This is a genomic window from Microbacterium aurugineum, from assembly GCF_023101205.1.
In the GTDB taxonomy this organism is placed as follows: domain Bacteria; phylum Actinomycetota; class Actinomycetes; order Actinomycetales; family Microbacteriaceae; genus Microbacterium; species Microbacterium aurugineum.
In genome coordinates, this window is sequence record NZ_CP078078.1 from 3,321,711 (window position 1) to 3,377,935 (window position 56,225).

Below are 56,225 nucleotides of genomic sequence, written 5' to 3' on the forward strand. Positions count from 1 at the left end.
CTCGCGGTCGACGTTCTCGAACATGTGCAGCGTCGGCACGATGTCGAGCACGGCCAGCGCCGTCACGGCCTCCGGATGGTCGAGCGCCATCCGATGCCCGACCCGCCCGCCCCGGTCGTGGCCCACCACGGCGAAGCGTTCGAAGCCGAGCGTCCGCATCGCGAGGACCTGATCCGCCGCCATCTCACGCTTGGAGTAACGCTCGCCGCGCGGCTTCGCCGAGTCGCCGTAGCCGCGCAGATCCGTCGCGACGACCGTATGTGTGGTGGAGAGTTCTGCCGCGACCTCCTCCCACATGGCCTTGGTCTCTGGATACCCATGCAGCAGCAGCACGGCGGGGCCCGATCCACGGACTTCTGCGGCGATCCCGATGCCGTCGCAGTCCAGCGTCATCGTCGTGCGGGAAGGGGTCATCATCGTCCAACTCTCCGGTTCCGGCTTTGCAAGTCAGTTGCGTTGACTATATCAATGACAAAGCCTTTGGGAACCCCTGAGCAGGAGAGAGGACGGCGACCACCGTGCGCAGTAGGCTGAACCCATCATGGAAGAGTTCATCCAGGGCTTCTGGACCTTCGCCGGCCACTACTGGTGGCTCATCTTCCCGATCATGGGAATGGCCGGCGGTGCGGCGAAGGCCTGGGAGCGCAACTCCCGGCGCCGTCACGAGCGCCGCCTGGAGACCCTTCGCATCAAGGCACAGCTGAAGACCGCCGAGATCGAGGCGCGCGCGCTCACCCAGCAGAACAAGCGCCGAGGACCCTCCGTCGTCGACACCACGGCATCCGTCGCCCCGAACGACCTGGTCGCGCGTCTGTTCGCCGAGCATGACGAGATCACCGCACGCTGGCTCGACTACGAGCTGGACGTGGCGAAGCTCATCGCGTTCCCCGCCATGAGCGACGGACGCCAGCCCCTGACCGCGGCGTTCCTCCGCGCGAAGAAGACCGCGGATGCCCTGCGACCGGCGTCCGCCGATGCGAAGGTGTCGGAGCAGCAGATCACCGAGTACCTGCAGGCCGTGGGCGATTACGCCGTCGCGTTCGAGATCGCCGAGAAGGATGCCCGGCGCCTCCGCGATTCGACCTTCACGGAGCCGGAGCGCAAACGCCTCGAGCGGGCGCAGCAACTGCTCAAGGTCGCCGTCGATGAGTCCGCGACACAAGCCGAGCGCAACGTCGCCTACAAGCGGGTGCGCGAAGAGCTCGACGGACTCATCCTGCTCTCCGAAGACGCGGTGACCGTGCTCGAGAAACAGGTCGCGCGCGAGCTGCCGGCGCACGCCACCGCTGCCCCGTCGCCTGCTGCCCCTGCCGAGAACACGCCCGTGACGGAGGCCGCACCCGAGCCCGAGCGGATTCCCCGCGCCGACCCGCTGCGCCCCGCACCGCCGCGCCCGAAACCGCGCGACGACGCATGACCCCGGACAACGATCGAGGCCCGTCCGCGATTCCCGACACGTCGAAGACGATCGTCCTCACGGGGGCATCCGACGGTATCGGTGCCGAGGCCGCCCGCCAGCTCGCCTCCTCCGCTCATCGCCTCATCCTGGTGGGTCGGTCGGTCGAGAAGACCCGCGCCGTCGCCCAGGAGACGGGTGCGTCGTGGTTCACCGCCGACTTCGCGCGCCTCGACGACGTGAGGGAGCTGGCCGCGAAGATCACCGACGCCGTCGGCGAGGACGGCATCCACGTGCTGGCGAACAACGCCGGGGGCATCTTCGGCGATCAGACCCCCACGGTGGACGGCTTCGAGAAGACCATGCAGGTTAATCACCTGGCGCCGTTCCTGCTCACGAGCCTGCTTCTCCCGCACGTGCGGAAGGTCGAAGGCGCGGTCATCAACACCTCCAGCATCGCGCACCGCCTGTTCGGCCACATCGACGTGGACGACCTCGACAACACCCGCCGCTTCAGCCCGAACAAGGCCTACGGCGATGCGAAGCTCGCGAACGTGCTGTTCGCCAAGAGTCTGCACGCGCGGTTCCACGCCGAGGGTCTGAGCGCGGTCGCCTTCCATCCCGGCACCGTGCGCACGAACTTCGCGTCCGAGTCGTCGAGCGTCATGCGGCTGCTCTACCGCACGCCGCTCAAGCGCATCATGCTCATCGGTCCGGACAAGGGCGGCGCGACGCTGCGCTGGTTCATCGAAGGCACTCCTGACGAGACCTGGTTCTCGGGCGCGTACTACGACGAACGTGTACTCACGACGAAGGTCAACCCCCAGGTGAACGACGCCGCCCTCGCCGAGGCCCTCTGGCAGCGCAGCGCCGAGCTCGTCGGACTCGACGCTCCCTGACGCGCGCGCATCCTTCACACCGTGCCGTTCACGGTCGAGGGGGTGCGGTCGAGGGAGTGCGGGATCGAAAACGCGCCTGCGACGGCCCTCCCCGGTCCCTTATTGATCCCGCACGTATGTTCCCAGGCGACAGGAGTATGCTGGCGCGTTGGGTCGCTCGACCCGAAGAGTCCCGAAAGGCGGTGATGGCGATGTCCGGTGATAGTTACGACGCCGCCTTCGCTGCGTCGCGACTCCCTGCGCTCTCGCGTTGATCCTCCGATCCGCACGCGCACGTCCTTCCCGCAGCGTCGGTGGCGTCATCCGCCCCCTGACGAATCCGCGCACGGAGCTCTCCGCTGCCGTGCGCCCGCGAGAACGGAGCCGCATCATGGCGCTCATCGACAACGGCGTGTACGTCCACGGACGTCGCGTGGAGACCCCCAAGAACCTGGACGAGACCTACCGGATGCTGGATGCGGCCGGGGGCATCGCCTGGATCGGGCTGTACCGGCCCAGCCCCGAGGAAGTGGCCTCGGTCGCCCGGGAGTTCGACCTGCACCCTCTCGCCGTCGAGGATGCGCTCTCCGGGCACCAGCGCTCGAAGGTGGAACGCTACGGCGACACCCTGTTCGCCGTCCTCCGCCCCGCCCGGTACCGCGACAAGGAGGAGTCGATCGAGTTCGGCGAGCTGCACCTCTTCGTCGGCCCCGATTTCGTGGTGACCATCCGCCACGCCGAGTCGCCGAACCTCGCCGCCGTCCGGATGCGCATGGAGGCCCACCCCGAGCTGCTCGCGATGGGACCGGAAGCGGTGCTCTACGCGATCCTCGACGAGGTCGTCGACGGGTACGAGCCGATCGTGGCGGGGCTCCTCAACGACATCGACGAGATCGAGGACCAGCTCTTCGGCGACGGCGCCGACGACAGCGCGCTCTCCCGGCGCATCTATGAACTCTCCCGCGAAGTGATCAACTTCCAGCGGGCGGTGCATCCTCTGAGCGGGATGCTGGAGTGGCTGCGCCGCGGGTCCGAGAAGTACCGCATCGACGAGGAGCTGCAGCGGTCGCTGCGTGACGTCCTCGACCACACGATCCGCGTCAACGAGCGGGTCGACTCGTTCCGGGCCATCCTCGAGAACGCGCTGACCGTGCACTCCGCGCTCGTGGCCCGCCGCCAGACCGAGGCCGGGCTCGCACAGAACGACGAGATCAAGAAGATCTCCTCCTGGGCGGCGATCATCTTCGCGCCGACGCTCGTCGGCACGGTCTACGGGATGAACTTCGACGTCATGCCCGAGCTGCATTGGGCCTTCGGGTATCCGATGGCGATCGGCGCGATGGCCGCGTTCGCCGTCGCCCTGTACGGGGTGTTCAAGTATAAGAAGTGGTTGTGATCGAGCGGGGGTCGTTGCGCCGGGCGTAGCCGCGCGCGCTCTGCGCCGAGAGGGCGAGCAGCACGAGGATGTCGAGGGCCACGCTCGCGAGCGATGTGCGGAACGTCACGGGGATGCCGGCGTTCCACCAGTCGAGGAACACCACGATGATGCTGAGCGAGGCGAAGCTCATCGCCACGATGCGCGCCCAGTTGGCTCCGGCGAACACGAGCCCGGCGAGCACGCCGTAGAACACGTACCAGACGCCGAGCGCACAGAGACCGATGACGATCAGGAGATCGGCGACGTCCACGGGCACCGCCTCCAGGCCGTTCTCGGAAGAGAAGACCTCTTCTCTGATCGCCGCCCAGTTCAGCGCGTAGATGAGGATCGAGATGAACCCCCACGCTACGCGGAGCGACATCAGCACGGCGCCGAGCCCCGTGGCCAGAGGGCGTTTCACGACAGCCCCCGCAGTTCCGTGACCGGCGCCTGCTCCTCGGGCTCCCCGGCGGAGCCCGAGGCAGGTGCCTTCGTGACGCCGCGGAGATCGATGACCGGCAGGTCGCCGTCGGTGTGGATGCTGTCGCCGCCGCCGTTTCGCGAGTGATAGCCCGTGGAGAAGTCGCGGATGATGACGATGCGCACCCCGCTGTGCGCGCGGCGCAGCGTGCCGACGATGTGATCGCGTTCGATGTCGATGTCCGCATCGATCTTGTGGGTGATCTGGAGGGTGAAGAGCGAGAAGCCGACAGCCCGATCGAAGGTGCCGGCAGCCACCCAATCCACGCGGTGACCGCCGGGCAGCATCCACCCCTCGGGGCAGCGCCAGAACCTCACGTGGTGCCGCTTGGCCGGGTTGCCCTCGACCTCCTGCTGATACGCGAGGTCCTGCCGACGCCCGAACAGGAAGAGCGGGCTGACCGGTGCCTCGTCGTAGCTGCGCCGCAGCACGGTCGACAGGACGATGCGCCACGTCGACTCCGCGGTGATGTCGTCGGCACGCGTCCATCCGGCCTCGGCCATGCACCGGGTGAGCTGCTCCTCCGAGCCGAGGACAGCCAGGTTCACCGGATCGCCGAGCAGGCCGTCACTCGTGCGTGCGCGGCCGATGAAGTAACTGGGCACGTAGATGCGCGTGAGGATCGCGTGCAGTCTCGGCAGGACGAGGTAGGCGAGGAGCAGCCAGAACGCGACCGCGAAGGCGATGGCCCACCAGCCCCACGAGAACGCTTCGGTGACGATGAGGTACGCGAGCCAGACCGCGGCAAGACCGGCGAACACGAAGAAGGCGTCATCGAGAGCCGCGTTGACGGAGAACCTCTGGCGCTGGACCAGAGGATCCCGCTTCTTCACCGGTTCCGCCATGTCCACATCCTAGGAAGGGCTCGCACCGCGGGAAAGGTCAGCGCGTCCGCGGTTCCGTCCGCGACAGGGCATCGGCAGCCCGCACGAGCGCAAGGTGCGAGAAGGCCTGCGGGGTGTTGCCGAGCTGCCGCCCCACCACCGGGTCGTACTCCTCCGACAGCATCCCCACGTCGTTCGCCAGTGCGCACAGCCTCTCCATGAGTGCCTGCGCCTCGGCGCGCCGTCCGGTCATGGCGTACTGCTCGACCAGCCAGAACGAGCACGCGAGGAAGGCTCCCTCCGTCCCGGCGAGGCCGTCCACCCCCGTCGCCGTGCGGTACCGCCGCACCAGCCCGCCCGCCATCAGGGTCTGCTCGATCCGTGCGACCGTCGCCCGCATCCGCGGGTCGTCCGGCCGACAGTAGCCCACCTGCGGAAGGAGCAGGAGCGAGGCGTCGACCTCGGTCGTCTCGTAGTGCTGCACGAAGTGGCCGTCGACGACGCCGTCGCGATCGATCTCCTCGCGCATCCGATGGCGCAGCCCACGCCACCGCTCGACGGGGCCGTCGAAGCCGTGCTCCTCGACCGCGCGCACCGCCCGGTCGAACGCCGCCCACATCATCACCCGCGAGTGGGTGAAGTACCGAGGTTCACCGCGGATCTCCCACAGGCCCTGATCCGGACGCTCGATCTGCTCGGAGGCGAACCGCAGCAACTCGCGCTCCAGCGGCCAGGAGAAGCCCGACTCGGTGAGTCCCGCCGCCCGCGCGGCCGACAGCGTCACCACGACTTCGCCGACGACATCCGCCTGATACTGGTCGGCTGCGCCGTTGCCGATTCGCACGGGCGTGGACGCCTCGTACCCGGGCAGGTGCGGCAGAGCACGCTCCGGAAGATCTCGCTCCCCCGCCGGGCCGTACATGATCTGCAGATCGGCGGGATCACCGGCGACCGCCCGCAGCAGCCACTCCCGCCACTGGCCTGCCACGCCGAGGAAGCCGTGCGCGCACAGGGCCTCGAGGGTCAGAGCGGCATCACGCAGCCAGACGTAGCGATAGTCCCAGTTGCGCCTGCCTCCGATCTCCTCGGGCAGTGCCATCGTCGCCGCGGCTGCGATGCCGCCCGTCTCATGATTGGTCAGCGCCCGCAGGATCAGCAGCGACCTGACCACCTCGTCGCGGTGCGGACCGTCGTGCGAGATCCGGTCGGCCCAGTCCTGCCACCACTGCTTCGTCGCGCCGAGTTCCTTCTCGCCGTCGAGGGTGGGAGGGAGGTCGAGGTGCGACGGGAACCAGGTCAGGTGGAGGTCGCGCGTCTCACCGGCGGTCACCGTCAGCTCGCCACGATGCTGATGGTCGATCGGCTCCAGAGCGGCACCACGCACGGCCACGGCATCGGGACCGCCCATCGCGACCAGACACGGGGCATCGCGCGAACCGACCTGACGCACCCACGGCATCACCCTGGCGTAGTCGAAGCGGATGCTCAGCCGCTGCTCGAAGCGCATCGAGCCGCGCACCCCGACGACCCTGCGGATGAGGTCGCTACGGCGGATGGCGGCATCGGGGTCGAGGCCGATCGGCATGAAGTCGTGCACTTCGGCGACCGCGTCCCCGCTCTCCCACCGGGTCACGAGCACGAAGGTGTCTTCGTCGTATCGCCGGGTGCTCACGGCCCCGGGGTCTGTCGGATGCAGCAGCCAGCGACCGTGGGACTCGTCTCCGAGCATGGCCGCGAACGTCGACGCCGAGTCGAGCCGCGGCAGACACAGCCAATCGATGCTTCCTGCGCGCGAGACGAGCGCCGCCGTGCGGCAGTTGCTCAGCAGGGCATAGTCCTCGATGCGCGTGGTCATGCGTGGTCGAGCAGGTCTTCTCGGACCTCGATGCCGTCGACCTCGAGATCCTCATCCAACTGCACGAGAATCCGCGCATCGGGGAACTGCTTCGGCGCGAGGAAGGCGAGCAGCACGGCGTCGGCGAACACCACGACCGACGTGGCCTCGAGGTCATCACGCAGATCGATCTGCTCGACGACCGGCTCATCGTCGACCGCATCGTCGATCTCGGTCGCCACCTCGTCGACCACGGCCCGCCACCGGGACTCGCTGACCGACAGGATGCGCGAGATCGCAGCGATCAACGCCTCCTGGTCGATCTCGTCGTCGTGGTCGCCGTCGAACTCGGGATCGACGTTGACCTTCACCACCGTGCCTGCCGCGTCGATGCTCGCTCTCCCGTACACCAGGCCGTTCTCGGCGACCGGTTCATCGATCACGCCGCTCTCGACGATGCGGGCGAGGAGGGTGTCGAGCGCAGAAGAGGTCATGCCTTCAGTCTTTCGCATCCGCAGCGCCCGTGGGCGGTCGTCCCACACGCAGAAGCGCGGTGAGGATGACCGCGCCGATAGGCTCTATGCCGTGCCGAACGCCGAATCCGCCACCGCCGACCTCCGCCGCCTCGCCGATGCACTTGTCGGCGCCGAACCGCTGAACTGGGTGATCACGGGCGATTCCATCACCCACGGCTTGGTCCACACGCAGGGGGTCCGCAGCTACCCCGAGCACCTGCACGAGATCATCCGGGGCGAGCGCGAGCGCGTGCGCGACGTGGTCGTGAACACAGCGATCAGCGGGCACCGCATCAGCGACATCCTCGACGACTGGGACCGCCGCGTCGAGTCCTGGCGGCCCGATGTCGTCACGCTCATGATCGGCACGAACGATGCCGCGACCGGCGGCGAGCGCACCGAGGTCTCCCCGGAGGAGTATGCCTCGTCCCTGCACGACTTCGTCGTCCGCGTGCGCGGACTCGGCGCCGTCCCGGTGCTGCAGACGCCGCCCGCGATCGATGTCGCCAACGCCCCGGAGCGCGCGCGGATCGGCGAGTTCGCCGCAGCGGTGCGTCGGGTCGCCGCGGACGACGACGTCATCCTCGTGGATCAGTTCGCCCGCTTCGCCGCGCTGGGAGACGGCGAGGTGCCGTGGGGCCTGATGAACGATCCCTTCCACCCGAACGCCGCCGGGCACGCCGCGCTCGCCCTCGAGCTCACGACGGCGCTCGGTCTTCACCCGGCGGGCGCACGGAGTCGGACGGTGGCACTGCTCGAGGGCGTGGTCGTCGCCGCACGCCTCCACGGTTAGGCACCGCGGATCACGACGTCGCCGCTGCTCTGCGTGCGCGGCTCGCCGAGCAATGCACTGCTCCGGATCGACAAGCCACTCGGTGACCGGGGCGAGGGGGTGAACCCCGGTCACCGGGTAACACGTTATCCACTACCCGAGGGCGGCGGGTGATGTACCGATATACGTTCCTCCGCCCGGGGTGAAGACCCTCTGGACGCCGCGGGTGCCACCCCTCTATGGTGGCGGCACGATCTAGTCGGAGGGCGGCCGATGTCTCACGTGGTGGCTACTGGGGCCGGTAAGGCCATGATGGAGCGGCGGAACGACCCGACGCACGACTACATCCTCGGGCTCACCGGCAAGGAGCGACCCCGGGTCCTCTTCGTCGGCACCGCGACCGGCGACGACGCCGCCTACATCCTGAGCTTCTATTCCACCTACGACGCGGACCGGTGCGCACCGCACCATCTCCCGCTCTTCCATCGCGCGGTCGACGACCTGGCCGGTTTCGTGAAAGGGTTCGACGTGATCCACGTCGGCGGCGGCAACACGGCGAACATGCTCGATGTCTGGAAGCGCCAGGGCCTCGACACGATCCTGTGTGAGATGTGGGAGGACCCCGACTCGAACGTCGTGTTCACGGGAGGCAGCGCCGGAGGAATCTGCTGGTTCGAGGGCGGCACGACCGACAGCTACGGCCCGACCCTCCAGGTGCTCCCCGAGGGACTCGGGTTCCTGAACGGCAGCTTCTGCCCGCACTACGACGCCGAGGATCAGCGGCGCCCTCTCTTTCACGCCTCCCTCCTCAGCGGGGAGCTCTCCACGGGCTATGCCGTCGGCAACCTTCAGTCGCTGCACTTCGAGAACTCCGAGTTCGTCACCGCCATCAGTCCTGTCGAGGACGCGCTCGCCCTGCGGGTCGAGGCGATCGACGGGAAGATCGTCGAGACCGAACTGCCGACGACCGTGCTCACCGGGTCCGCTCCGATCACGAAGGGGCCGTCGTCATGAACGACAACGTGTGGATCCTCCTCGCACAGCTGATCATCGTCGTCGGTGCGATCTACATGGGCACGCGCACCAGCGGGATCGGTCTCGGCGTCTGGGGGCTGGTGGGCGTCGCCGTCCTCATCTTCGTGTTCGGCGAAGCGCCGGGCAACGCCCCGGTCGACGCGGTCTTCATCGTCATCACCGTGATCACTGCCGCCTCCACCATGCAAGCCGCCGGAGGTATCGACTGGATGGTGTCCGTCGCGGCCAGAGTGATCCGGCGCAAACCGAAGTCGGTCGTGTTCCTCGCCCCGGCCATGTCGTTCCTCTTCACCGTCGGGGCCGGCACGGGCAACATCTTCTACCCGCTGTTGCCCGTGATCTACGATGTCTCCTACCAGCAGAAGATCCGCCCCGAACGCGCCCTCTCGGTCTCGGCCGTCGCCTCGCAAGTCGGCATCCTGTGCTCGCCCGTCTCGGCCGCGACCGCATCGATGGTGGTCCTGCTCGCGCCGCAGGGCGTGGATCTCGGAGGACTGCTGCTCATCATGTGGCCGGCCTCCATCGCCGGGCTCTTCGTCGCCGCGCTCGTGATGATGCGTCATGGCAAGGACCTCGACGACGACCCGGAGTTCCAGCGACGCCTGGCCGACCACCAGATCAAGCCCCCGGCGGTGGACGCGCACGAGCACAAGCTCCCGCCGACGGCCGTGCTCTCGGCCTCCCTGTTCCTCGCAGGCGTCGCGGTGATCGTGTTCTTCGGGCTGTTCGAGAATCTGCGTCCGGTGATCGGGACCGACGATGCCGGCGATCCCGTCCGACTCAGTGTGACCGTCATCATCGAGGTCACGATGGGCATCATCGCCGCCCTGATCTTCGTGTTCTGCAAGGTCAAGGCCGCCGACGTCCCCAAGCAGCCGACCTTCCCCGCCGGCATCGTGGGGGCCATCGCCCTGTTCGGTATCGCCTGGCTCGCCAACACGTTCGTGGCGGCGAACCAGACCCTCATCGTCGACGGGCTCGGATCGGTGGTCTCCGGATCGTCGGCCTTCCTCGGCGCGCTGCTCTTCGCGATGGCACTCTTCGCGGTCGCCATGCTCACCACGAGCCAATCGAGCGCGACCAACGCGATCGTGCCGATCGGTATCACGATCGGGCTTCCGGCACCTCTACTGGTGGGGCTGTGGCCGTCGACCATGGGGATCTACACGCTGCCGGCGAACGGCAGCCAGGTGGCCACCGTGGCGTTCGACCAGACCGGCACGACGAAGATGGGCAAGTTCGTCTTCGACCACTCATTCCAGCTGCCGAACCTCATCTACGTGGGTGTCGCGATCGTCGTCGGGGTATCGCTCTCGTTCCTGATGGGCTGACTTCCACCCGAGCGGCCGACACCGTCCCCGGGAGCTTGCCCAACCGATATTTCGGAATATCGTAGAGGCGGGGACCTGGGGAGGTTGGGGTGTCGGCATTTGTCGCGCAGGGGGATGGACATGTACCGCGAGTATCGGCGCACGCGATCAGTCGGCCGCGGCTAACCGCCACACTCGAGACCGACACACCTCTGACGCTCATCCGTGCCGCGTCCGGGTCGGGCAAGACGACCGCCCTCGTGGAGTGGGCGTCCGCCACCGCATCGCGCGTGGTCTGGATCACGGCCTCGCCCGCCACCGCGCCCAGCGCTGCGCTCGCCCGCGCTCTGCTTCGAGCTCTGCCGCGCACAGACGTCGCACACGACCTGGCGGAGGATGGATGGCCTGCCGTGACCTCGCGCCTGCGCCACGCGGAAGGTCCTCTGGTCGTGGTACTCGACGACGCGGCCCCCGTGGACCGCGAAGGCGTGCTCGCCCTGTGCCGCGCCATCGCCACCACCCCGCGGACGCGGCTGATCGTCGCCACCAATCGCCCCAGCCCCTTCGACACCGAGGGTCTGGATCTCGTGATCGACACGAAGGTCATCGCGCCGTCGGACCTCATGTTCGACACCGAGGAGATCTCTCGCGCGCTCGGGGTCGATGACGACATGGCCGGCGAGATCCGGGAGGTGACCGCGGGCTTCCCCGCGCTCATCCGTGCCCTCGTGCTGCGCGGGGCCGGAACGGACACCGAGTCGCTTCGCGCTGCGAACACCGTGATCGAGGACTATCTGCAGGACCGGCTCGCCGAGTGCGGATTCTCCCCGCAGGCGTTGCAGGGGCTGCTGCGGATCAGCGTGACCGACTCGGTGGACCTGCCCCTGGCCGTGGCGCTCACGCGCGACCCCGACATCGCGAAGGCGCTCGACCAGGCCGAGACGTTCGGCTTCGGCCGCTGGACCGGCGACGGCGGCTGCACGTTCACCCTCACACCGCTCACACGCGGCATGCTGCGCCGTGAGCTGCGCCGATCCTTCCCCGGCGAAGTCGCGCACCTCCGACGCATCGCAGCCGAGGGAGCGATACGTCGCGATCTGCCCCTCGAAGGGCTGCGACTCGCCCTGGAGGACGACGATCTACGGCTCGCGAAACACGTCACGATGTCCGGGTGGAACCGCCTGCTCCACCGCGATCGGCGCGCGGTCGCGGAGCTGCTCGCCGACGTCCCTGTGGCACGACTCAAGCAGGAGCCGCTCGTGGCCATGCTGCTGGGGATGAGCCTCAAACCCAGCAGGCTCCGACGCCAGCGGGGGCTCCAGCTGCTGCGCATGGCGGTGGCTGCGGCGAACTCCCGTCGGCCCACCCTGTCAGCCACGGAGCGGATCTTCATCTGGGCGGCGGAGAGCGCCTCCCTGCGTGCCATCGGGCGGCCGGAGCCGGCCGCCCAGATGGCCGCGCGAGCCCTGGCGCTGTTCCAGGAGACACCGGAATCGCGATGGCAGCAGTACGCCCGCGATGTGCCACTCATGTGCACGCACATCGGCATCTCCCTGTACTACGGCGGACAGCTGGACGAAGCCATCGAGGTTTGGGAACAGGCCACGGCGCTCGCCGCGGCGCACGGGAGCACGAACGGCTTCCACGGCATCTGCCTCCTCGCGGGTGTCCACGCCCTGAACGGCGACCTGCCCGAAGCGCGGCACTACTTCTCCCTCGTGCGCGACGGCGAGTGGGACCCGGAGCTCCTGGACAGCTACCAGAGCACGTTCTACCGGATCGCCGGCGCGATGCTCGCGGTGGAGGACGGCGACCTCCCGGCGGCGAAGCAGCACATCCGCTTCTTCGAGCCATACCGAGCGACGAGCGAGCACTGGACGACGATGGCCTCCGTGGAGGCGTGGATCGCCCTGCACGAGGGAGATGCAGCAGGGGGCCTGGAGCGCCTCGAGTCTTTCGCGCGCCTCCGAGGGAGGGAGGCGAGCGCCGCCCACGTGCGCCACGCGCTCTCCCGGCCGCGGGTGCTGCTGCACCTCGCCCTCGGCGACGTCGGCACCGCGAAGAGCATCGTCCAGCGCGATGCCGGGTCCGATCGTTTCGGCACCGTCGTGAAGCGAGCACGTCTGGCTCTCATCGACGGCGCGGCCGCTGACGTGGTCCGACTCCTGGGACAGACCCGCCTGCGTCCCTCCACGGCCCGAGAACGCGCCGAAGCGCTGGCGGTGCACAGCGCCGCTCTGCGCCGGGTGTCCCCGGCCGCCGCGCAGCCGTCGAGCGCGACGTTGAGCGCGCAGCTCGCGGACCGCGGCCTCACCACTCCGCTCGTGCTCCTGGGCGCGGAAGACTTCGGTGCGGTCCGCGCCGACCTCGATCCGACCGGTCGCGCCACCTTCCCCCGGCGATCCGCTCTGCCGTCCTTCGAGAGCCGCCCCCGCCTGACCCCCCGTGAGCAGGTGGTGCTGCGCACGCTGACGTCCGGTGCGCCGCTGCCGACGATCGCCGCTGAGCTGCGCGTCTCGCAGAACACCCTCAAGACCCAGCTCCGCAGCATCTACCGCAAGCTCGACGCCGGCAATCGCTCCGAGGCGTTGGAGCAGGCGGCCCGTCACGGCCTCCTGCCCGACTGAGCGCCGGCGCCAACCACCCGCCGACTGCACACGCCGAAGGCCCCGCCCGTCGCATCACGACGGACGGGGCCTTCCCGACGAGCGTCAGGCCTGCGAGCGGCGTCGGCGCACGATCAGCAGCACGGCACCGCCGAGCAGCAGAGCGATCGCCAGAGCCAGCACCCACGGGGCCAGGATTCCGCCGGTGAGCGCGAGCGGCGTCAGCACCGGGTTATCGGTCGAACTCGTCGGCGGCGTGATCGTCTCACCGCCGGGAGGAGTGGCCGTCCCCACAGCCACGTTGTGCAGCTTCGCGCCTGCCGCGTCAGCGTGCACGATCACGGAGTACGTGATGGTGATGCTCTCTCCCTGGGCGAGGCTGCCGCTCCAGCGCAGCTGGTTCCCGTCCACCGCGGGAGCCGCCACCGCGCGGTCACCCACGACGGCGGTCGCACCGGGTCGGAGGTCGGCATGCCGCAGCACGCCGGAGAGGTCATCCGTGATGACGACGTCATCCAGCCCGGTCTCCCCCGTGTTGGTGCCGACGAGCCGGTAGGTGACCACGCTTCCCGCGGCCACGGCCTTCTCCGAACCGGGATCGGCCGTCTTGACGAAGGTGAAGCCCGGGGTACCGACCGGGTTCTCGGTCGTCACCGGAGGCGGCGTGAGCTCCCCACCACCCGGCGGGGTGGCGGTTCCCGCGACCGTGTTCGCGATCGTCGCACCACCTGCGTCGCCGTTCACGGTCACCGAGTACGTGATGGTGACGCGCTGACCGACCGCGAGCGCGCCCGACCAGGTGAGCTCGTCACCGTCCACGACCGGAGCGGGCGCGGATCCGTCGATCACGGTCGCCGTGGCGTCGTCGTTGTAGACGGCGTGGGCGAGGACGTCCGAGAGGTCGTCGCTGATGCTCACCGGCGCCAGCGCGGTCTCTCCGGTGTTCACGCCGGTCACCGTGTAGGTGATGACGCTGCCGGGGTCGACGCGGGTTCCCGACGCGGGGTCTGCCGACTTGCGGAGCTCGAAGCCGGGCTCGTTGACCGGGTGCTCCGTCGTCGCCGGCGGCGTCTCGATCGGAGGCACACCGCCGGGCGGGGTCGCCGATCCCGCAGCCGAGTTCTCGAGGATCGCTCCCCCGGCGTCCGCCTGCACGGTCACGGAGTACGTGATCGTGACAGTCTCGCCGACCTGCAGGGCTCCCGTCCACGACAGGCTGTCGCCGGAGACCACCGGGGCGGTCGAGGCGGTCGTGCCGATCAGGGCGGCCGCGTCGTCGTTGTAGTCGGCGTGGGCGAGGACGCCGGAGAGGTCGTCCACAATCGCGACCGGATCGAGGGCCGTCTCACCGGTGTTCACGCCGGTCACCGTGTAGGTGATGACACTGCCGGGGTCGACCGTCGTGCCCGCCACCGGGTCGGCGCTCTTCGACACCGAGAATCCGGGGACGTTCACGGCGTTCGTCGTGGTGCCGGGCGGCGGGGTGATGACGGACCCTCCGGGCGGGGTCGCCGTCGCGCTCGCGCTGTTCTCGAGCACGGATCCGACGCCCTCGGGGCCGACCGTCACCGAGTACGTGATGATGACGGTCTGACCGACGGCGAGCGCACCGGACCAGTCGAGCTCCGCGCCGTCGACCGTCACCGCGCCGGCGGGCAGACCGCCGATCACGGCCACAGCGTCGTCGTTGTACGAGGCGTACGGCAGCACCTTCGAGAGGTCGTCCGTGATCTCGACCGGGTCGAGCCCCGTCTGACCGGTGTTGACGGCCGTCAACGTGTAGGTGAGCACATCACCGGGATCCACGGCCGTGCCCGCCGCCGGGTCGGCGGTCTTGGCGAAGGTGAAGCCGGGCTCGTTGACCGGGTGCTCCGTCGTCGCCGGCGGCGGCGTGATCGGCGTGCCCGGCGTGGTGGGGCTGTCCGGGTCGCTCGGGTCCGTCGGGATGAGTGGCGTCGCCGTGCCCGTGGCCGTGTTCGCGATCGTCTCACCCCCGGCGGTCGGGTCGACCGTCACGGAATAGGTGATGACGACGTCCTGGCCCGGGAGCAGCACACCGCTCCAGTCGAGGGCGGCGTCCACCACGCTGACGTCGCCGCGGGTGGCGGTCACGTCGTCGTTGTACGAGGCATGAGCAAGCGCGCCGCGCAGATCATCGGCGATCGATGCAGGGTCGAGCACGGTGTCACCCGTGTTCGTGCCCGTGACGGTGTAGGTGATCACGCTGCCGGGATCGACACGCGTCCCCGATGCGGGGTCGGCGGACTTCGCGACCGTGAAGCCGGGGGTGGCGACCGGGTGCTCCGTCGTCGACGGCGGCGTCGTGACCGGGGTACCGGGCGTGGTGGGGCTGTCCGGGTCGGTCGGGTCGGCCGGGATGAGGGGGGTCCCCTCGCCCGTGACGGTGTTGCGCAGCAGCACGCCGGTCGCGTCGGCGTCGACCGTCACCGTGTAGGTGATGTCGACCCTGGCGCCGGGAGCGAGTGCCCCGGTCCAGGTGAGCGTCGTGCCGTCGAGCTCGACGGCTCCGGTCGATGCGCTCGCGTCGCCGCCGTACTGAGCGTGGGCGAGCACGGCGGACAGGTCGTCGACGATGGACGCGGGGTCGAGGGTCGCGTTACCCGTGTTGACGCCGGAGATCGTGTACGTGATCGTGTCGCCCGCGCGCACGGCGGTGCCGGAGACGGGGTCCGCGGACTTCGTCACCTCGAGGCCGGTGTCGACGACCGGGTGGTTCGTCTCCGCGGGCGGCGGGACGATCGGGGTCCCCGGGGTCGTGGGACCGTCGGGGTCGGCCGGGTCGACCGGGATCCGCGGTGTGGCCGTGCCACTGGCGACGTTGTTCAGCAGCGCCTTCTGGACTCCGGCATCGATGGTCACCGAGTAGCGGATGGTGACGGACTCGCCGCGGGGCACATCGCCCGTCCAGGTGAGCGTGTCGCCGCTGACGGTGACGGAGCCGCGGTCGGCGGTCACGTCGTCGTTGTAGCCGGCGTCATCGAGCACACCCGACAGGTCGTCGACGATCCGGGCCGGATCGAGGTCGGTGTCACCCGTGTTGGTTCCGGTGATCGTGTAGGTCACGGTGTCGCCGGCCGAGACGGCGGTGCCCGAGGCGGGGTCGGCGGACTTGCTGATCGTGAAGCCCGAACCGATCACCGGGTGCTCGGTGGTGACCGTGGGCGGGACGATGGGTTCGCCCGGCACCTGCGGTCCGTCGGGGTCACTCGGGTCCGGAGTCGTTGGCGTCGCGGTGCCGCTGACGGTGTTCTTCAGGATCTCACCCGAGGTGTCGGCTTCCACGGTCACGGAGTACGTGATCGTCACGGTCTGTCCGGGCTGGAGCGTGCCGGTCCAGGCGAGGTCGTCACCGGTGATGGTTGCGGCGCCGGATGCGACGGGGGAGCCGTCGATCTCGGTGGCGACGTCGGAGTTGTAGGCGGCGTGTGCGAACACGGCCGACAGGTCGTCGGAGAGGGAGGCCGGGTTCAGCACCGTGGCACCGGTGTTGGTGCCGGTCACCGTGTACTCGATGGTCTGCCCCGGCTCCACGACGGTGCCGGCAGCGGGGCTGGAGCTCTTGGCGACGGTGTAGCCCGCCACGGGGTGCTCGGTCGTGACCGCGGGAGGATCGACCGGGGGCAAGCCGCCGGGAGGGGTGCCGGAGGCGGTGACGCTGTTGGCGATCCGCTCTCCTTCGACATCGGCGTCAACGATCACCGAATACGTGATGGTGAGCACCTGACCGGGCTCGAGCGCGCCGGTCCAGGCGAGGTCGTCACCGGTGATGGTTGCGGCGCCGGATGCGACGGGGGAGCCGTCGAGCTCCGTGGCGACGTCTCCCTGGTACTCGGCGAACGCGAGCACGCCGGACAGGTCGTCGCTCACGCGGACGGGGTCGAGGAGCGTGTTGCCCGTGTTCTCCGCCTCGACGGTGTACGTGATGCGCTGACCCGCCTGCACGGCGACACCGTTGGCCGGGTCGGAGGTCTTGCGCAGCGCCAGGTCGGGTGCGAGACGTACGTTCGTGAACGTGCAGGTGACGTCGGTGCCGAGCGCACCGGCGGGCTGGACGACGCTGCCGTCTGCGGTCACGGCGACCGGAGACGTGGAGCCGTCGGATTCGACCTGCACGCAGTCGAGCGATTCGGCGTACCGGGTGCTGTCCGTGGTTCCGGATGCGGACTCGGAGAGGCGGAAGGTGTCGCCCTGGTTGGTGAACACCGGTCCGGCGTAGTCCGGCTGCAGCCCCGTGGCCTCACCGCGGGTGGTCGCGTCCGTCTGCGCGACCTGATAGCCGGCCGGCGACTGCACACGCAGGGCGAACTGGTCGGTGGCGGCGTGACGCCCCTCGGGGAGGTCCTTCTTCAGCGTGAGGGTGTTCGGGAAGGTGCAGCTGGCCATGTCGGTCGGCCCGAAGGTTCCGATCGAGGTGGTGTTGACGGTCACGCCGCGGGGGAGGTCGACCTCGATGATGCGGTTTCCGCCTCCGGAGACCGACACGAAGATGTGGCCGAGGTTTCCGAACGCGATGCCGTTGCCCTGCACCCCGTCGCCCATGTTGTGGACCTGCTTGGCCTCGATGGTCGCGGTGCTCGGCGCGAGCGAGGTGGGAAGGTCAGACGAGTAGATGACATTGTCGGCCACGAGCACGAGCTGGCCCGAGGCGCTGAAGGCCATGTCGCCGTTGGCGCCGAACGCGCTGCTGCCGGCGGTGGGGCGGAGCGTGCCGACCTGCACGTAGGCCTGCGGAGTGACGCTCTCGTTCCAGGCGTAGAGGTTGATGGCACCGCTGACGGTACCGCTGGCGAAGTAGTAGACGCCGGTCACCGGGTGGACGGCACCTCGGAGCACGGAGGAGTTGAGCGTGAACGTGGTGCGGCTCGTGGAGTCGGTCACGCGGTCATGCTTGGCCAGCACCTTGGATCCGGCCGCATTGGTGACCGTGTAGGCGTAGCGGCCGCTGGAGGAGATGCCGAGGGCATTGTTGGAGTGGTCGACGCCGAGGGTGGTGGAGCCGAGTGTGCCGCCGTTTCCCGGTGTGCCGCCCTGCTCGTCCACGATGAACTCGCGCACCTCGGTCGTGCTCTGCACGTACACGGCGCCCGGCGTGCAGAGGAACGGGTCAGCCGCGATCGCGGGAGCCGCCGTGAGCGTGCCTCCGATGAACACCATCGACGAGGCGACCAGCGCCGTGCTCAGGGCGCCTCCGATCAGCTTCTTCGCGCGGCCCCGCCAGCGGCTGTGCCGCTCGGACGGAAGGCCATCGGCTGTGTGGTCCTTGCGGGCAACACGAAACCCCATGACAGACTCCCCATTCATCGCTTCCCCGGTGCGCGTTCGCACACGGAAACCCCCGCCCCCTCAGGCGACCGCCGAGCACCATTCAGGCATGGCGAACTCGGCTCGGGCCATCCGCCAGACTGCCCGCCCCCCGACGACCGCTCCGGCCGATCCCGGAGAATTCACCCCGTCTTTTCACCCCACGCACGGCATGCTCCCTCCGCACGGGCTCTCGCGTCCCGGCGGGGAGGGATGCCATGCTGTCGGGATGCAGCGCACCACCAAGATCACGACCGCGGTCGTCGTCGTCGCCATCGCGGGGTTGGTCGCCGTAGCGGCTCCCGCCGTGATCGGCGCCGCGCCGGCTGTCGTCGACGCGGGCTCGTGGGTGTCGGAGCGCTTCGCCGCCGAGCCTTCCACAGCCCCGACGAGTCGCGCGGAGAAGACCGAGCAGGGCGGACTCGTCGACCTGGGCGACGGCATCAGCGTTCCCGCCGGTGGTCCCGGTGACTGCACCACCAACGCGTTCATCAACATCTACCGGGACGACGGCTCTCCGATGCACGCCAAGCTCCTGGGCGAGCTCGTCGAGATGGGCGCGTCGGAGCTGGCGAGCGGACCCGTCACGCTGGATGCGGCCGGCGAGATCTTCTCCTACGAGGTGCAGGCCGGCGACAGCCTCATCGCGATCGGCGAGCGATTCTGCGTCGACTACGTCACGGTCTCCAGCTTCAACCACGTGCGCGGCAACGAGCCGATCAGCCCGGGCGACACCCTCTACCTGCGCCCAGATCCGACGCTTCCGTTCGTCGACATCTACGGGCCGTACAACGCCGAGCCCGGCTCCTCCACCATCCCCTACTACGACGGCGTGGCGGCGTTCTCGACCGCTGTCGCCACGGCAGATCTGGGTGCCGCCCGGTGGCTCTGGAAGCGCCTCGAGAAGGACATGCACCCGGAGACCGCAGCCGTGATCACCCAGGCGTTGAGCGACGACGATCTTCCGCTGCTCCGCCGCCTGTTCCCGTAGCAGCGGGACTCCGCGCCGCCGTTCGGCGAGCCCTCGTTTTCGCGCGCCAGGAAACCCTCAGGAAACTTCTCGGAAGATCCCGGTATTCGGTGTTGCTAAGTACCGGTACTCAGTGTTACTTTGTACCGGTACCCAGCAACACTGAGTACCGAGAGAGGAAGGGAGGACCTGATGGGCAAGCAGATGACCGAGATGCTCAAGGGCACTCTGGAGGGCATCGTTCTGGCGCTCCTCGCCGAGCAGCCGGCCTACGGATACGAGATCACGACCCGCATCCGCGACCACGGGTTCACCGACATCGCCGAGGGCACGATCTACGCACTCCTGGTGCGCATCGAGCAGAAGAAGCTCGTCGACGTCGAGAAGGTCCCGAGCGAGAAGGGGCCGCCCCGCAAGGTGTACACCCTGAACGCGCAGGGCCGCCAGGAGCTCGGGGAGTTCTGGAAGACCTGGGACTTCCTCCGCACGCACATCGAACGACTGAACAACACGAACGAGGAGAACTGATCATGGCCGCGAAGTGGATCGAAGCGCTCACCGGATCGCTCGAGCAGAAGAAGCAGTACAAGCAGGCCAAGGCCCGCATCGACGCCCTCCCCTCGCCGTACCGCGAGGTGGCGAACGCCCAGTACCGGTACTACCTGTACTACGGCGGCATCACCGACGGCGACACCATCGTCACCATGTTCCTCGACCTCGCGGACCTGTGGGAGCGCGCTGCCATCGACGGCACCCCCGTCAGCGCGATCGTGGGCGACGACCCCGTCGAGTACGCCGAGGAGTATGCCCGCGCCTACGGCGGCACCCAGTGGATCGACAAGGAGCGCGCGCGCCTCATCAAGGCGTTCGACGACGCGAGGAAGAAGGAGAACGAGTCATGACGAACGCCGCCATCTCGGTACGCGGTATCGAGAAGTCCTACAAGGATCTGCATGTCCTGCGCGGGGTCGACTTCGAGGTCGAGAAGGGCAGCATCTTCGCCCTCCTCGGCTCGAACGGCGCCGGCAAGACCACGATGGTGCGTGTCCTCTCCACCCTGCTGAAGGCGGATGCCGGAACGGCGACCGTGCAGGGTATCGACGTGGCCGCGAACCCGGTCGGCGTCCGGGAGCGCATCAGCCTCACCGGACAGTTCGCCGCCGTCGACGAGATCCTCACCGGACGCGAGAACCTGGTGCTGGTCGCGAAGCTGCGGCATCTGCCCGACCCCGGGACGGTCGCCGACGATCTGCTGGCGACCTTCCGCCTGACGGATGCCGGCAACCGCAAGGTCGCCACCTACTCGGGCGGCATGCGTCGCCGGCTCGACATCGCGATGAGCCTGGTCGGGCACCCCGAGGTCATCTACCTCGACGAACCGACCACCGGACTCGACCCCGAAGCCCGCATCGAGGTGTGGGACGTGGTCAAGGAGCTCGCGAACACCGGCACCACCGTGCTCCTGACCACGCAGTACCTCGATGAGGCGGAGCAACTGGCCGACCGCATCGCGATCCTGCACGAGGGCCGCATCATCGCGAACGACACCCTCGCCGGGCTGAAGCGCCTGCTGCCGGCCGCGAAGGTCGAGTACGTCGAGAAGCAGCCCACCCTCGAGGAGATCTTCCTCACCCTCATCGGCCCCTCGTCCACGCAGAAGGAGGACGCAGCATGACCATGCACTTCACCGCCGACACGGCGACTCTCACCGGCCGCTCCATGCGGCACATCTTCCGCAGTCCCGACACCATCATCACCACGGCGGTCACCCCGATCGCCCTGATGCTGCTGTTCGTGTACGTCTTCGGCGGCGCGCTCCAGGCCAGCACCGGCGCCGAGAACTACGTGAACTACCTGCTCCCCGGCATCCTGCTCATCGCGATCGCCTCGGGGATCGCCTACACCGCATTCCGGCTCTTCACCGACATGCAGAGCGGGATCTTCGAGCGCTTCCACTCCATGCCGATCGCCCGGTCGAGTGTGCTGTGGGCGCACGTGCTCACCTCACTGACCGCGAACGCGATCACCCTGGCGATCATCTTCGGCGTCGGATTCGTGATGGGCTTCCGCACCGGGGCGAGCTTCTGGGCATGGCTCGCCGTCATCGGCATCCTGATGCTGTTCACCCTGGCGCTCACCTGGCTCGCCATCATCGCGGGCCTGAACGCCAAGACGGTCGACGGGGCGAGCGCGTTCTCGTACCCGCTGATCTTCCTCCCGTTCATCAGCTCGGCCTTCGTCCCAACCGACACCATGCCGGCACCGGTGCAGTGGTTCGCCGAGAACCAGCCGGTCACCTCGATCGTCAACACCATCCAGGCGCTGTTCGCCGAGCAGCCCGTCGGCAACGACATCTGGGTCGCCCTCGCCTGGTGCGTCGGCATCCTCGTGGTCGCCTACGTGTTCGCGATCATCTCCTACCGGAAGAAGGTCAGCTGATCTTCTCCCCGATCTGGCCCCGCACCAGATGAAGGAGATCTCTTGATTCGAAGGCCCCTCAGAACCCCTGAGTCCTTCAGATCAAGAGATCTCCTTCATCTGCGTGTGGGCGTCGGGCGGAGCAGACTTCGGTGCGCTCAGACCGTGCGCAACGCCGAGGTGGGCGAGAGCCGCGCGGCGCTGATCGCCGGATACAGCCCTGCGATCACGCCGACCACCAGCGCCACCACCGGCCCACCGACCAACACGACCACGGGGATCGTCACCGCCTGGCCTTGGATCGTGGCGTAGGCGAAGACACCGAGTGCCCCGCACAGCGCCCCGGCGATGCCTCCCAGGCCGCCCAGCACGATCGCCTCCGCCACGAACTGACCCGCGATCTGCCCCGAACGAGCGCCGAGCGCCCGCCGGAGTCCGATCTCGCCGCGCCGCTCCAGCACCGCCACCACCATGGTGTTCGCGATGCCGATCCCTCCGACCAACAGAGCGATCGCCGCGAGACCGACCGCGAGGCCGGACAGAGAGTCATCCGCGGTGTCCCGCGCCCCGGCGAGCTCGCCGAGTCCGGTCACCTGCACATACGGGGAGGACGGATTCGCGGCGCGACCGATCGCCTCGCGAACCTTCTCGCCCGTGCCGCCGTCGGCCATGCGCACATAGATCGACGCAATGGTGTCGTCCCCGTCCGCCGACACATGCTCGGCCGCCCAATGGTCGCCGAGGAACGCGCTCGCATCGATCGACTCGGCGAGGCCGGCCGAATCGAGTATCCCGATCACCGTGTACCACTGCTCCCCGATCCACACCCGCACACCCGGTTCCGTGATGCCCATGCGTGCGGCTGCCGCAGACCCGAGCACTGTCACCGGCAGCGAGCGGTCGGTCTCGTCGAACCACGATCCCTTCGCGACCGAGCCTTCCACTGACGACAGGAAGTCGGGACTCGCCGCATACGCGGTCAGCCCATTGCCCTGGCTCTTCGGCACGAGGTCGTTGCGGTACACGCCGGTACCGTCCGGCACCTTCTCGAGCACGCCCACCTGTTCGACGCCCGTCACCCGCTCGATCATCCCGGCGGCCGTCTCGGGCAGAGCGACCGGCTTGTTGTCCGGTCCGTACCCCGGCTGCACCACGATCATGTTGGCCCCCAGCGCGTCGAGCTTGGCCAGCAGCTCGGCCTGGTTGGAGGCGGCGATGCCGGTGATGGCGGTGAGTGCCGCGATGCCCACGGCAACGCCGAGCGCCGACAGGGCCGTGCGCATCTTGCGGCTGCGGGGTCCGATGAGTGCCGTGCGGATGCTGTCCGCAGCGCTGAGCCGCGGCATCCTCTCGCGGGTGCGCCTCATGCTGCGACCTCTTCCCTCTCCGGCGAGCCCGTGTCGCCCACGATGCGTCCGTCGTTGATTCTGACCTGTCGTTGCGTGCGCTCGGCGATGTTCGGGTCGTGCGTGATGATCACGACCGCCGTGCCGGAGTCGGCGATCGATGTGAGCAGCTCGAGGATGTGCTCGCCCGTGTTCGAGTCGAGCGCGCCGGTCGGCTCGTCGGCGAACAGCACTGACGGGTTCCCGACGATCGCCCTCGCGATGGCGACGCGCTGCTGCTCTCCTCCGGACAGCTGACCGGGTCGGTGCCTCATGCGCGAACCGAGGCCGACCCGCTCCAACGCAGCCGCGGCCCGCACCATGCGCTCCGCCGAGGGAACCCCTGAGTACAAGAGTCCGAGCGCCACGTTGTCGACCGCACTGAGCGCCGGCAGAAGGAAGAACTGCTGGAACACGAAGCCGATGCGGCGAGCGCGCAGAGCTGCACGCTCGTGTTCGGCGAGCCGGGCAGCAGCCGTCCCGTCGATCAGCACGGTACCGCTGGTGGGGTCGTCGAGCGTCCCCATGATCGAGAGCATCGTGCTCTTCCCCGATCCTGATGCGCCGACGACGGCCACCAGCTCGCCGCTCTCGATCGCGAGACTCATGCCGTGCAGAACGCGCAGCGGCGGGTTGCCGGGGTATTCCTTGATCACCTCGACAAGTTCGACGACGGTATTGGGCGTCATTGCGCCACCACCACGGCGTCACCGGCGACAAGGTCTCCACCGACCACCTGCACTCGGGTGTCGGCGATCAGTCCGACCTCCACCGAGACACGTTCGACCTTGCCGCCCTTGCGCAGCACGTCGACCGCGTAGCCGCCGTCGGTCGTCGCCACGAGCGCGGTGACAGGAACGACGAGTGCGTCCTTCACCTCGGAGGTCGCGAACACGACCTTGACGGCACGCAGGCCGATGCCCTCGGCGACGGCGGGGTCCTCGAGCTCGATGTTCGCGATGGCCGGGGTGGTCTCGCCCTCTTTGCCGGTCGGTTGGCCGCCGGGATCGACGGCGGCCACCGTCGCGGGGACCTCGGTGCCGTCCGGAAGGATCACGGTCACCGGCGTCGCCGGCAGGATCTCGCGCGCCTGGGCCTCGGTGAGTGTGGCCACCACGCGCAGGCTCGTGCTCGTATACGTGAGCGGGCTGGCCGCCGCAGGATCACCGAGCTTCCCTGTGACCGACTCGACACGCACCGACGCGGCGGTGATCGCGACGACATCGCCCAGCTTCACAACACCGTCCTGGGCCACGCCGAGCGACTTCTGCCACGCCTTCACGTTTGCCGCGGTGATCCTGGTGAACTCGTCGTCCACTGTCATGTCCTTGCCGAAGCCGAGGTCGGCGAGCGCCTGCTCGAGCTGACGCACGTCGGGCCCGTTCTCCACACCAGGGCCGAGATCACGCCAGAAGGGACGGTCACCGCGCATCGCGATCACCGGCTTGCCGTCGACCTCGTAGATCGACTGCCCGGCTTCGATCACGTCGCCCGCCGCCGGGAGCCGCGTGATGGTGCCCCCGCGACCGGGCAGAGCGATGGAGGTGCCGTAGCTCAGGGTCCCGTTGAGCCTGAGGTCAGAGGTGAGGGTGGTGAGCTCCGCGTTGGCCGTCACCGGCTTGTCGTCGTCCTGAGGCGTCTCGGCCACGGAGCTCCACGGCTGCAGCACCGCCAGGGTCACCGCGGCAGCCACGAGCAACAGCCCCACGGGTACGAGCACCTTCGTCAGCCGCCGGCTCATTCGTCGCCCCCGGACGGCAGCGTGGTCGCCGCCATGAAGCCGCCTTCGAAGTACTCGTTCATCAGGGCGAACCAGTCGAAGTCGACGGATTCGATGCTCTCGGGCGTGAACATCGGCGGCATCTCGCCGGTCTTCTCCGCGCACGCCTCGAGGAGGGTGCGCGCCTCGTCTTCCGTGATCCCGACCGGCATTTCGAGCATGCCGTCGGCGTCGGGATCCGCGAAGGCAGCGAAGCCGTTGTCCCTGGCGCACGCGGCGAACGCGAGCCCGGACTCGATGAGATCCTCCGGAGAGATCCTCTGCGCGTCGTCGGCCCCCGACATGTCGGGCTCGCGCTGTGCGAACTCGGGAACCTCCTCCTCGCACTTCTCCCACGCGGCCCGCTGCCCCTCCTCCGGGTATCCCGAGGCGGCCGTTGCGGCAAGCCACATGCCGTCCTCATCCGCGACGATCGTGGTCATCGCCACCTCCTCGCCGCCGCCCATCGTCGCAGTGCTGTCGCTCAATGCGCCCAGGCCGCCGTCGCCGGGAGCTTCCGGCATCAGGAGGGCGACCTGCCCCGCGTCGACGATCTTCGCCGTCTGGCCCTCATCGGTGAGGCACGTCACGAACCGGGCAGCCGCCGCATCGTTGGCGCCGTCTTTCGACTTGTCATCCCCGGACGGGGCGCTGCATGCAGAGAGCGCGAAGAGCGCGATGACAGCGGGCATCACCACCATGGAACGGTGTGCTTTCGAATCGAACATGACATTTCCTTTCTCGCGGTCGCAGCTCATCCACGACGTGCAGTCCGTTCTACGGAGACGATGGTTTGCTGTCGGTATGACGGCACCTAACCGGAAACTAACCGCGGAGAACGCACCCTCGGAGGAGGGAGGCGCGATGCGATTGCTGCTGGTGGAAGACGAGGTCGATCTGGCCGACGCGCTCGCCGATGGCCTGCGCCGGGAGGGATACCTGGTCGATGTCGCACGCGACGGCGCGAGCGCCCTGACCGCCGCCGCGGGGAGCGATGTGGACGTGATCGTCCTCGACCGCGACCTGCCCGTGCTGAGCGGCGATGCCGTGTGTCGCACGCTCGTGGGGCAGGAGTATCCCGCCCGCATCCTCATGCTCACCGCGGCGGGAACCCTCAACGACCGCGTCGAGGGTCTCGACCTCGGTGCCGACGACTACCTCGCCAAGCCCTTCGCCTATGTCGAGCTGTTGGCCAGACTCCGCGCGCTCGGCCGCCGTGCGCAGCCCACCCGGTTGAACGCGGTGTGGGAGTTCGCCGGCGTCCGCCTCGACGTCGTGCGGCGCGTCGTGGAACGCGACGGGACACCGATCCGCCTCACGCTCAAGGAATTCGGAGTGCTCGAGACGTTGCTCGCCGCGGAAGGGGGATACGTCAGCGCCGACGATCTGCTCAACGAGGTATGGGACGAGCCGCTCGAACGCACGCGCGGCGTGGTCAAGATCGTGGTGCACACGCTGCGCCGCAAACTCGGATCGCCGGCTCTCATCCAGTCCGCGGCAGGACACGGCTACCGAGTGGGGACGATATGAGACGCATGAGCTTCCGGACCCGGCTGGTGATCATCATCGCCGGTGTCTTCGTCGCGGCGGGCGCAGCCCTGCTCGCCGTGCAGTACCTGGTGGTGCAACAGCTCTTCGCCTCCGCCATCGACACCACCGCGGCGAGCTGCGTGCCGGCACTGTCGATCACGCAACTCTCGCAAGCGACGAGCGCGACCGAGGGCAGCACACCCGTCTATGGGGCCACGAGTACCGGGTGCACGTACTTCGCGACGACGGCCGACGTCACGGCCTTCCCGATGACCACCCCGATGGAGCCGGCGTCACTCGATTCGGTCGAGGGTGCTGTGCTGCAGCAGTCGACGTTCCTCGCGGACGAGGTCGGCGGCGGGCTGCTGCTGTGGTCCGTCGTGGTACTCGTCGGCTTCACCGGGGTCGCGGCCGCGATCGCGTTCTGGCTCGCTCGTCGCTCGCTGGACCGTATCGGCGAGGTCACGGCCGCGGCCCGCGACATCTCCGAGCGCGACCTCGGACGACGGCTCGACCTCCCTGGGCCCGACGATGAGATCAAGGAGCTGGGCGACACGATCGACGGGATGCTCGATCGGCTGCAATCGGCGTTCACCGCGCAGGACCGGTTCGTGGCGAACGCCTCCCATGAACTGCGCACTCCGCTGACCACGACCAGGACTGCCCTGGAGATCCCCCTCGAGCAGGGTGCCGTGCCGGCGGAACTGCAAGCCAACGTGCAGCGCGCCCTGCGAGCCACCGAGCAGAGCGAACGACTCATCACCGCGCTGCTGGCACTCGCCCGGTCGCGCACCGGCCTGGATGAGGTCGAGCCGGTCGAACTCAGCGAACTCATCGAGGATCAGGTCGAGGAGTCGGACGCCCAGGGGATCGTCGTGCACACGAACCTCCGCGCGCTCACGGTCGAAGGCGATCCGATGCTGCTCGCCCGCGCCGTGCGCAACCTCCTCGAGAACGGCATCCGCCACAACGTCCCCGGGGGCGAGGTGTGGGTGCGCTGCCGACGTGAGCGCGGGCGCGCGGTGATCGACGTCGAGAGCACCGGCGCTCCGATCGCGCCGGCCACGCTGGCCGTGCTCACCGAACCCTTCTACCGGGGTGACGCGAGTCGCACATCCGCCGGCCCCGACGGTACCGGCTTGGGCCTCGCGATCGTGCAGAGCATCGCGAAGACCCACTCGGGCGACGTACGTCTGCGTGCACGTAAGGGCGGTGGCTTGATCGCGTCGATCGTGCTCCCCCTCTGACGGACCCTCTGGCCCCGCACCAGATGAAGGAGATCTCTTGCTTCGAAGGCCCTTCAGAACCCTTGAGTCCTTCAGATCAAGAGATCTCCTTCATCTGCGGGTGGGCGTCGGCCGGAGCAGACCTCGGTGCGATGAGGGCGACTAGCCCGATTCGCCCCCGCCCACGACCTCCATGCGCTGCGTGAACGTCATCCGGTCGCGGACGACCCGCTCCGGATCCCACCCCGGGCCGGGCGTCGAAGCGATGAGGAGTTGCGAATAGGGGTGCTCGGGATGGGTCAGAACCCGCTCGGTGTCCCCCTGTTCGACGACTGCGCCACGGAAGAGCACGAGAACCCGGGAGCAGAGTTCGCGGACGACAGCGAGATCGTGACTGACGAACAGGTAGCTCACCCTCGACTCGCGCTGGATCTCGGCGAGGAGTTCGAGTACCTGAGCCTGCACGGAGACATCGAGTGCGGATACGGCCTCGTCGAGGACGACGAGACGAGGAGAGACCGCGAGTGCCCGTGCGATCGCAACGCGCTGTCGCTGACCGCCCGAAAGCTCGTGGGGCTTCGCGTCGGCATGCCGTTCGGTGAGTCGCACCCGATCCAGCAGCTCCGCGATCGTACGGTCGGCATGAGGACCCGCTGCCTCCTCTCGCAGCCTCAGAGTCCGCCGCAGCGTCTGCCGCACGGTCAGTCGGCGATCCAGCGACCCGTTCGGGTCCTGGAACACCATCTGCACCGCGCGAGCTCTCGCCAGGCGCTCAGCCCTGCCGCGCGGCCTGCGGAGGCGATCGACACCGTCGATCACCGCCGACCCCGCGTCGGCGCGCTCCAGACCGACGAGAATCCGGGCGATCGTCGACTTGCCCGAGCCCGATTCACCGACGAGACCGAGCGCCTCACCTGCGTCGATGGCGAAACTCACGTTGTTGACAGCGACGACGCGCTCTGTTCCCGGACCCATCCGAAACGCCCGGTACAGATCGGAGACTTCCACCAGACTCATGACGGCTCCTTCGTGTCGAGCACGGGGGCAGCTTCGATCAGCGAGAGTGTGTACGGGTGGACCGCATCCGCGAAGAGCCCGGGTTTCGTCAGCGTCTCCACGATCTCACCCTGCCGAAGGACATGGATCCGATCGCAGATCGCGCCCGCGAGTGCCAGGTCGTGGGTGATGAAGAGCATCCCGAGACCACGTTCACGGATCTGCCGCTGGAAGATGGCGACGATCTCGGCTTGCGTCGTCACGTCGAGCGCGCTCGTCGCCTCGTCGGCGAGAAGGAGCGCAGGGTCGGCGCTCAGCGCCGATGCGATGACGACGCGCTGAAGCATGCCGCCCGAGAGCTCGTGCGGAAACTGCCGCATGCGCCGCTCCGGGTGAGTCAGCCCCACCGCGGCCAGGAGCTGGATGATGTGCGCCTCCGCACGGTTTCGCTGCCACCCGTGGACACGCACGAGTCGTTCGGAGAGCGAATCCCCGATGCGCCGCACGGGGTTGAGTGCGGAACGCGGGTCCTGCTGCACAAGCGAGACGGATGCGGAGCGCACCCGACGTCGGGTCCTTTCGTCGGCGGCCACCATCTGTGTTCCATCGATCCGGATACTCCCCGCGATCGTCGCTTCCTCGCCATAGAGGGCGAGGGCCGCGCGCACCGTCGTCGACTTTCCCGAGCCCGACTCGCCCACGAGCCCGACGAGTTCGCCGCGGTCCACACTCAGGGTGATGCCGGTGAGGATCTTCACCGCGTCTTCACCGTGCCCGAAGGCGAGATCAAGGTCCTGAATTTCGAGGAGCATCACTCATCCCTTCGCAAGAAGTCGGTCGGCCACACGCACCCCGGCGACGTTCACCGCGATGACGACGATGGCGATGGCAGCACCGGGCACCAGCGTCGGGAGGAACTCTCCCTGGATGATGCCGGGTTGCCCCTCCTGCACCATCAGGCCCCATTCGGAACTCGGAGGCTGCGCGCCGAACCCGAGGAAACTCAACGTCGCAAGGCTCATGAGAGCTTCCCCGAAGAGCACGACCAGGTATCCGACGAGCGGAGGCAGCAGGTTCGGGATGACTCCGCGCAGGCAGATCGTCAAGCCGCCGAGCCCCTGAACCCGGTAGGCGTCGATGTAGGGACGCGTCATCTCGCTCAACGCAAGGCTTCGCGTGTACTTCGCGATCACCGGTGCATAGGCGAGCGCGAGTGCAACGATCGCTGTTGCGGGACCCTTGCCGAACACGGCGATGACGAGCACGACGAAGAGCAGGCCGGGGAACGCGAACATCACGTCGGTCACGCGGGCCAGGACGGTATCGATCCACCCCCCTCGCCATGCCGCCAATACGCCGATCGCCACACCGAGGATGGTGGCGAGCACGAGCAGCACCACCGGGCCCACCAGCGTCTCGCCTGCCCCGATGAGCAACCGGGAGAAGAGGTCGCGTCCGAGTTGGTCCGTGCCGAGCAGGTGCTGTGCGCTCGGACCTTCCCAAATCGCCGCGAAGTCGACACTGTCGGCCTCGTAGGGGGCGAGGAGTGGGGCGAAGGCGGCCGCGACGGCGATGAGGGCGAGGAAGCCGCAGGAGATCCAGAACCCGAGGTCGGATCCGGACCGCCGGCGTCTGCGAACCCGCGGGAGCAGGATCGAGGTCATGCGGACACCGCCCTTCGTCCGATTCGGGGGTCGAGCACGGGCAGGAGCAGGTCGACGATCGTCGTGACGATCATGTAGGCGACGACCATGAAGAGGAGCACCGCTTGCACCACCGGGAAGTCATGCGTGTTGATCGCATCGACGAGGAGCGAGCCGACGCCGGATATCCCGAACACCGTCTCGACTGCGACCGTTCCGGCGATCATGCTCGCGATGACGAGCGCGATCATGGTGATGATCGGCCCCCAGGCTGCGCGCAAGACGTGATCACGCACGACATACCGTTCGCGCAGCCCCGAAGCGCGGGCAGCCTCGACATGCTCGGAAGAGAACTGCTCGATCATCGATTGGCGCGTGACACGACTCACGATCGCGAGCGCGGTGACGGCGAGGGTAAGCGCAGGAAGAGTGAGCGCGTACACGCGATCGAATCCCGCCGTGCCTGCGCCGGCGACCGGGAACCACCGCAGCTCCACGGCGAAGAGCGCGACGAAGGCAATGCCCAACACGAAGGAGGGGATGCTCGCGGCGAGGGTCGTTGCTCCGGTGATAGCGGTGTCGACCGCCTTCCCCCGGCGCACGGCGGCCATGACACCGAGACCGATGCCGATCACTGTGAGCAGGATGGCTGCGTACGCGACGAGCGACAGGGTGATGGGCACCCTCGCGGCAAGGAGCGCACTCACCGGCTGGTGGTACTGGAAAGACTGGCCGAAGTCGCCGGTGAGGACTCCCGAGGCCCAGTGCCCGTACTGAACGAGCATCGGCTCGTCGAGGTGGTACTGGGCCCGGACGCTCGCGATCCGCTCCGGGGTCAGGTTCTCGGGGTTGCCGATGAGGAACGTGACCGGATCACCCGGCGCGGCGTACATCGCAGCGAAGATGATGAAGGAGGCGATCACCAGCGTGAAGACCATGCCGGCGAGCTTGCGGAACGCGAGCGCCACCACGACTACCCCTTCGTGCTGCCGAGGTCGACGGCCCACGGGTAGTAGATGAAGGCCGCAGAGGCCGGTACGCCGGTGACGTCGTTCGACATGATGAGCGTCGACGGCGTCGCCACGACCGGGATCCACACGGCGTGCTCCACCCAGCGCTTCTGCAACTCGATCGTGATCGCGGCGCGCTCGACGTCGTCCGTCGCCGCGTAGCCTTCATCGACCAGCGCATCGTATTCCGGGTCGGCGAAGACGCCGAAGTTCACGCTCGCATCGGATGCGCCGTTCTTGTAGAAGCCGAGCGGGTCGTTCTTCGAGATGTAGTACTCATCGGGCCACAAGTCCGCCTGACCCCGCAATTCGGGGTCGGAGTAGAAGTCGCCGTACTGCACCTGGGGGATCACCGTGATCTCCGCCTCCAGCCCGATGGACTGCGCGGCGGACACGAGCGCGTTCGCGATGACGTTGTGCGTCGACGACCCGTTGGACGCGACGACGATCGGAGCGGACGGGACGCCTGCCTCGGAGATCAGGTCTTCGGCGGCGGCGAGGTCGGCATCGCTCGGCTTCGCGGGCGCTCCTTCGAGTGCGTCGTACGCCTGCTCGAAGGTATCGACCTGGTATCCCCAGGCCCCCGATCCGACCGGCGTCTTCCACGGCTGGGCGAGACCGCCGAAAGCGGCAGCGGCCACCCCGGTGCGATCGAGAGCGAGCGAGAGCGCCTGACGGACGCGCTCATCCGTCAGCGCGCCACGATCTGTCGTCTCGAGCACCCAGGCGTTCGTTGAGGGACCTTGATAGACGGAGACGTCTGCGCTCTCGATGAAGCTCCTCGCGGCACCTGCGTTCTCCAGGAAGGACCCCTGGGCTTCGCCCGTCGTGACCGAGTTTGCGATCGCAGTCTCATCGGCCCAGCGGAAGACGATCTCGTTCGTGAGAGCGTCGACGTCTGAGTTCCAGTAGTCGGCGAACTTGGTGATGGTGAGCTGCGACCCCGCATCCCACGAGGTCACCTCGTACGGTCCGCTGCAGGCGGAAGCGGAACCGGGGCTGCCGAAGTCCTCCCCTTCGGCTTCGATCACACGCGGGTTCCAGACGATGCCACCGTCGCCCGCCATCGCCTGGAGGAGGATGGCGTCCGGCTGCGACGTCGTGACGGTGATCTGGTCCTCACCGGTCTGTTCGATCGCGACCACATTCCGGTACTCGTCGGATTCGGCAGCGCCCTCAGCGGAATGTCGCTGCATGCTCCACAAGACGTCGGCGGTGCTCACGGGGCTTCCGTCATGGAACAGCGCGTCCTGCCTGATGGTGAAGACGAGATGGGTGTCATCGGTCCACTGCGCGTCTGATGCCAGCCCCTGCCCGAGGGTGAGGTCAGGTTGCACCTGCATGAGCCGATCGCAGACATTCGCGAGGACCGTGTCGTCGGCGGTGGTGGCGTCGATGTCGGCGTCGAGCGTCGTCGGCTCTCCTCCGAGCATCCAGGTCACGGTATCGAGTGAGCCGGCAGCGGCAGGTGTCGTCGCGCCGAACGGGACGTCGAAGGCGGTGTCGCCGCCACCGTCGTCGTCCGAGCTCGAGCTGCAACCGGCCAGGACGAACGCCGACGCTGTGATCGCGCCGATCATCAGCGTGATGGGGTGATGCTGCTTCTTCATTGAACGCTATCTCCTCGTGTTTCAGTCTGTCAGTGGGTGGGGTCGTAGAGATTCCAAGGCAGCACCTCGTAGTCGGTCTCGCACGGGAACCCGTTCGCGACGCGGTACTCACCGGTCGTCAGATCGACACAGCTCGAGAGGAGCGTCGACCACTGCTTCACCGGAGGACTGTCAGGGTGCGGATGTGTACAGACCCCTTCGGGGAAACCGATGTGATCCGACATCGCCTCGCGGACGAATGCGTAACTCTCCTCGGGTGACTCCGCCATCGCCACCCTGGCGAGTCCTGCCTCGACACGCGGCAGACGGAGCAGCGAGTCCGCGGATACCGGGAGGTAGGACCCGGCGAGCTGCGGGGGCACGGATGCTTGGAAGTGGTTGGTGTGGGCGATCACACCGCGTTCGGGATAGATCCAATCCACACCGCTCGGCGTGGTCTCGAGATCGATGCCGAATCCGCTGCGGTCGGCGAGCAGGGCGTTGCTCGCGATATGGGGCCGCGTCTTGACGAGCGTCCTGAGCGCACTCGCGATATCGCCCTGGTCGAGGACGAGTCGACGGATCAAGGTCTGCGGCACTCCGACCGCATTGCCGAAACTTCCACCGAGACCATTGGCATTGAGCGAGATCCCCGCGGAGTTGGCTCCGTGGCGGCCCACCTGACCGGCCTCGACCTGCATGATCACCGTGGGAAGCGGATCCTGCACGACGCGGACGATGAGGGTCGTACCCGCTGTACGCGTGCGCCAATCCCAGTTCTGTCCGACGAGGGTGTGCCCCGTGCCGCTGCCCTCCCCAGTCAGGAAGAAGGATGTGCACCCGTCGACCGCATCACGTTCGTCATCGTCGACCCGTGCCGCCGCGGTCACACCTTTCGCGGGGCTCTGGTGGTCGTAGACGAACTCCCCACGCACGTTCAAGGTGAGGATCTCGGCGAAGGAGACGCCCGCTCCCTCGGCGATCCCGCGCATCTCCTCGATCAGATGCGGGGCGATCTGCTCGCTGATCGGAAGCCACTGCGAGACGGACGCCGTGATCTCGGCCCAGCTCATCCCCGTCTGCTGGGTCAACGCTTCCCTGTAGTACTCCAGCGACCCTGCGATGAGGTCAGCCGCGGCGTCCCCGTAGAGGCGCCCACGTTCGCGCGGTGCTCCACTGATCTCGATCATGCGGATCGGCGTCGTAGCCGGCATGGGACCTCCCTGTCTGCTGAGTCTGTTGCGGAAAGTCGATGCACCCTGGATGATTGAAACATCCGTTACGGATGATGCGCCTCTCGAACAGAATGATACAGCAATGGAACCGTTTGTAACAAGTGATACAGATAATCCCGCGCTCTCCGGCCTCCGTGCGCGCATCGCCCGCACATGGAACGACCTCTCGAAGTCAGAACGAGCCGTCTGCCGCGTCCTCTCATCGACCTCGGCCGAGCACATCCTCTACGCGAGCGCCGCCGAGCTCGGCACCCAGAGCGGCACCTCGAACGCCTCGGTCGTCCGCACCCTGCAGAAGCTCGGGTACTCGGGCCTCTCGCACTTGAAACAGGAGGTCGCGGCCCCCTTCTCCAGCAGCGTCTCCCCCGAGGTACGGCTCAAGACGCGCATCGAGCACATCGGGCAGGATCTCGCCCGCATCCAGCAGGAAACCTGGGACGAGGCCGCATCACTCATCGAACTCGCCCGCACATCGAACGACGACGACGCGTACTCCGCGGCGATCACGCTGCTCATGCGCGCCGAGAGCATCTACTGCTACGGCCTCGGCGCCTCCGGCATCGCCGCCGAGAATCTCGCACTGCGCCTGCGGCGTACGGGCCTCACCACGCGGCGGCTCAGCACGGACGGCTTCCGCCTCGCCGATGAGGTCATGAATCTCGGGGCGAAGGACATCCTCGTCATCTTCGCGCCTGGGCGAGTGACCCGTGATATCGACGTGCTCCTGGATCACGCGCAGTTGATGGGCGCCGGCGTCATCCTCGTGACCGACGAACTCCATGACCGGCTCTCGTCACGCGTCGATACGATCCTGACCGCACCGCACACCCCGACGGGACTGACGTCTGAGAGCCTTTCGGCCATTCTGATCTCGGACGTGCTGGTGCAGGGCATCTCTGCCGTCGCGCCAGACGCGGCATTGCGCTCCTCGCAGCTGCTCAACGATGTTCGAGCCCGCTTGGGCTACTGACTCCCGCCCCCGAACGCAGAAGCTCCCGTCGCACTCCTGCCGCCCGGCGGACCGGGACGACAGAGAGTGCGACGGGAGCGAACCCTTGACGGGGAAGTGCGACCTGGATCAGGTCAGCTGGTGACGGTCCAGTCGAACTCGTCGCCGTACTCCTTCAGCCACGCGTCGACCGCGTCGGCTTCCTTGCCCTCGCCGTACTCGTTGACCACGAGGTCTTCGAGTGCGCCGTACTGGGCGTCGTCGAGCTTGATCTTCCCGATCAGCTCCGCAGCCTCGGGGAACTCCTCGGCGAAGCCCTTGGTTCCCAGGAAGTGCAGGCCCTCGGCCTCGCCCATGGCACCCATCGGGTCTTCGAGGTCCTTCATGCCGAAGGCGTCGTTGGCCCAGAACGGACGCCACAGCGTGACGACGAGGTCCTCCTGCTTGTCGGTCGCGGTCTTCAGCTCGGTGAGCATCGCGGCGGTCGACGAGGTGACGAGCTGGTACTCGCCGTCGAGGCCGTACTCGGGGATCATCTTCTCGGTCTGAGCGGTGAGGCCCGCACCCGGCTCGATGCCGATGATCTTGCCGTCGAACTCGGCACCCTTGCCCTTGAGGTCCTCGATCGAGTTCAGCTCGGAGTACTCCGGCACCGCGATCGTGAGCTTGGCGTTGTCGTAGTACGTGCCGATGTCCTCGATGTCGTCGCCGTACTCCTCCATGTAAGAGGCGTGCGTCAGCTCGGGCCAGGCCGAGGGGTACATGTCGACGTCACCCTGCGCAAGGCCGGTGTAGAGCGGCCCCGCCTCGGTCAGCGTCTTCATCTCGACCGTGTAGCCGATCTTCTCGAGCTGGTCCTGCAGCAGGTACGCGGTGCTGAGGCCGTCGGTCCACGAGGGCAGGAAGCCCAGCGTGATGGTGCCCTTGTCGTCGGCGTTGCTGTCGCCGCCCGTGCCGCCTGCACCGTCGCCGCTGCAACCCGCGAGGGTGAGCGATGCGGCGATGCCGACTGCGGTGAGTGCAAGGATCTTCTTCTTCATGTGATTTCTCTCTCTCAGTTCCGTATGGGTGTTGTTCCGTAGGAGTTATGGATAGTGCTCAGAGGGGGCCGCCGCCGACAGCGCTGCGTCGAGGAGCGACCGTCTCGCGCTCCGCCTGATCCGCGGCATCCTTCCGGTCGGCGTCCTTCTCGGAGGCGGGGGCGGATGCTGTTCCGCTCCCTCCGCCGTTCGGCGTGCGGAGTCGCTCGATCATGCTGAGCAGCGAGGAGCGGTTCTCGCCGGGTGCCCCCAGCGCCGCCGTGACGCGGTCGAGGAAGACCGCGATCAGCACGACGCCGAGACCGGCCTCGACGCCCTTCGGGATGTTGATCGTCGAGATCGCCTCGACCACCATCTTCCCGAGTCCGTCCGCGCCCGCCATTCCGGCGATGACCGCCATCGACAGGGCGAGCATGATGACCTGGTTGACGCCGGCCATGATGGTCGGCATCGCGAGCGGGAGCTGGATGCCGCGCAGGATCTGCCCCGGCTTCGCACCGAACGCCTGTCCGGCCTCGACGGTCTCGGAGTCGACTCCGCGGATGCCGAGCTCGGTCAGACGCACGCCCGGGGGCAGCGCGAAGATCACGGTGGCCACGAGGCCGGGCACCACGCCGATGCCGAAGAACACGATCGCAGGGATCAGGTACACGAACGCCGGCATGGTCTGCATGAAGTCGAGCACGGGCTTGAGCACCGCACGCACGGTGGCGTTGCGCGCCGACCAGATGCCCAGCGGCACGGCGATCAGCACGGCGATCACGGCCGCGACGAGCACGAGCGCGAGGGTCTGCATCGCGGGAACCCAGAGGTCCATCCCGACGATCAGTCCGAACGACACGATCGTGCCGAGCGCGAGCTGCCAGGACCGCACGATCCACGCGATGAGCGCGGCGATGACGATGATGACCGGGAAGCTCGGCGTGAGGAGGATGGTCGTCAACCCGTCGACGAGGAACCTCATCACGAACGAGATCGCGTCGAGCAGTCCGTCGAGGTTGTCCTTGATCCAGTCGACGACCGATTCGATCCAGGTCCCGATGGGAATGCGGAATCCGTCCATCAGCGCACCTCCTCCGTCGTCGGGGCATCCGCCGGTTCAGCGGTCCACCCGTCATCGAGCACCGCATCGATCTCGGCCTGCGGCATGGGCATCATCGGGAGGGTGATCTCCTCGGTCGCGCCCGGACCGGGGCCCAGCGCCGCGAGCAGGGTCACGCGGGGGATCACACCGACCAGTCGACCTTCGGCATCCGTCACGGCGAGCGGCAACGGCGACTCGACGGCGGGCACGAACAGGTTCATCAGCACGTCGTCTTCACGCACGCTCTGCGGCACCGGCTTGACGACGGAGTCGAGGGTGGTCGCGCCCTGGCGGACGAGCTTGACCGCGTCACGGTCGGTCACGACGCCGACCAGCTGCCGGTCGCGACCCACCACGTAGGTCGCCGACATGTAGGCATCGCGCATCTGGCGCAGGGCCGTGCGGGGGCCCGCGGTGTGCGGCACGACGGGGCGCGGACGCTCCATCACGTTGGCCGCGGTGAGAACGCGGGCACGGTCCACATCCTGCACGAACTGCTCGACGTAGTCGTTCGCCGGGTCCATCAGGATGTCCTCGGGCGTACCGATCTGCACGATGCGACCGTCGCGCATCACGGCGATCCGGTCCCCGAGGAACATGGCCTCGTTCAGGTCGTGCGTGATGAACACGATCGTCTTCTGGAGCTTCTGCTGCAGTTCGAGCAGCTGCTCCTGCATCTCGCGGCGGATCAGCGGGTCGAGCGCGCTGAACGCCTCATCCATCAACAGGATGTCGCTGTCGGCGGAGAGCGCCCGGGCGATGCCGACGCGCTGCTGCATTCCACCGGACAGCTCGGAGGGAAGCTTGTCGCCCTGACCCTCGAGACCGACCAGGGCGAGGATCTCCTCCGCCTTGGCCAAGCGCTCGGCCTTGGGCGTGCCCTTGAGCTCGAGAGGGTAGGCGACGTTCGCCGCGACCGTGCGGTGCGGCAGCAGGGCGAAGTGCTGGAAGACCATCGAGATGCGGTCGCGACGGATCTCGCGAAGCTTCGAGGCCGGGATTCCGGTGATCGGGTCGCCGTTCACCGTGACGGAGCCGTCGGTCACATCATGCAGGCCGTTGAGCATGCGGATGATGGTGGACTTGCCCGATCCGGACAGGCCCATGATGACGAAGATCTCCCCGCGGTTCACGGTGAAGCTGGCGTCGATGACCGCTGCGGTGCCGGCGTCGGTCACGGCGGCTCGGCTCTCACCAGCCTTCAGGCGACGGACGGCGGTGTTCGGATTCTTACCGAAAACCTTGTATAGATTGCGCGCTTCGAGAGCGATTTCGGACACGTTTCCCCTGCGGCTCGCCTTCGGGTGGCTGAGCCTGCTTCGGTTACGTCCGGGTGATGCTCTCGAGGCCGTTCGACATGTCTGCTGTGGCGGCACAGACGGTGGATTTCGGATCCACCGCGATAGAGCATCGACCGTACGCCCACGCCTCTTCGCAGCACAGCTCATCGAAAGAAGGACGTGATCGCGGACTGGTCTTCGGGCCGTCAGGCCCACGTTCCAACGTAACGAAATGGCCGATCAGGGGCAAATCCCGGCGGTGTGACCACGTTCTTTTTCTTCCGCTGACCGGGGGATTGCACAGGTATCCAACGATCGCATAACGGGCATTCATCGAGGGTCGAAACGCGCGCTCAGCGGCCCCGGACGCTGCGGGTCACAGTGAACTTCGGGGTGCGTCGGAGCTGCTCGGTGGCGCCGATCAGACGCGTCAGTTCGGCGCGGTACCCGAGGGAGGAGTTGTAGACCGTGAAGAGCTCGCCACCCGGTCGGAGCACGCGGGCCGCGGCGTCGAAGAGGCGGGTGGCGGCGCCCGTGTGGATGCTCGTGCCGAGGTGGAAGGGCGGGTTCAGCAGGACGATGTCGAACGAGCCGTCCGGCAGCTCGGACCCTGCGTCGTCATGCATGACCGTGACGCGGTCGGCCACCCCGTTCGCGGACGCCGTCGCTCGCGCAGATGCCACGGCTGCGGCCGAGCGGTCGGTCGCGGTCACCCGCGCCTCCGGATGTGCGAGGGCGAACGAGAAGCCGAGCGCGCCGGTACCGCAACCGAGATCGAGCACGCGTGGCCCCTCCGTCGCGTTCACAACTCCGGAAGAATCCTCGCCGCCCGCCCCGATCGGGCCGTTTCGGGTCTGATTCCCGCCATCTTTGAGGAGTTGTGAACCACCCAGACCGAGCACTTCGCACAGCACCCGCGTGCCGATGTCGAGACGAGCGCCCGCGAACGCGCCACCGTGGGCGACCAGGGTCAGCCCATCGTGCTGCGCCGTCACGGGGAACGGCGGATCCGCGGGGACGGGAAGGGGTCCCGACGCGTCGATCAGCCGGGACTTCCGCTCGGCGCGCTGCGCCTGCACGTGCGCGAAGCTCCGCCCCAGCACCTCGTTCTGGGTGAGTGTCATGTGCTTCACCCGGCCGCCGGCCACGAGGACCACGTCGGGCGCGGCCCAGCGTGCGACGGCATCCGCGATCTCCTCGAGCTCCGCCAGTGATTTCGGGAGCTGCAGCACCACGAGACGCGCACCGTCGAGCAGCGCGGGTTCGAGTTCGTGCGAGACGAACCCCGTGATCCCGAGCTCTTCGGCGTTCCGCTGCAGTGCGCGGCGCCCCGTCGCGAGGTCCTGGTGGACCCGGACACCGTCGAGTCCGGCGTCCGTGAGCGCCAGGGTGATCGCACCGAAGCCGTCACCGATGACCACGGTCTCGGACCCCGGAGCACCGAAGGCGCGCGCCCGGTCGACGAGCAGCTCATCCGTGGCATCGTGCGCCTGGAGGTTGTCCGCCTCGACATCGGGCCAGCGGCGCAGGCGGCTGTAAGGGAACTCCGACACCAGCCCACTGTACGCGCGGACGAGGTCGGCGAAGGGGTTGACATCGATCGAGGTTCTATGGTTACTTAGTCGAGTAAGTAACCCACTAACCACGCGGAGGACTCGTGATCGAAGAAGGCAAGCCGCTCTTCCTCCAGATCGCCGAGCAGATCGAGGACTCGATCGTCGACGGCTCGCTCGCCGAAGAGGCGCAGGCCCCTTCCACGAACGAGCTGGCCGCGTTCTACCGGATCAACCCCGCCACCGCAGCCAAGGGAGTCGCCATGCTCACCGACAAGGGAGTGCTCTACAAGCGCCGAGGCATCGGCATGTTCGTCGCCGAAGGCGCCAGGGACCTGCTCCTCGGCGAGCGCCGCGCCGCCTTCGCCGACCGCTACATCGACCCGCTCCTCGCCGAAGCCCGCACGCTCGGGCTCGGCGCCGAAGACCTCGCGGACCTGCTCCGGCAGCGCGCCGCACACACCACCGACGCAGAAGGGAAGACCCCCGCATGACCACCGTCATCGAGGTGCAGAACCTCAGCAAGCGCTACAAGGAGAAGCGAGCACTCGACAATGTGTCGCTCGCGATCGAGGGAGGCGCGATCTACGGCCTGCTCGGCCGCAACGGCGCCGGCAAGACGACCCTCATGTCGATCCTCACGGCGCAGAACTTCGAGTCCTCCGGCACCGTCACGGTGTTCGGCGAGCACCCCTACGAGAACGCGCACGTGCTCAGCCGCATCTGCTTCGTGCGCGAAAGCCAGAAGTACCCGGACGACGCCTATCCGAAGCACGCTTTCAAGGCCGCGAGCCTGTTCTTCCCGAACTGGGACCAGGCGCTCGCCGATGAGCTCATCCACGAGTTCCAACTCCCGATGAAGCAGACGATCAAGAAGCTCTCCCGCGGTCAGCTCTCGGCCGTCGGGGTCATCATCGGACTCGCCTCGCGCGCCGAGATCACCTTCTTCGACGAGCCCTACCTCGGCCTCGACGCCGTCGCCCGGCAGATCTTCTACGACCGTCTGGTCGAGGACTACGCCGAGCACCCGCGCACCGTCATCCTCTCGTCCCACTTGATCGATGAGGTGTCCAACCTGATCGAGAAGGTGATCGTGATCGACAACGGTCAGATCCTCCTCCACGAAGACACGGACGCCGTGCGCGACCGCGCCGTGACCGTCGTGGGCGATGCCGCGAAGGTCGACGCCTGGGTCGGCGACCGCGAAGTGCTGCACCGCGAGGCGCTGGGCCGCGTGGCCTCCGTCACCGTCCTCGGCACCGTATCGGCGGAGGAGCGCGCGGAGATCACGGCCTCCGGACTCGACCTCGCCCCGGTCTCGCTGCAGCAGCTGATCGTGCGTCTCACCCAGAAGGCCGAGGCCGGCTTCCCGAGATCGGCCACCACGAAAGAGGAGGTGCGCTGATGCGACGCACGCTCAACGTCATCCGCCTGCAGATGATCAATCGACAGACCTTCATCTGGGTCCCGCTGATCATCCTCGCCGGAGCAACCCTGATCTCGGTGCTGATCTATGCGATGATCCCGGGCGACTCCCCCAAGTACGGCGGCGGCGGCCAGGCACCCCTCTGGTACTTCTTCGCCATCGGCCTCTCGGCCATGACGCTCACCTTCCCGTTCTCCCAAGCGATGAGCATCACGCGTCGTGAGTTCTTCTTCGGCACGATGCTGACGGCGGTCCTCGCCAGCACGTTCATGGGCGTCCTGTTCCTGATCGGCGGGGGCATCGAGGTCGCCACGAACGGCTACGGCGTGAACGGTTGGCTGTTCTACCTCCCGTGGCTGTGGGAGGCCGGCCCGCTCGGCGCATTCGTCGTCTACTTCGCCCTCGCACTGTTCTTCTTCGTGGTCGGGTTCACGGGAGCCACGATCTACAAGAGCTGGGGCCTGATGGTGCTGACGATCGTGTGGATCACGCTGGCGCTCGTACTCGTCGGCCTGGTCTACCTCGTGACCCGGCTCGAGCTGTGGGATCAGGTCGGGGCAGGGATCGGCGACCTCGGAGCCGTCGGCCTCGCGCTCTGGGGCCTCGTGGCCACCGCAGTTCTGATGGGCGTCTCGTTCCTCGCCTTCCGGAGGGCGATCCCCTAGCGATCCACCCGCCGTCGACGCCGATCGCCCTCCTCGGGCGGTCGGCGTCTTCGCGCGCTACCGGCGCGTGCCCGTCGACGCAAGCCTGTCGCGGGCACGACGTCGACCGCATACTGTCGCGGTGTCCGCCGTCCGAGGAGAAGATGCCGTGACCCCGAGCCGACCCCGACTCCCCGCGCGACGCGTCGGAATCGCCCGTGCCCTGCACGACGCGGTCCGTCCGGCGCGGCTGCTGTTGGTGGCCAAGACCGCCCTCGCAGTGGCACTCGCGTGGCTGATCGCTCCGCACATGCCGGGAGTCACGCAGGAGTATCCGTACTACGCACCCCTCGGCGCGCTCGTGAGCATGTACCCCACCCTGATGGGATCCGCGAGGTCGAGCCTGCAGACGCTCCTGGGACTCGCCACCGGGATCGGACTCGCCACCGTGGTCGTGCTGACCGTCGGACCCAACTGGTGGACGATCCCCCTCGTCGTCGCGATCGGGGTGCTGCTCTCGGGCACGGGCTGGTTCGGGGTCGGACGCGAGTACGTGCCGATGGCGGCGCTCTTCGTGCTGATCATCGGCGGGCAGAACGCCGACGACTACTCGCTCGGGTACCTGACGCAGACCGCGGTCGGAGTGGTGATCGGGCTGGTCGTGAACGTGGCGATCGCCCCGGCGCCTCTCACCGTGGCCGCGGCGGGGCAGCTGGCGGCGTTCCGGGAGCAGTTGGCGACGCACCTGCACGACATCGGCTCGGCGGTCTCCACGTCGTGGCCTCCCGAGAACGAGCAGTGGGCGGAGGACGCGGAGTCGCTCGCCGACACCTCGGCCGAGCTCCGGGCAGCGCTGGCGGAGGCCGAGGAGAGCAGGCGGGGCAACCCCCGCGCGCGCGGGCATCGCACCCGTGTTCAGGCGAGCTTTGCGGAGCTCGCCGCGCTCGATCGCATCGCCCACCTGATCCGCGACATCGCCGACGGGATCGCCGACACCATCTGGGACCGACCCGCGGGCATCACCCTCGACGCCGCGCTGCCCGAGCCTCTCTCCGCCGCCTGCCATGCGGTGGCGGACGTGATCGCGCGGGGCGATGCGTCATCGAGTGAGGATCACCGCGCACGTGAGGACGCGGCACGGGCGATCCGGATCCTCCTGGAGGTCATCGACGAACGCACGGTCGATGTGCGTCGCACGATGGGACCGGGGGTGCTCACCACGATGCACCTGCGTCGCATCCTGATCCTGAGTGGCACTCCCCGCACGGAGCCGGCGTAGCCGCGTCAGATGGAGTCGTCGGCGGCGATCAGATCCAGCTGCCAGTAGCGGCCATCCGGATCACTGCTGTCATGCGCCTCGCCCGCCGCATCCAGCACCTTGCCGAAGCTCGCCATGGCTTCCTCGAACTCGGCCTGGGTCAAGCGGATGGTGCGCTGCGTGAAGGAGGCGTGCACTTCGGTGGTGCGTCCGGCGACGTACTCGGGCGTCCACGCCATGACGCGTCGCACCAGATCCTGGTGGTCTTCGACCAGGGCGGCGACGACCGCGAGCCGAAGCTCGTCGTCGGCGACCGGGCTCTCCGGGCCGCCGACATTGAGCGCGCCGTTGCGCCCCGTCCACACCCGATCCCGCCGATCGCGGGCCTTGTCGGGCGCCTCCTCGATCAGACCTGCCTCGAAGAGCGCGCGCAGGTGGAAGCTGGCACTGTTGGCGGGCACTCCGAGCTCGGCGGCGATGTCGGCGGCACGGAGGAAGTCGCGCCGTGAGAAGAGGCGGATCATCTGGCGCCGAAGCGGATGCGAGTAGGCCTTGAGCATGGCCGTCGTCATCCAGACCGGATCTTCGCTCGTGCCCTTCTTCGCGCCGTCCTCCGTCATGTGCCGATCCTACCCGCGCCGTAAATTGCGCAATGATACTTGCGCAATTGTTCTTGCGCATCTAATCTCGACGCATGACCACCCGGACCGCGCCGCACCGCCTCTGGCAGAACACCCGGTATCTCACCTGGCTCGTGAGCGACACGAGCAAGGGCCTCGCCGCCGCACTCTTCGGCTTCGCGATCCCGCTGCTGGCCCTGATCGTCACGAACGACCCCGCCCAGGCAGGCATCATCGGTGGCGCGGGCATGATCGCGCGTCTGCTGATGACGCTCGCCGGCGGCGTGCTCGCCGATCGACACCGGCGCATCGCCCTGATGCTCCTCGGCTCCGTGATCGGCATCGTGCTCGCGGGCGGCTTCACCCTCCTCGCCCTCGGAGACGCCCTGACCTTCGGCTCGCTCCTCGTGATCGACGTCCTGTTGGCCGCACGCAGCGGTCTGTTCGACGTCGCCGGCGAGAGCGCGATCAAGGAGATCGTGCCCGACGAGGCGATGGGACGCGCCCAGGCCGCGAACCAGGGTCGGGATGCGGCCCTCCAGCTCGCGGGCGGCCCCCTCGGCGGTCTGCTCCTGGGCGTCGGCGGATGGCTCGTCGGCGTGGCGATGACCCTGTGCCACGCGATCGCCGCTCTGACCGCCTGGGTGCTCGGACGCCAGGCCCGCCGCGCCGGGGTGGTCGACGAGGGTGCCGCGCAAGACGACTCCGCCGCCCCCGCCGCGAGGAAGCCGAACGCGTGGGCCGAGCTGCGCGAGGGGTTCCGGTGGCTGTTCTCCCGCCCCGACCTCCGCGGGGTGCTGTTGATCACCACGATCATCAACCTCGGCTTCAACGCCGCGATCACGACCGTCATCTACGCACTCCAGCAGGAGGGCTACCCGGCGTTCGTGATCGGCACCCTCTCCGCGTCGATCGGCGCGGTGATGCTCGTCGGCGCCGCCTGCGCACCGATGCTCGTGCCGCGCATCCGGGCCGGAGTGCTCACGATCGCGGGACTCGCCGTGGTCGCGGGAGGTGCGGTCGCACTGTCGACGGTCGGCGAGCCGTGGGCCATCGCGCTCGTGCTGGGCGCATCCGTCCTGCTGCTCCCCTCCCTCAACGCCGCGATGCTGGGCTACTTCATGGTCGCGACCCCGAGCGCACTCCTCGGTCGCGCCAACAGCGCCGCCGGCGTGCTCGCGATGGGCGCCATGCCGCTCGCCCCTCTGGTCGCGGGATTCGGACTCGCCTGGATCGGACGTGAGGGGACGCTGCTGATCTGCGCCGCGCTGTGCCTGGTGTCCGTGATCCTCGCGGTCGGCAACCGCGCACTGCGGGCCCTGCCCGTCGAGTCGGGCTGGGCGACGCACGCCGAGCAGTTCGAATCCGCCTGACTCCTTCGCGGATCGGGGCGCCGGAGCGTCTAGAACGCGCCGGCGAGAGCCGCGATGCCGGCGATCACCGAGGCGAGGGCGAGCGCGAGGGCGATCGCGATGAGGACGACGTGCACCGTGAGGAACGGCGTGGCCTTGCCGTTCTCGTCCCGCGCCCGCGGATCCTTGGCGACCCGCTTGTAGAACTGCGGCCAGACGACGGCGTTGAAGGCGGCGTTGAGGAAGAGCAGAACGGCGAGGAGAGTCACCCCTCAACGCTATCCGCCTCCGCCGCGGCCGCCGACCGGGGCGGAGCGAGGGTTTTTGGACTCGGACATGTATCAGAAAGCCCTTGCCGTGCTCCTGGTAGGTGTGATCACAATGGGCTTCATGATCGACGGTGCACCCGGCGCTGCGCTCGATCCTGCCTCGGACGACGGGCTCTCCCGATGGGAGCGCGCCGCGAACCTGTTCGGTGCATGGCGCGAGGGCAGCAGTCGCGCCATGGACGAGCTCGTACATCTCATGACACCCGTGCTGTGGCACGTGGTGCGGGCGTACGGGCTCGAACGCACGCTCGCGGAAGACGTCGTGCAGACGACCTGGCTGCAGCTGGTGCGCGGGCATGAATCGATCAGCGACCCCCGCGCCGTCTCCGCCTGGCTGACCACCACCGCCCGGCGCGAAGCCTGGAAGGTCGCGAAAGCGCACGGACGCGTCGACACCACCGACACCGACGACCTCGACACCCTCCTTCCCGAGCAGGCGTCTGCCGAAGAGCACGCGGCGCGCGGCGATGAGAACCGTCGGCTCTGGTCGGCCGTGCGCCGACTCAACGAGCGCTGTCAGAAGCTGCTGCGCGTGATCGCCTTCGAAGACCGACCCGACTACGCCCGGATCGCCGGCGACCTCGCCATGCCCATCGGCAGCATCGGCCCCACGCGGAACCGGTGCCTGGCCAAGCTGCGCGCCCTGCTGGACGCGCCACCGGCGGCGCAGACAGGGGGACTCGCATGACCGAGCACGAGGACGCCCAGATGTTCGCCCGACTCCGCACGCTGTGGAGCGAGGTCGATCCGATGCCGGCGGGACTGATCGACCGCATGGTCGCGGCGGTCGCCGCCGACGGTCTGAACCGCGAATACGCGCTGCTCACCCTGGTCGAAGGGGAGCTCGGCGCGGTGCGCGGCGAGGCCGATGCGCTGACCCTGCAGTTCAGCGACGGCTCGACGAGCATCCTGCTGCACGTCACACGGACGGCGTCCGGTCGGCGCCGCGTCGACGGGTGGGTCGACACCGCGGCGGCGGAGATCGTGCTGACCCAGGGCGAACGGACCCGATCGACCGCGCCCGAGGAGACGGGGCGCTTCGTGTTCGACGAGGTGCCGCCCGGGCTCACGCGCGTGCGGCTGACGACCCAGATCGGGGACGAGACGCGTACGCTCGCGACCCCGCAGTTCGAGCTGTGACCGCGGGCACCGCCCGTCGATGATGCCGCGGGGAGACCCGCACCGAGAGGATGACGATGGAGCAGCCCAAGGGATGGACCTGGCAGGACCGCGCAGAGGGATCGATCCGCCGGGGCACGGCACTCGATCCGAGCACGGAGCCGGTGGACGGGATCCGCGCCTATCCGACGGCCTACCTGCCAGAGCGACTGCTGATCACCCGCGTGCTCGGCGAGGATGAGGCCTACGACCGCGAGGTGCGCACTCTGCGTGACGCGGCGGACACCTTCGGCTGGCAGCTCGAGATCGAGGACGGCAGCCGCTCGGCGGTCGACGGCGAACTGGTTCCGGGCGTTCCCGGCTTCCTGCGCGCACGACTGCGGACTCCCGACGAACCGGTCCGCGGCGAATCACCCGTGGCACCCGACGCCTGGCGGGTGCTCCAGCGCGCCCGCCGCATGTCCCGCTCGACGATGCCGCGCACCAGCCTCGACCACGTGCTGTCGATCGACCCGGTCGGGCTCAATCCGTTCACCCGCACCAACCCCTTCACGCGGACGAACCCGTTCACCCGCACCAACCCGATCCGGGGCGCGGGCGCGGCCGGAGGCAGCGATGACTACCTCGAGCCGGGGCGAGGGGCACGACAGCCGGTGACCTGGCTGGGCCCGGCGCCCGTGCGCGGTGCCGCCCCGAAACGCGGGCGTCGACCCGTGGTCGCGGTGCTCGACACCGGATGCGGAGAGCATGCCTGGCTTCCCGCCGACATCGTCACCCGCACGATCGACCTCGACGGTGTGCCGGTGGGACTCACGGACGATGCCGACCCGGAACGCTACCCCGACCTCTACGGGCAGCTCGACGGCGAGATCGACGCGGTCGCAGGGCACGGCACCTTCATCGCGGGACTCGTGCGACAGACCGCGCCGGACGCCGACATCCTGTCGATCCGCGTGGCCGGTGCTCTCGGCGTGATCGACGAGAGCACCCTGCTGGAGACGATCGCGCAGGTCGTCACGCTCCTCAGCCGCCACCGCGCCGACCCGAAGACCGGCTTCCCGATCGACGTCCTCAACCTCTCGCTCAGCTACTACCACGAGACACCGACCGACGGCCTGTTCAGCCTCACCCTGTTCCAGTTGCTCGCCAAAGCCCGGGAACTCGGCTGCGTGGTCGTCTGCTCCGCGGGCAACGACGCGATCGACCGCCCCTCCTTCCCCGCGTCGCTCTGGCCCTGGCCGGGCGCGGACAACGGCATCCCCTCGGACCGGAACGCACCGCTCGTGTCGGTCGGGGCGCTGAATCCTTCCGCACGATCGGTGGCGCTGTTCTCGAACATCGGGCCGTGGGTGCAGGCCTATGCGCCCGGTGCCGCCGTGGTCAGCACCTCACCCGCGTTCGTCGGCGGCACCCAGGCGGCCTCCCGCGCGGATGTCGACGGCCTTCGCCGGGAGACGATCGACCCCGACGACTACCGGGGCGGGTTCGCGGTGTGGAGCGGAACGTCGTTCTCGGCGCCGTACGTCGCGGGGCGCATCGCCGCACAGCTGGGCACCGTACCGATCGGGGGCGTCACGCCGGGCGTCGCCGCGAAGGCGGTCGCCGCCGTCCTGAAGTCCCTCCCGACTCCCGTCGACCCGCACTGACGTGCCCCGCGCCGCACCGCCCGCACCGCCCGCACCGCCTCGCGGTACGGATGTCGGGGCGATTCACGGATGGCAGGGCGACACGCCGTCGCACGTCCGACATCCGTCCGTTCTCCCGACATCCGTCACTGATGTGCGGCCGGCTCTCCCGACATCCGTCACTGATGTGCGGCCGGCTCTCCCGACATCCGTAGCGAGACGTCCCCCGGGCAGGGCATTCTGGAGCGATGCCCCTGTCCGCGATCGAGCTGCACCGACGTGGCGTCGAGGCGGCGAACGCGAGGAGGTTCACACAGGCGCGGCGCGCGCTCGACACCGCCTCGGCACGCACCGACGACCCCGACCTGCGCGCACGGATCGACGGCACGGTGGCATACGTCCTCGCCCAGAAGGGGCAGCCCGCGGCGGCCGAGCAGCTGTGCCGGAACGCCCTGGGGCGCTCCGGGCTCCGCCCCGAGACGATCGCGGTGCTCAGCGGTCAACTCGGCACGCTCCTCATGCACGGCGGCCGACTCGCGGAGGCGGAGGCCATGCTCACCCGCGCGATCGACACGTTGACGGCGATCGGCGACGAGACGACCGAGCTCGCGAACTGCCTGCTGAACCGCTCCGTCGTGCGGATGCAGCAGCGCGAGCTGGAGACGTGCGCCGAGGACCTGCGTCGCGCCGTCGCGGTGTACGAGGCGAACGACGACGAGGGCCCGCTCGCCGAGGCCCGGCACAACCTCGGCTACGCGGCACTCCTCGGAGGCGACCTCGTCACCGCCCTCACGCAGATGACCCGTTCACGTCCGAAACTCGCGGCGACCAGCGACCTCGCCGCGGCGATCAGTGACCTGGATCGTGCCGAGGTGCTCCGCGATGCGGGGCTCACCACCGAGGCGGAGGCGCTGCTCGCCCAGGTCGCCGCCGAGTTCGGGGCGCAGCGGATGAGGCAGGCCAGAGGCGAGGCCGAGTTCCATCTCGCCCGCTCGCTGCTGCGCCACGACCCCGCCGCCGCGGAGCGGGCGGCCCGGACCGCGGCGCGGCGCTTCACCGCGCTCGCGAACCACGGATGGGCGGCCCGCGCCGACGCCGTGCGGCTGGAAGCAGGGCAGCGCGCCCACCCGCATCGCGCGATCGATGCGGACGAGTTCGACCGCGTCGCGAAGGCTCTCGACCGTGCAGGATTCCGCACCGAGGCGACCGGTCTGCGGCTGAGTGCCCGCCGAGACGGCCGCGGGCGCCTGCCCCAGCTCGACGAGAGCGCTCCGACCCCCCTCCGTCTGCGCGCCCAGGAAGTGCGGGCTGCGCGCGCCACCTCGGCCGGACGCGACCGGGAGGCGCTGCGTGCTGCCGCGGCCGGACTCGACCTCCTCACCACCTGGCAGCAGTCTTTCGGTGCGCTCGACCTGCAGGCGTCGGTGGCCATGCACGGCAGTGACCTGATGTTCGCGGGGCTCTCCGCCGCGGCGAGACTGAAAGAACCGGAGACCCTGTTCGAGTGGTCGGAACGCGCACGACACCTCAGCCAACAGGTCGCACCGGTCCGGCCCCCGCATGACGAATCCCTCGCCGTCGATCTGGCGGAACTGCGGATGCTGCGCGCCGAGCTCGCCGGCGCCGACTGGACCAGGGATGCCAGGGTGCGGGCCCTGCGCGACCGGGTGCGAGAACGCCAGTGGACCATGACCGGGTCCGGCGGCACCCGCGAACGACTCGACCTCACGGAGGCGACAGCGCGACTCGCCCCCGGCACCACGGTGCTCTCCTACGTGTTCACGGGTTCCACCCTGCACGGCATCGTCGTGACGTCTTCGGGAGCCACGGTCGTCGACCTGTCCTGGACGCGCGTGGAGGCGGCACTCGACGGTCTCCGCGCCGACCTCGACATGGCCGCGCTCACTCGTGGCGGGCTGATGGGGGCGGTGACGGAGCGGGCGCTCGCCTCCCGCCTGGCACTCCTCGATGCGGAGGTGCTCGCTCCCCTGCTTCGGGCGGCGCCCCCCGCGGATCGGCTGGCGATCACCGTTCCGGGCGCCCTCGCCGGGGTGCCGTGGGCGATGCTGCCCGGCATGATCGGCGTACCGTTCACGCTCGCCACGTCGGTGTCGCGCCTGCTGGGCGGACCCGCACGCGGCGACTCTCCTCCGCGGTCGATCGGTTTCGCCGCCGGGCCGCGGGTCGCTCGGGCAGGAGATGAGGTGTCGCGGGCAGCGGCAGCCTGGCGCGGCGCAGACCGGACGCCGGACATCCTGGAAGGCACGGAGGCGACCGTCGCGGCTGTGACCGAACTCGCGGCGCGCACCGACGTGCTGCACATCGCGGCGCACGGCCGGCACGCGGTGGACAACCCCCTGTTCTCGGGCTTCGAGCTCGTCGACGGCACCCTCTTCGGCTACGACGTCGACCTGATCCCACGCGTCCCCGCGACGGTGATCCTGTCGGCGTGCGAACTCGGCCGTTCCTCGGTGCGCTGGGGCGAGGAAGCGTTGGGCATGACCCGCGTCTGGCTGCACGCGGGTGCCGACTGCGTCATCGCCGCGCCCGTCGCGGTCCCGGATGACGTCGCCGCAGAACTGCTGAGCGCCGTGCACACCGAGCTCTCCGCCGGCGCGGCTCCCGCCGATGCGCTCACGCGGGCCGCCCTCGACACCGGCCACACCGCGCCGTTCCAGTGCCACGGCGATGGATTCTGACCTTTTTCTCCAATCGGTGTATCAGAACGGACGCCGCATGCTCCTGTTCTTCGGAAGGTGCCATGCGAAGGGCCTCGAAGGGAGAGGCGCGAGGGAGGCGCAGTCGGATCTGGGGAATCATGCGCGCTGGGGAGCGTGAAACACGACACGGACACCATCTGCTCGAGGATGACGCGGCACACCGCCGCGACACCCTCAAGGGGCCTCGACGATCTGGGGACGTCGGGGCCCTCAGGGTGTCCGGGGTTCAGGCGACCAGCACCGCGTACCCGGCGGCACGCAGGCCGGCGAGCACCTCGGCATCGGCCCCCGCATCCGTGATGACGGTCGGGAAGAGGTCGACGCCGCCGACGCTCGAGAAGGCCTCCACACCGAGCTTGCTGGCGTCGGTCACCACGACCGCGCGGCGAGCACGCTCGGCCATCATCCGGTTCACCGCGGCCTCGCGCTCGTCCTGCGTGGTCGCACCGGCGACCGCGTCCATCCCGTTCACGCCGATGAACGCGATGTCGAGGCGCACCCCCCGGAGGAGCTGCTCGACGAACGGCCCGACGAGTTCGTAGCTGCGCGAATGGATGACCCCGCCGGTCACGACCACCTTGATATCGGGCCGCGTGGCGAGCTGGGCGGCGATGTTCACGGCGTTCGTCACGACCGTGATGCCGCCGTTCCCCGACAGGTCGTCGCGGGCGGCGAGCGCGGCGGCGATGGCCGTCGTGGTCGTGCCGCCCGAGAGCCCGACCACCATGCCTGGAGCGACGAGACCGGCCGCGACCTGCGCGATGCTGGCCTTCTCGTGCGTGCGCAGATGGCTCTTGTACCGGATGGGCAGCTCGTAGGCGACGGTCTGCGCCACGGCACCACCGTGCGTACGGGTGAGCAGACGCTGCTCGGCGAGCGTGTCGAGGTCGCGCCGGGTCGTGGCCGACGACGCGCCGAACCGTTCCACGAGCTCGTCGACCGTGACCTCTCCGCTCGCGGCGAGGAGATCGAGGATCGCGTTCAGCCGGGCAGCGCGTTTCATCAGGACACCGCGCCGGCGGGTTGCAGCGCGAACAGCCGGAGCATCCGCGCAGCCTCCTCCGCGAGTGCGTCGCGGGCGGGGGCGAGGTACTTGCGCGAGTCGACCAGCCGCTCATCCGCCCCGAGCTTCTCGCGCACCGCGCGGGTGAAGAACCCGTTCAGGTGCGTCGAGACGTTGATCTTGGTCATCCCCGCACGCACGGCTTCGGCGATCACGCCATCCGCGACTCCGGACGATCCGTGCAGGACCAGGGGAACGGACAGCGCCTCATGCAGGCGACCGATCAGTTCGAGGTCCAGCGAGGCCGTGCGATCGGTCATCGCGTGCGAGGATCCCACCGCCACCGCGAGCGCATCCACCCCGGTCGCGGCGACGAAGGCCCGCGCCTCGTCGGGGTCCGTGCGCACACCCGGCGCATGGGCACCGTCCTTGCCGCCCACCTCGCCGAGCTCGCCTTCGACGTACACACCGGCCGCATGAGCACGAGCGGCGACGGCGGCGGTGAGTGCCACGTTGTCGTCGTAGGGCAGCGCACCGCCGTCGAACATGACCGACCCGAAGCCGAGCGCGATGGCTTCGTCGACCAGTTCCGGCCGCTCGGCATGGTCGAGGTGCACCGCCACGGGGGTTTCGGCGCGCCGGGCTACGGCGAGCGTGGCCAGTGCGATGGGCTCGAGCCCGCCGTGGTAGTCGGCGCAGTTCTGCGAGATCTGCAGGATGACGGGCAGCTGAGCGAGCGCGGCGGCGCGCACCAACCCCTCGGCCGTCTCGAGGTGGATCACGTTGAAGGCGCCGATGCCGGTCCCGGCGGCAGCAGCCACAGAGACGAGGTCGCGAGCGGAGACGAGGGTCACGAAGGGTCCTTCCGGAACGAAGCGGGGTCGGGATACGAGAGGAAGAGCTGCTGTTCGAGCTCGGTCCAGCGGGGCGAGATGTCCCCGGCGAGGGGCGTCAGCACCGCGGCTGCGGACCACGCGGTGGCCCGGCGCAGGATCTGCTCGGGATCGCGCACGCCTTCGGCGTACAGCACGGCGCAGGCGGCGACACCCGCGTCACCGGCCCCGGTCGGGTTGCCGGCGAGGGGTTCGTCGAGGCGCGCGTGCACGAGCGCGGATGCCGTGACGGCGAGCATCCCCTCCGCGCCGAGCGAGAGCAGCACGAGCTCGGTGCCGCGGGCGATCAGCGACCGCGCACCCGCCACCGGATCCGTGATGCCGGTGGCCTCGACGAGTTCTGCCGCGTTGGGCTTGAGCACGGTGGCACCGGCGTCCGCCGCCCGGAGGAGCGCGGGACCGGACGTGTCGACGATGACCGGCACACCGGCGTCCCTCCCCACCGCGATGAGCATGGGGAGCAGGGAATCCGGGGCGCCGGGTGGCACACTCCCGGAGACGACCAGCACCCGTGTGCCGGGGAGCCGCTCGACGACTTCGGCGAGCAGGGCGGCCCACTCGGGGTCAGTCGGGTTGCTGCCGCGCTCGTTGATGATCGTGGTGTCGCCGAGCGACTCGTCGACCACGGCGATGCTGCGTCGGGTCTCGGCGACGACGGGCACCAGGGCGTGCGGAACGCCGCTGGCACCGAGTTCGGCCGCGAACTCCTGACCGACCCGTCCGCCCGTCGTGGTGATCGCGAGGACGTCCGCCCCCTCGGCGTGGGCCACGCGTGCCACGTTGAGCCCCTTGCCTCCCGCTCGGGCCGCACCCGCGTCTGCACGGTGCGTGCCGCCTTCGATGAGGCGGTCGACCCGCCAGGTGAGGTCGAGAGCTGGATTGGGGGTGACGGTCAGGATCACGTGAGCTCCCTGGCACGCAGGCCGGCGCCGAGCAGACCGGCGTTCCCGGAGAGCTCGGCGGGCACGAGGACGGGAAGGCGGTGGAAGCTGAGGCGTGCAGCCAGGCGTGTGCGCAGCTCGTCGAAGAGGGCACCGCCGGCGCGCGAGAGCCCGCCGCCGATGACCACGGCCTCGGGAGCGACCACGGCGGTGAGCTGTGCGAGCGACATCGTCAGCGCATCGAGGGCGGAATCCCAGATCTCCGCGGCGACCTCGTCTCCGGCCGCGGCTCGGGCGATCACATCCTTCGCGCCGTCGGGGGTGACGCCGGTCGCCTCACGGTAGCGTCGGGCGATCGCCCCGGCGGAGGCGACGGCTTCCAGACATCCCCGCGCTCCGCAGGCGCAGATCGGGCCGTCGGCGATCGGCGAGTGACCGATCTCCCCCGCGTACCCGCCGGCCGTGTGGGGGATCCCGCCGATCAGCAGCGCCCCGGCGATCCCCGTGCCGATCACGAGCACGACCGCGTCGGCGTAGTCGCGGGCTCCGCCGAGGCGACGCTCCGCCCAGCTCGCCGCACGCACGTCATGGTCGAACCCGACCGGCAGACCGAGGCGCTCGGCAGCGAGGTCACGCAAGGGGGAGTCGTGCCAGCCGAGGTTGCTCGCGAACACCCCGAGCCCCGCTTCCGCATCGACGATTCCCGGAACGACGAGCCCCACCGCCTGGGGCACCACGTCGGGATGTGCGGCACGGAGCTCGTCCGCGAGCACCTCGAGACGTTCGAGCAGCACCTGCGTGCGGTCGCCGTCCGCGATCGGCGTGGGCGTACGACGGAGTCCGAGGGCGGAGCCATTCGCATCGAACAGCGCCGACTTGATGTCGGTGCCGCCGACGTCGAACGCCAGCACCGGCGCCCCCGCGCCGAGCGTCCGCACGGCCGCGAGCGCCTCGCCGGTGGCGTCGCGCACGACGTCGGGAACGGCGTCGGCCCCGTCAGCTCGGGTCATGGTCGGCTCCGGCGGCGTGCGTCATGCATCCAGGATGACGGATCGCGTGAGGTTGCGGGGCTGATCGGGGTCGAGCCCCCGCGCGACGGCACGGTCGAGAGCCGTGCGGTGCAGGCGCACGAGATCGGCGAGCGGGTCGATCCCCCGCTGCTCGAACCGGGCGCCGGTGGCCTCCACCTGAGCGGAGAGTCCCTCCGGGGCCGTGCCGAACTGCCACGTCACGCGTCCGGGCGCCGCGATCGCGATCGGGCCGTGCCGGTAGTCCATCGACGGGTATGCCTCGGTCCACGACTGCGACGACTCGCGCAGCTTGAGGGCGGCCTCATGCGCGAGACCGATCGTCCATCCCCGCCCGAGGAACGTGTACTGCTCCGCGTCGCGCAGCTCGTCGTCGCCGGGCTCGGCCAGCACGGCGGTCGCGTCGGCGATCGCTCCGGTGAGGTCTTCCCCGAGCGAGGCGCGGAAGAGCGCGAGCGCCGTCGTCGCGAAGCGCGTCTGCACCACCGACTGCTCGTCCGCGAACGGGAGCAGGACCGCCTCGTCGACGAGGGAGACGAGAGGGGAGGTCGGGTCGCCGATCACGCCGATCGTCGGGATGCGCCCCTTGATGCGCTCGACGAGCTCGAGCACCTCGGTGGTCGTGCCGGAGCGGGTGAGGGCGACGACCGCGTCGTAGCCGCGGTCGATGAAGGCCTCCGAAGCGGCGAACGCATCGGTCTCGCCCTGCCCGGCGGTCTCGCGGAGAGCGGCGTACGACTGCGCCATGAACCACGACGTGCCGCAGCCGACGACCGCGACGCGCGCACCGGTGGCGGGAAGCAGGCCCTGCTCGGCCTTCAGGTCTGCCGCCGTGGCCCAGGTCTGCGGCTGGGAGTGGAGCTCTTCGCGCATGTGCGCGCCGGGCAGTGATGCAGTCATCGGGGTGCCTTTCTGGCGAGAAGTTGCGTACTTGTGATTGTTTGAGGCTTGATCCGATCATAGTATGGCGCAAAGGAACATCAACTCCAGGTTCTGCTTGATTTGTTTGTTCCCTTGACAAATAATCGGAAAAGTTCCAACGCCTCGACGTCGATCCCATCGATGCCGAGAACCCCGAGCCCCGGCTTGAACGATCGCGATGCCATCCGGCGAAGCGGTCACCACGCACTGTCGCGTGATGTGCTTGCGACTGTGCACCACACCCCCTCCCGAAGCGGCCCGCCGCCAGGGAGGGACTCTCACAGTGAGGAATGCAATACACATGAAGAAGTCACTGCGGTTCGGCGCCGCCGCCATTGCGGCCGTCGCC

At 68.7% G+C, this 56,225-nt stretch carries 52 protein-coding genes (2 of these 52 cut by a window edge); 25 read left to right on the forward strand and 27 right to left on the reverse strand.

Annotation, left to right across the window (positions count from 1 at the left end; genetic code table 11):
• Positions 1-417, reverse strand: partial view of an alpha/beta fold hydrolase gene (locus KV397_RS15945; RefSeq protein ID WP_261811719.1) — the beginning only. The gene continues 459 nt to the left of window position 1, outside the view; only the first 417 of its 876 coding nucleotides appear in the window; it begins with the start codon at positions 415-417; its stop codon lies off the left edge, out of view.
• A 124-nt stretch (positions 418-541) separates the two neighbouring features.
• Between KV397_RS15945 and KV397_RS15950 the strand changes: the two genes are divergently transcribed.
• The 3 genes from KV397_RS15950 to KV397_RS15960 all read left to right on the forward strand — a co-directional run bounded on the left by KV397_RS15950 (position 542) and on the right by KV397_RS15960 (position 3,670).
• Positions 542-1,417 carry a hypothetical protein gene (locus tag KV397_RS15950; RefSeq protein WP_261811720.1) on the forward strand — a complete coding sequence of 292 codons (876 nt, stop codon included), beginning with the start codon at positions 542-544 and terminating at the stop codon, positions 1,415-1,417.
• Positions 1,414-2,295: an SDR family NAD(P)-dependent oxidoreductase gene (locus KV397_RS15955; RefSeq protein WP_261811721.1), complete on the forward strand. Its 882-nt coding sequence runs from the start codon at positions 1,414-1,416 to the stop codon at positions 2,293-2,295. Before KV397_RS15950 ends, KV397_RS15955 begins: the two co-directional genes overlap by 4 nt.
• A 370-nt stretch (positions 2,296-2,665) precedes the next feature.
• Complete coding sequence (locus KV397_RS15960) at positions 2,666-3,670, forward strand: magnesium and cobalt transport protein CorA (RefSeq protein WP_047523995.1); 1,005 nt, start codon at positions 2,666-2,668, stop codon at positions 3,668-3,670.
• Here the strand turns inward: KV397_RS15960 and KV397_RS15965 are convergent.
• From KV397_RS15965 to KV397_RS15980, 4 genes are read right to left on the reverse strand one after another with little or no spacing between them, the layout of a single operon-like run.
• Complete coding sequence (locus KV397_RS15965; protein ID WP_261811722.1) at positions 3,648-4,112, reverse strand: hypothetical protein; 465 nt, start codon at positions 4,110-4,112, stop codon at positions 3,648-3,650. The genes KV397_RS15960 and KV397_RS15965 overlap by 23 nt on opposite strands.
• Positions 4,109-5,017, reverse strand: a complete 909-nt coding sequence (locus KV397_RS15970) for an LssY C-terminal domain-containing protein (protein WP_261811723.1) — start codon at positions 5,015-5,017, stop codon at positions 4,109-4,111. Before KV397_RS15970 ends, KV397_RS15965 begins: the two co-directional genes overlap by 4 nt.
• Positions 5,018-5,054: 37 nt before the next feature.
• Complete coding sequence (locus KV397_RS15975; RefSeq protein ID WP_261811724.1) at positions 5,055-6,851, reverse strand: glycoside hydrolase family 15 protein; 1,797 nt, start codon at positions 6,849-6,851, stop codon at positions 5,055-5,057.
• The gene (locus KV397_RS15980; protein ID WP_131492822.1) at positions 6,848-7,324 is read right to left on the reverse strand and encodes a cytochrome C5; all 477 of its coding nucleotides are present in this window, start codon (positions 7,322-7,324) and stop codon (positions 6,848-6,850) included. The genes KV397_RS15975 and KV397_RS15980 overlap by 4 nt, the downstream gene beginning before the upstream one ends.
• Between KV397_RS15980 and KV397_RS15985 the strand changes: the two genes are divergently transcribed.
• The 4 genes from KV397_RS15985 to KV397_RS16000 all read left to right on the forward strand — a co-directional run bounded on the left by KV397_RS15985 (position 7,323) and on the right by KV397_RS16000 (position 13,089).
• The gene (locus KV397_RS15985; protein ID WP_153243309.1) at positions 7,323-8,138 is read left to right on the forward strand and encodes an SGNH/GDSL hydrolase family protein; all 816 of its coding nucleotides are present in this window, start codon (positions 7,323-7,325) and stop codon (positions 8,136-8,138) included. The genes KV397_RS15980 and KV397_RS15985 overlap by 2 nt on opposite strands.
• Positions 8,139-8,390: 252 nt before the next feature.
• Complete coding sequence (locus KV397_RS15990; protein WP_261811725.1) at positions 8,391-9,131, forward strand: Type 1 glutamine amidotransferase-like domain-containing protein; 741 nt, start codon at positions 8,391-8,393, stop codon at positions 9,129-9,131.
• Positions 9,128-10,483 (forward strand): anaerobic C4-dicarboxylate transporter family protein, encoded by a 1,356-nt coding sequence (locus tag KV397_RS15995; RefSeq protein ID WP_248539378.1) that lies wholly within the window; start codon positions 9,128-9,130, stop codon positions 10,481-10,483. The genes KV397_RS15990 and KV397_RS15995 overlap by 4 nt, the downstream gene beginning before the upstream one ends.
• Positions 10,484-10,572: 89 nt before the next feature.
• Positions 10,573-13,089, forward strand: coding sequence for a LuxR C-terminal-related transcriptional regulator (locus tag KV397_RS16000; RefSeq protein ID WP_261811726.1), 2,517 nt, complete (start codon positions 10,573-10,575; stop codon positions 13,087-13,089).
• Between the two features lie 84 nt (positions 13,090-13,173).
• Here KV397_RS16000 and KV397_RS16005 read toward each other — a convergent pair whose 3' ends face one another.
• A complete protein-coding gene (locus tag KV397_RS16005; protein ID WP_261811727.1) occupies positions 13,174-18,372 on the reverse strand; it encodes a beta strand repeat-containing protein in 5,199 nt (1,732 codons plus the stop codon).
• Between the two features lie 247 nt (positions 18,373-18,619).
• Here KV397_RS16005 and KV397_RS16010 point away from each other — a divergent pair, with 247 nt between their 5' ends.
• The 5 genes from KV397_RS16010 to KV397_RS16030 all read left to right on the forward strand — a co-directional run bounded on the left by KV397_RS16010 (position 18,620) and on the right by KV397_RS16030 (position 21,799).
• Positions 18,620-19,381, forward strand: coding sequence for a LysM peptidoglycan-binding domain-containing protein (locus tag KV397_RS16010; protein ID WP_261811728.1), 762 nt, complete (start codon positions 18,620-18,622; stop codon positions 19,379-19,381).
• Between the two features lie 171 nt (positions 19,382-19,552).
• Positions 19,553-19,888 carry a PadR family transcriptional regulator gene (locus tag KV397_RS16015; protein ID WP_131492835.1) on the forward strand — a complete coding sequence of 112 codons (336 nt, stop codon included), beginning with the start codon at positions 19,553-19,555 and terminating at the stop codon, positions 19,886-19,888.
• Positions 19,889-19,890: 2 nt separating this feature from the next.
• A complete protein-coding gene (locus KV397_RS16020; RefSeq protein ID WP_153243303.1) occupies positions 19,891-20,262 on the forward strand; it encodes a DUF1048 domain-containing protein in 372 nt (123 codons plus the stop codon).
• Positions 20,259-21,035, forward strand: a complete 777-nt coding sequence (locus KV397_RS16025; protein ID WP_261811729.1) for an ABC transporter ATP-binding protein — start codon at positions 20,259-20,261, stop codon at positions 21,033-21,035. Before KV397_RS16020 ends, KV397_RS16025 begins: the two co-directional genes overlap by 4 nt.
• A complete protein-coding gene (locus tag KV397_RS16030; RefSeq protein ID WP_261811730.1) occupies positions 21,032-21,799 on the forward strand; it encodes an ABC transporter permease in 768 nt (255 codons plus the stop codon). The genes KV397_RS16025 and KV397_RS16030 overlap by 4 nt, the downstream gene beginning before the upstream one ends.
• Positions 21,800-21,936: 137 nt before the next feature.
• On the opposite strand, the gene KV397_RS16035 is transcribed toward KV397_RS16030, so the two are convergent.
• The 4 genes from KV397_RS16035 to KV397_RS16050 are packed head-to-tail and all read right to left on the reverse strand — an operon-like array spanning position 21,937 to position 25,650.
• Positions 21,937-23,145, reverse strand: a complete 1,209-nt coding sequence (locus KV397_RS16035) for an ABC transporter permease (RefSeq protein ID WP_134352671.1) — start codon at positions 23,143-23,145, stop codon at positions 21,937-21,939.
• Positions 23,142-23,852, reverse strand: a complete 711-nt coding sequence (locus tag KV397_RS16040) for an ABC transporter ATP-binding protein (protein ID WP_261811731.1) — start codon at positions 23,850-23,852, stop codon at positions 23,142-23,144. Before KV397_RS16040 ends, KV397_RS16035 begins: the two co-directional genes overlap by 4 nt.
• The gene (locus KV397_RS16045; protein ID WP_261811732.1) at positions 23,849-24,904 is read right to left on the reverse strand and encodes a peptidoglycan-binding protein; all 1,056 of its coding nucleotides are present in this window, start codon (positions 24,902-24,904) and stop codon (positions 23,849-23,851) included. The genes KV397_RS16040 and KV397_RS16045 overlap by 4 nt, the downstream gene beginning before the upstream one ends.
• Entirely contained in the window at positions 24,901-25,650 is a 750-nt protein-coding gene (locus KV397_RS16050; RefSeq protein WP_261811733.1) for a hypothetical protein, read from the reverse strand. The genes KV397_RS16045 and KV397_RS16050 overlap by 4 nt, the downstream gene beginning before the upstream one ends.
• 136 nt (positions 25,651-25,786) lie before the next feature.
• Between KV397_RS16050 and KV397_RS16055 the strand changes: the two genes are divergently transcribed.
• On the forward strand, positions 25,787-26,452 hold the full coding sequence (locus KV397_RS16055) for a response regulator transcription factor (RefSeq protein WP_261811734.1): 666 nt from the start codon (positions 25,787-25,789) through the stop codon (positions 26,450-26,452).
• A 5-nt stretch (positions 26,453-26,457) separates the two neighbouring features.
• Positions 26,458-27,699 (forward strand): sensor histidine kinase, encoded by a 1,242-nt coding sequence (locus KV397_RS16060; RefSeq protein ID WP_261811735.1) that lies wholly within the window; start codon positions 26,458-26,460, stop codon positions 27,697-27,699.
• 141 nt (positions 27,700-27,840) lie between these two features.
• On the opposite strand, the gene KV397_RS16065 is transcribed toward KV397_RS16060, so the two are convergent.
• Genes KV397_RS16065 through KV397_RS16090 form a run of 6 tightly spaced genes read right to left on the reverse strand, consistent with a single transcriptional unit; the run spans position 27,841 to position 34,130 of the window.
• Complete coding sequence (locus KV397_RS16065) at positions 27,841-28,695, reverse strand: ABC transporter ATP-binding protein (RefSeq protein WP_131492843.1); 855 nt, start codon at positions 28,693-28,695, stop codon at positions 27,841-27,843.
• Positions 28,692-29,486 (reverse strand): ABC transporter ATP-binding protein, encoded by a 795-nt coding sequence (locus KV397_RS16070; protein WP_261811736.1) that lies wholly within the window; start codon positions 29,484-29,486, stop codon positions 28,692-28,694. Before KV397_RS16070 ends, KV397_RS16065 begins: the two co-directional genes overlap by 4 nt.
• A gap of 3 nt (positions 29,487-29,489) precedes the next feature.
• Positions 29,490-30,338: an ABC transporter permease gene (locus KV397_RS16075; protein ID WP_131492847.1), complete on the reverse strand. Its 849-nt coding sequence runs from the start codon at positions 30,336-30,338 to the stop codon at positions 29,490-29,492.
• Complete coding sequence (locus tag KV397_RS16080; RefSeq protein ID WP_131492848.1) at positions 30,335-31,288, reverse strand: ABC transporter permease; 954 nt, start codon at positions 31,286-31,288, stop codon at positions 30,335-30,337. Before KV397_RS16080 ends, KV397_RS16075 begins: the two co-directional genes overlap by 4 nt.
• 2 nt (positions 31,289-31,290) lie before the next feature.
• Complete coding sequence (locus KV397_RS16085) at positions 31,291-32,937, reverse strand: ABC transporter substrate-binding protein (RefSeq protein ID WP_261811737.1); 1,647 nt, start codon at positions 32,935-32,937, stop codon at positions 31,291-31,293.
• A 29-nt stretch (positions 32,938-32,966) separates the two neighbouring features.
• Entirely contained in the window at positions 32,967-34,130 is a 1,164-nt protein-coding gene (locus KV397_RS16090; RefSeq protein ID WP_153243299.1) for a C45 family autoproteolytic acyltransferase/hydolase, read from the reverse strand.
• Here KV397_RS16090 and KV397_RS16095 point away from each other — a divergent pair.
• The gene (locus tag KV397_RS16095; protein WP_261811738.1) at positions 34,105-35,121 is read left to right on the forward strand and encodes a MurR/RpiR family transcriptional regulator; all 1,017 of its coding nucleotides are present in this window, start codon (positions 34,105-34,107) and stop codon (positions 35,119-35,121) included. The genes KV397_RS16090 and KV397_RS16095 overlap by 26 nt on opposite strands.
• 113 nt (positions 35,122-35,234) lie before the next feature.
• On the opposite strand, the gene KV397_RS16100 is transcribed toward KV397_RS16095, so the two are convergent.
• The 4 genes from KV397_RS16100 to KV397_RS16115 all read right to left on the reverse strand — a co-directional run bounded on the left by KV397_RS16100 (position 35,235) and on the right by KV397_RS16115 (position 40,057).
• A complete protein-coding gene (locus tag KV397_RS16100) occupies positions 35,235-36,140 on the reverse strand; it encodes a glycine betaine ABC transporter substrate-binding protein (RefSeq protein WP_047523882.1) in 906 nt (301 codons plus the stop codon).
• A 58-nt stretch (positions 36,141-36,198) separates the two neighbouring features.
• Positions 36,199-37,203 (reverse strand): ABC transporter permease, encoded by a 1,005-nt coding sequence (locus KV397_RS16105; protein ID WP_047523881.1) that lies wholly within the window; start codon positions 37,201-37,203, stop codon positions 36,199-36,201.
• Positions 37,203-38,504, reverse strand: a complete 1,302-nt coding sequence (locus tag KV397_RS16110) for a quaternary amine ABC transporter ATP-binding protein (protein WP_256535513.1) — start codon at positions 38,502-38,504, stop codon at positions 37,203-37,205. Before KV397_RS16110 ends, KV397_RS16105 begins: the two co-directional genes overlap by 1 nt.
• Before the next feature lie 353 nt (positions 38,505-38,857).
• Positions 38,858-40,057, reverse strand: coding sequence for a class I SAM-dependent methyltransferase (locus KV397_RS16115; RefSeq protein WP_261811739.1), 1,200 nt, complete (start codon positions 40,055-40,057; stop codon positions 38,858-38,860).
• A 104-nt stretch (positions 40,058-40,161) separates the two neighbouring features.
• Between KV397_RS16115 and KV397_RS16120 the strand changes: the two genes are divergently transcribed.
• From KV397_RS16120 to KV397_RS16135, 4 genes are all read left to right on the forward strand, one after another.
• Positions 40,162-40,551: a GntR family transcriptional regulator gene (locus KV397_RS16120; protein WP_047523878.1), complete on the forward strand. Its 390-nt coding sequence runs from the start codon at positions 40,162-40,164 to the stop codon at positions 40,549-40,551.
• Positions 40,548-41,462 carry an ABC transporter ATP-binding protein gene (locus KV397_RS16125; protein ID WP_261811740.1) on the forward strand — a complete coding sequence of 305 codons (915 nt, stop codon included), beginning with the start codon at positions 40,548-40,550 and terminating at the stop codon, positions 41,460-41,462. The genes KV397_RS16120 and KV397_RS16125 overlap by 4 nt, the downstream gene beginning before the upstream one ends.
• The gene (locus tag KV397_RS16130; RefSeq protein ID WP_153243297.1) at positions 41,462-42,148 is read left to right on the forward strand and encodes a hypothetical protein; all 687 of its coding nucleotides are present in this window, start codon (positions 41,462-41,464) and stop codon (positions 42,146-42,148) included. The genes KV397_RS16125 and KV397_RS16130 overlap by 1 nt, the downstream gene beginning before the upstream one ends.
• Before the next feature lie 148 nt (positions 42,149-42,296).
• Positions 42,297-43,406 (forward strand): FUSC family protein, encoded by a 1,110-nt coding sequence (locus KV397_RS16135; protein WP_153243296.1) that lies wholly within the window; start codon positions 42,297-42,299, stop codon positions 43,404-43,406.
• A gap of 5 nt (positions 43,407-43,411) precedes the next feature.
• Here the strand turns inward: KV397_RS16135 and KV397_RS16140 are convergent, their stop codons facing one another.
• Positions 43,412-44,005, reverse strand: a complete 594-nt coding sequence (locus KV397_RS16140; RefSeq protein ID WP_131492866.1) for a winged helix-turn-helix domain-containing protein — start codon at positions 44,003-44,005, stop codon at positions 43,412-43,414.
• Positions 44,006-44,079: 74 nt separating this feature from the next.
• Here KV397_RS16140 and KV397_RS16145 point away from each other — a divergent pair, with 74 nt between their 5' ends.
• A complete protein-coding gene (locus tag KV397_RS16145; protein WP_261811741.1) occupies positions 44,080-45,378 on the forward strand; it encodes an MFS transporter in 1,299 nt (432 codons plus the stop codon).
• Between the two features lie 29 nt (positions 45,379-45,407).
• Here KV397_RS16145 and KV397_RS16150 read toward each other — a convergent pair whose 3' ends face one another.
• The gene (locus KV397_RS16150; protein ID WP_047523874.1) at positions 45,408-45,626 is read right to left on the reverse strand and encodes an SCO4848 family membrane protein; all 219 of its coding nucleotides are present in this window, start codon (positions 45,624-45,626) and stop codon (positions 45,408-45,410) included.
• Positions 45,627-45,747: 121 nt separating this feature from the next.
• Here KV397_RS16150 and KV397_RS16155 point away from each other — a divergent pair, with 121 nt between their 5' ends.
• The 4 genes from KV397_RS16155 (at position 45,748) to KV397_RS16170 (ending at position 51,129) form a co-directional block, all read left to right on the forward strand.
• A complete protein-coding gene (locus KV397_RS16155; protein WP_261811742.1) occupies positions 45,748-46,374 on the forward strand; it encodes an RNA polymerase sigma factor in 627 nt (208 codons plus the stop codon).
• Positions 46,371-46,826, forward strand: a complete 456-nt coding sequence (locus tag KV397_RS16160; protein WP_153243294.1) for a hypothetical protein — start codon at positions 46,371-46,373, stop codon at positions 46,824-46,826. The genes KV397_RS16155 and KV397_RS16160 overlap by 4 nt, the downstream gene beginning before the upstream one ends.
• A 56-nt stretch (positions 46,827-46,882) precedes the next feature.
• Entirely contained in the window at positions 46,883-48,451 is a 1,569-nt protein-coding gene (locus KV397_RS16165; RefSeq protein WP_261811743.1) for a S8 family peptidase, read from the forward strand.
• Between the two features lie 227 nt (positions 48,452-48,678).
• Positions 48,679-51,129 carry a CHAT domain-containing protein gene (locus KV397_RS16170; RefSeq protein ID WP_261811744.1) on the forward strand — a complete coding sequence of 817 codons (2,451 nt, stop codon included), beginning with the start codon at positions 48,679-48,681 and terminating at the stop codon, positions 51,127-51,129.
• Positions 51,130-51,376: 247 nt separating this feature from the next.
• On the opposite strand, the gene KV397_RS16175 is transcribed toward KV397_RS16170, so the two are convergent.
• The 5 genes from KV397_RS16175 to KV397_RS16195 are packed head-to-tail and all read right to left on the reverse strand — an operon-like array spanning position 51,377 to position 55,855.
• The gene (locus KV397_RS16175; protein WP_131492876.1) at positions 51,377-52,153 is read right to left on the reverse strand and encodes a DeoR/GlpR family DNA-binding transcription regulator; all 777 of its coding nucleotides are present in this window, start codon (positions 52,151-52,153) and stop codon (positions 51,377-51,379) included.
• The gene (locus KV397_RS16180; protein ID WP_261811745.1) at positions 52,153-53,007 is read right to left on the reverse strand and encodes a class II fructose-bisphosphate aldolase; all 855 of its coding nucleotides are present in this window, start codon (positions 53,005-53,007) and stop codon (positions 52,153-52,155) included. The genes KV397_RS16175 and KV397_RS16180 overlap by 1 nt, the downstream gene beginning before the upstream one ends.
• On the reverse strand, positions 53,004-53,948 hold the full coding sequence (locus KV397_RS16185) for a 1-phosphofructokinase family hexose kinase (protein WP_131492880.1): 945 nt from the start codon (positions 53,946-53,948) through the stop codon (positions 53,004-53,006). Before KV397_RS16185 ends, KV397_RS16180 begins: the two co-directional genes overlap by 4 nt.
• Entirely contained in the window at positions 53,945-54,937 is a 993-nt protein-coding gene (locus KV397_RS16190; protein WP_232762970.1) for an ROK family protein, read from the reverse strand. The genes KV397_RS16185 and KV397_RS16190 overlap by 4 nt, the downstream gene beginning before the upstream one ends.
• 21 nt (positions 54,938-54,958) lie before the next feature.
• Complete coding sequence (locus KV397_RS16195) at positions 54,959-55,855, reverse strand: SIS domain-containing protein (RefSeq protein WP_153243290.1); 897 nt, start codon at positions 55,853-55,855, stop codon at positions 54,959-54,961.
• Positions 55,856-56,177: 322 nt separating this feature from the next.
• On the opposite strand from KV397_RS16195, the gene KV397_RS16200 reads away from it, so the two are divergent.
• Positions 56,178-56,225 carry the beginning of an extracellular solute-binding protein gene (locus KV397_RS16200; protein WP_047521759.1) on the forward strand. 1,197 nt of this gene lie beyond the right edge of the window, so the window shows 48 of its 1,245 coding nt (coding positions 1-48); its start codon is at positions 56,178-56,180; its stop codon lies off the right edge, out of view.

What these genes read in the sequence shown, in the direction of transcription:
- KV397_RS16125 (WP_261811740.1), top strand. Translation starts at nt 40,548, where the DNA reads ATGACCACCGTCATCGAGGTGCAGAACCTCAGCAAGCGCTACAAGGAG.
- KV397_RS16040 (WP_261811731.1), bottom strand. Translation starts at nt 23,852, where the DNA reads ATGACGCCCAATACCGTCGTCGAACTTGTCGAGGTGATCAAGGAATAC.
- KV397_RS15960 (WP_047523995.1), top strand. Translation starts at nt 2,666, where the DNA reads ATGGCGCTCATCGACAACGGCGTGTACGTCCACGGACGTCGCGTGGAG.
- KV397_RS16195 (WP_153243290.1), bottom strand. Translation starts at nt 55,855, where the DNA reads ATGACTGCATCACTGCCCGGCGCGCACATGCGCGAAGAGCTCCACTCC.
- KV397_RS15970 (WP_261811723.1), bottom strand. Translation starts at nt 5,017, where the DNA reads ATGGCGGAACCGGTGAAGAAGCGGGATCCTCTGGTCCAGCGCCAGAGG.
- KV397_RS16100 (WP_047523882.1), bottom strand. Translation starts at nt 36,140, where the DNA reads ATGAAGAAGAAGATCCTTGCACTCACCGCAGTCGGCATCGCCGCATCG.
- KV397_RS16060 (WP_261811735.1), top strand. Translation starts at nt 26,458, where the DNA reads ATGAGCTTCCGGACCCGGCTGGTGATCATCATCGCCGGTGTCTTCGTC.
- KV397_RS16105 (WP_047523881.1), bottom strand. Translation starts at nt 37,203, where the DNA reads ATGGACGGATTCCGCATTCCCATCGGGACCTGGATCGAATCGGTCGTC.
- KV397_RS16160 (WP_153243294.1), top strand. Translation starts at nt 46,371, where the DNA reads ATGACCGAGCACGAGGACGCCCAGATGTTCGCCCGACTCCGCACGCTG.
- KV397_RS16005 (WP_261811727.1), bottom strand. Translation starts at nt 18,372, where the DNA reads ATGGGGTTTCGTGTTGCCCGCAAGGACCACACAGCCGATGGCCTTCCG.
- KV397_RS16045 (WP_261811732.1), bottom strand. Translation starts at nt 24,904, where the DNA reads ATGAGCCGGCGGCTGACGAAGGTGCTCGTACCCGTGGGGCTGTTGCTC.
- KV397_RS16155 (WP_261811742.1), top strand. Translation starts at nt 45,748, where the DNA reads ATGATCGACGGTGCACCCGGCGCTGCGCTCGATCCTGCCTCGGACGAC.
- KV397_RS15980 (WP_131492822.1), bottom strand. Translation starts at nt 7,324, where the DNA reads ATGACCTCTTCTGCGCTCGACACCCTCCTCGCCCGCATCGTCGAGAGC.
- KV397_RS16175 (WP_131492876.1), bottom strand. Translation starts at nt 52,153, where the DNA reads ATGAAACGCGCTGCCCGGCTGAACGCGATCCTCGATCTCCTCGCCGCG.
- KV397_RS16095 (WP_261811738.1), top strand. Translation starts at nt 34,105, where the DNA reads ATGCGGATCGGCGTCGTAGCCGGCATGGGACCTCCCTGTCTGCTGAGT.
- KV397_RS16085 (WP_261811737.1), bottom strand. Translation starts at nt 32,937, where the DNA reads ATGAAGAAGCAGCATCACCCCATCACGCTGATGATCGGCGCGATCACA.
- KV397_RS16010 (WP_261811728.1), top strand. Translation starts at nt 18,620, where the DNA reads ATGCAGCGCACCACCAAGATCACGACCGCGGTCGTCGTCGTCGCCATC.
- KV397_RS16145 (WP_261811741.1), top strand. Translation starts at nt 44,080, where the DNA reads ATGACCACCCGGACCGCGCCGCACCGCCTCTGGCAGAACACCCGGTAT.
- KV397_RS15955 (WP_261811721.1), top strand. Translation starts at nt 1,414, where the DNA reads ATGACCCCGGACAACGATCGAGGCCCGTCCGCGATTCCCGACACGTCG.
- KV397_RS16140 (WP_131492866.1), bottom strand. Translation starts at nt 44,005, where the DNA reads ATGACGGAGGACGGCGCGAAGAAGGGCACGAGCGAAGATCCGGTCTGG.
- KV397_RS15985 (WP_153243309.1), top strand. Translation starts at nt 7,323, where the DNA reads ATGCCTTCAGTCTTTCGCATCCGCAGCGCCCGTGGGCGGTCGTCCCAC.
- KV397_RS16065 (WP_131492843.1), bottom strand. Translation starts at nt 28,695, where the DNA reads ATGAGTCTGGTGGAAGTCTCCGATCTGTACCGGGCGTTTCGGATGGGT.
- KV397_RS16130 (WP_153243297.1), top strand. Translation starts at nt 41,462, where the DNA reads ATGCGACGCACGCTCAACGTCATCCGCCTGCAGATGATCAATCGACAG.
- KV397_RS16020 (WP_153243303.1), top strand. Translation starts at nt 19,891, where the DNA reads ATGGCCGCGAAGTGGATCGAAGCGCTCACCGGATCGCTCGAGCAGAAG.
- KV397_RS16170 (WP_261811744.1), top strand. Translation starts at nt 48,679, where the DNA reads ATGCCCCTGTCCGCGATCGAGCTGCACCGACGTGGCGTCGAGGCGGCG.
- KV397_RS15995 (WP_248539378.1), top strand. Translation starts at nt 9,128, where the DNA reads ATGAACGACAACGTGTGGATCCTCCTCGCACAGCTGATCATCGTCGTC.
- KV397_RS15975 (WP_261811724.1), bottom strand. Translation starts at nt 6,851, where the DNA reads ATGACCACGCGCATCGAGGACTATGCCCTGCTGAGCAACTGCCGCACG.
- KV397_RS16075 (WP_131492847.1), bottom strand. Translation starts at nt 30,338, where the DNA reads ATGACCTCGATCCTGCTCCCGCGGGTTCGCAGACGCCGGCGGTCCGGA.
- KV397_RS16015 (WP_131492835.1), top strand. Translation starts at nt 19,553, where the DNA reads ATGGGCAAGCAGATGACCGAGATGCTCAAGGGCACTCTGGAGGGCATC.
- KV397_RS16070 (WP_261811736.1), bottom strand. Translation starts at nt 29,486, where the DNA reads ATGCTCCTCGAAATTCAGGACCTTGATCTCGCCTTCGGGCACGGTGAA.
- KV397_RS16035 (WP_134352671.1), bottom strand. Translation starts at nt 23,145, where the DNA reads ATGAGGCGCACCCGCGAGAGGATGCCGCGGCTCAGCGCTGCGGACAGC.
- KV397_RS16055 (WP_261811734.1), top strand. Translation starts at nt 25,787, where the DNA reads ATGCGATTGCTGCTGGTGGAAGACGAGGTCGATCTGGCCGACGCGCTC.
- KV397_RS15950 (WP_261811720.1), top strand. Translation starts at nt 542, where the DNA reads ATGGAAGAGTTCATCCAGGGCTTCTGGACCTTCGCCGGCCACTACTGG.
- KV397_RS16025 (WP_261811729.1), top strand. Translation starts at nt 20,259, where the DNA reads ATGACGAACGCCGCCATCTCGGTACGCGGTATCGAGAAGTCCTACAAG.
- KV397_RS16090 (WP_153243299.1), bottom strand. Translation starts at nt 34,130, where the DNA reads ATGCCGGCTACGACGCCGATCCGCATGATCGAGATCAGTGGAGCACCG.
- KV397_RS15990 (WP_261811725.1), top strand. Translation starts at nt 8,391, where the DNA reads ATGTCTCACGTGGTGGCTACTGGGGCCGGTAAGGCCATGATGGAGCGG.
- KV397_RS16050 (WP_261811733.1), bottom strand. Translation starts at nt 25,650, where the DNA reads ATGTTCGATTCGAAAGCACACCGTTCCATGGTGGTGATGCCCGCTGTC.
- KV397_RS16165 (WP_261811743.1), top strand. Translation starts at nt 46,883, where the DNA reads ATGGAGCAGCCCAAGGGATGGACCTGGCAGGACCGCGCAGAGGGATCG.
- KV397_RS16030 (WP_261811730.1), top strand. Translation starts at nt 21,032, where the DNA reads ATGACCATGCACTTCACCGCCGACACGGCGACTCTCACCGGCCGCTCC.
- KV397_RS16190 (WP_232762970.1), bottom strand. Translation starts at nt 54,937, where the DNA reads ATGACCCGAGCTGACGGGGCCGACGCCGTTCCCGACGTCGTGCGCGAC.